Source organism: Aeromonas sp. R2-3, assembly GCF_040908375.1.
GTDB lineage: Bacteria > Pseudomonadota > Gammaproteobacteria > Enterobacterales > Aeromonadaceae > Aeromonas > Aeromonas veronii.
In genome coordinates, this window is the sequence record NZ_JBFODP010000017.1 from 229,318 (window position 1) to 286,988 (window position 57,671).

Below are 57,671 nucleotides of genomic sequence, written 5' to 3' on the forward strand. Positions count from 1 at the left end.
CACTGGACCAATGATCCCGACAGCCTCATTCAGCAGATTGCACCGCTGGTGGCCCCCCACGAGCGGTTGCTGATCCTCGATATCGGCGGTTATTTCGCCAGAACCCAGGCGATCTTGAGCGAGTACTTCGGCCCCCGTTTCCTCGGGGTGGTGGAGATGACCGAAAACGGCCATCAGCGCTATGAGCAGGAGGTGCTGGCGACCCCGGTGGTGTCGGTGGCGCGCAGCCCCCTCAAGCAGGCCGAGGATATCCAGATTGGTCTGAGCGTGGTCTACTCCGCCGAGTCGCTGGCGCGCACCCTTAACCGCACCTTCAACGTCTGCGAAGCCGTGCTGTTTGGTTATGGCAAGGTGGGACGCAGCATCGCCCGCGACCTGCGCTGTCGCAACCTCCATCTCGGGCTGGTCGAAACCGATGTGCTGCGACAGGTCGAAGCGCTCTCCCACGGTTTTCGCCTGATCACCAAGGCCGAGGCCCTTGGCTGTGCCGAGCTGGTGATCTGCTCCACTGGCAACGGCTCGCTGGACCTGGCGGATCTGCAGGCGCTGCGCCCCGGCACCATGGTGGCCTCGGTCACCTCGGCCGACGACGAGTTTGCCTTCTCGCTGGCCCAGCTGCCGTGGCCGAGCGAAGAGGTGTGTCCCCATGTGCTGGCCCTCAACCGGCCGGATGGCAGCCAGATCTACCTGCTCAACCGGGGCGAGGCGGTCAACTTCGTGCACGGTGCCGTGATTGGCGAATACGTCTATCTGGTGCTGGCGGAGATCATGGAAGGGATCCGGATGCTGGCGGCAGGCCCCCTTGCTCCCGGCCTATTCGAGCTGCCAGAATCGGCGATGCGTACCATTGCCCGCCATTGGCTGGCCGATTTTCATGGGGTTGATCAGCACTGATTTGACCAAACCGGGAGCGGCCATTGGGCAGCGGTACGCCACTTCCCGCCATTGGCCGCTTTTTTATGGAGTCACTCATGACCGAGTCTGAAACCCTGATCAGCAAACCTCGCATCGAGATCCGCTACTGCACCCTCTGTCGCTGGATGTTGCGCGCCGCCTGGCTGGCGCAGGAGCTGCTCTCCACCTTCGACAGTGATCTGGGAGAGGTGGCGCTGGTGCCGGCCAGCAAGGGGGAGTTCCGCATTCTGGTGGGCGGGGTGCAGGTGTGGGATCGGGTGGTCGATGACGGCTTCCCCGAGGCCAAGGAGATCAAGCAGCGGGTGCGCGATCTCATCGCCCCTGAGCGGGATCTCGGCCACTCGGATCGCAAGGCGGCCGAGTAACGTCCAACCCGTTGTCTGTAAAACACAAAATAGAAAAAGGAGAGGGAGGCCATGGCCTCTCTCTCCTTTTTTGCATTTGGCTGTTTGCCTGGCGCCTGCAGGGCTATGAGCGCGGCTCGGCCAGATGGCTGCCGATATAGCGGGCCCGCTTGTGGGACTTGATGCGGCTCACATCGACCCACACCAGCCCGTCGATGCAGTGGTTGAAGTCGGGGTCGATGCCAAAATCCATAAACTGCACCCCGCCCGGCTCGCACAGCTCGGAATACTGCTTGTAGAGGGTGGGGATGGCGCAGCCCAGATTGTCGAGACGGGCCTTGAGTGCTTTGAGATCGGCGCCGTAATCCAACCCCTCGAACAGAGGTTGCGTCTCGGGGTAGGGGCGGCGGGAGGGGGCCAGCGCCAGCTCGGGGGCAAAGTGCTGGCGGTAGAAGCTCACCAGCAGATCCTTGGCCGCCGGCGGCAGGCTGCCGGAGAGCGACACCGGGCCAAACAGGTAGCGGTAGCGGGGATAGCGGGCCAGATAGGCACCGATGCCGAACCAGAGATAATCGAGCCCCCGCTTGCCCCAGTAGGCGGGCTGAATAAAGCTGCGGCCAAGCTCGATGGCCTGTTCCAGCCGGGGCAGCAGCTTATCCTCAAAGCCGAACAGGGTGTGGCTATAGAGGCCATCCTTCCCCTTGCTGGCCAGCAGCTCCGCCACCGGGGCGAACCGGTAGGCGCCGATAATATCGAGTCGGGCCGGATCCCAGAGGATCAGGTGGTGATAGTCGTTGTCAAAGCCATCGAGATCCCGCCGCTTGCCAGACCCTTCCCCCACAGCGCGAAAGGCGATCTCCCGCAGTCGCCCCAGCTCGCGCAGGATCACCGAGTGGCTCAGTTCGTGGCGGCGGTAGAGGTAGATCCCCTGACCATCCGGGGTGGTGCCGAGCTGTTCGCAGCTTTCGATGGCCTGTTTGAGCTGGCGGCGATCCTCCGGCAGGGCGATGGGGGCCTCGGTCTGCAGCCGTCCCGCCTTACCACGGCCAATCCGGTAGAGGTGGTTGCGCACCAGCCGCGCCGCCGTCTTGGCGGGTAGATCCTGAAAACTGCCGAGTGGAATGCGCGCCCCTATGGTCACCGGCAGGGTCTGCCCCTGCTGGCGAAACAGCTGACGCACCAGCAACAGGGCGGAGGCGGGCTTGTTGAGCCAGGAGGCGAGATAGAACCAGAGGCTGTTGCGCCCTCCCAGATGGATGGGCACCAGCGGGGTGCGGGTGCGCTGGGCCAGTTTGATAAAGCCTGCCTGCCAGGGGCCATCTTTCACCCCCTTGAGGCCAAGCCGCGAGACTTCACCTGCGGGGAAAATCACCAGCGCTCCTTCATGGGCGAGGTGTTCGTTCATGGCGAGGATGGCCTGTCGATCGGTCTTGCCCTCCATATTGTCCACCGGCAATAGCAAAGGGCGCAGCGGCGCGAGTTGTGCCAGCAGCTGGTTGGCGACGATCTTCACATCGGGGCGGATGCGACCGAGCAGTTGTAGCAGCGCCAGTCCGTCCAGCGAGCCGATGGGGTGGTTGGCAACAAGAATGACCCGGCCGCTGGCGGGAATATGCTCCAGTTGCGCCTCGCTGACCCGATAGTCGAAATCGAGCTGGGTCAGCGCCTGTTCGACAAAGTCGAGGCCGCGCAGGTGCGGGTAGCGGGTGGCAAAGTCGGCAAAGGCACGTTCGTTGAGCAGCCAGCTCAACAGCCGCTTTAACAGCGGGGTGAGTAGGGGGTAGTCAAGCAGGCGGGGGAAGTGCTGGGTTAGCAGGGTATCGATAGTGAACATCTGGGGGGCTCCGGCGATCCGTTGCTCCCAGCATGATGCGGCACTGTTCCCGCGACATGTCAGCGGGATGACAGTTTGATGGCAGTGGCAGCCAGTTGCTCTTGAGCGACTCTCCCCGGTTTCCCTTTGTTGATGGGTGATGGCCAGATAGCAAGGGGGGAGCCGGTAAACCGGCTCCCCCCTTTGCCCTGGTAATGACAGCTAACGATTAACCGCGCCAGGCTGCGGTGAGGCGCACCAGCTCCACCAGGGTGGCGACCGATTTCTCCATCGATTGCAGCGGGATGAACTCGTGCTTGCCGTGGAAGTTGTGGCCACCGGTGAAGAGGTTGGGGCAGGGCAGACCCATAAAGGAGAGGCGGGCGCCATCGGTACCGCCGCGAATGGGCTTGATTTTCGGCACCACGTCGGCGGCCTCCATGGCAGCCTTGGCCAGCTCGACGATATGCATGTGCGGCTCAATCTGGCTGCGCATGTTGCGATAACTGTCGGTCAGGGTCAGCTCGATGCGGGCCTTGGGATACTCGGCCTGCAGGGCGGCCACCCGGCTCTGCATCTCGGCCTTGCGCGCGGCGAAGTGCTCGTCGTCGAAGTCACGGATGATGTAGTGCAGGGAGCTCTCCTCCACGGTGCCGCTCATCTGGGCCAGATGGAAGAAGCCCTCATACCCGTCGGTACACTCCGGGGTCTGCTCGGCAGGCATGGCAGCGTGGAAGCGGGCGGCCAGGGTCTGGCTGTTGATCATGCTGCCCTTGGCGGTGCCGGGGTGGACGTTATTGCCGATAAAACGCACCGTGGCGCTGGCGGCGTTGAAGTTTTCATACTCCAGCTCGCCCAGTTCGCCGCCATCCACGGTATAGGCCCACTTGGCCGGGAATCTCTCCAGCGGGAACAGGTTGGCGCCGCGGCCAATCTCTTCATCCGGGGTAAAGCCGACCCAGATATCGCCGCGGGGGATCTCGGGATGGGCCTGCAGGTGGTCGATGGCAGTGAGGATCTCGGCGATACCTGCCTTGTCGTCGGCGCCCAGCAGGGTGGTGCCGTCGGTGGTGATGAGATCCTGACCCAAGTAGTTTTTCAGGAAGCGGTAGTCACGGATGGCGAGCACCTCGTCACCCTTGCCAAGGCAGATGTCTCCGCCCTGATAGTTTTCGATGATTTGCGGTACTACGTGCTCCGCCTCGTAGTCGGCGGTGTCCATGTGGGCAATCAGGCCGATGGCGGGGGCGTCCGGCTGGTTGCCCGGCAGGCAGCCGGTGAGGTAGCCGTTTTCATCCAGGGTGACCTGGCTCAGCCCCAGCGCCTTCATCTCTTCTTGCAGGGCACGGGCAAAGATCAGCTGGCCTTCGCTGCTGGGGCAGGCTGGATTGGTCTCATCGGAGCGGGTATGAAAAGTTACGTAACGCAGAAAACGCTCAAGCAGGGTATCCATTAGTCAGCCTCTAACCGATTGTGAGCGGTCATTGTGGCCAATCCGTGCGGGGCACTCATTGCGTCAGCGCAGGTTTTTCCCATTTTTGACGCAAGGTAAGAGCGGCGAATGTGCGGCGCGCGGGGCAACGTCCGGGAGGGAGATCGCATAAATGTGGCATTTATTACGATATTTAGGCGCTGGCGGTGGCGGCCAAATTCCCCTCAGCGACCGCACAGCAAGGCGTCAGCCCAATCATGGCGTTTTTACACACTTTTCAAGGGGAAACCGGGCTGTCGCATAACCTGCGCCATCCCAGAGCCTGCCTGCCCGCCAGCAAGATTTGATCGACTTATTAAAAGGGGATTTTGAACACTATTTTTTATTGTCACTGCCCGCGGTAAGTGTGTACACTCCGCGCCGATCCAAGGGCAACCCTGAAGCAGGCAGAGCCGCCAGAAACCCGACCGATCATACGCCTATAGGGCGAGGCACGCAGAAACGACAGACACTGCTGGGGAATGGTTTCTTTAATACCGGTTAGGCTCCGGTATCAGGGAGAACAACAGACTCTCATCCTTCATTTGACCGAGTGGGCCAGCGGCTCATCATCTTCCCTTGTCATGGGCGGTCACTGACGGTGAGGTGGGCTGTGGTTGTTGTCGTCTATCAACACGCATGCGTGCTGGCGCCTTCGCTTCTCTTCCTTGGAACCCTCTCCTTCTGTCGGGATCGCTGCCGAATGATGAACTGACGGCGTGGCTGATGTCGTCTGTCATCAAAGTACCGCGGCGCTACGGCATAGTGGCACCGCATACCGTTGAGCTTGATGTAAAGCCACCAGCCCCACATCAAGACTCGTTACTTCCCCAAGATCCACCAGGCAGCCTCTGGCTTGCCGCGATGTGCAAAGGATTGGTTTGGGTGGCTGCGTCTCGTGATGGCAGCGCTCGCCGTACTCTGCACTAGATGGTCTGGATGTGATTGAGGGTAACGAAGGCGACTTTGGGTCGCTCATTTGCGAGGCATAGCCCATGACTAACTGGTCCAGCAAGGACTCCTTGAAGGTCTACAACGTTCCCTACTGGGGTGCGGGTTTTTTCAATATCAATGACGCCGGTCATGTGACCGTCGCCCCCGACAAATCACGCCCTGACGCGCATATTGTGCTCTCTGACGCCATCGAACAGTTGCGTCAGTCCGGGCTGACCACCCCCGTGTTGCTGCGCTTCCCCGACATTCTCAAGAGTCGGGTCGATGCGTTGTTCAACGCCTTTGGTCAGGCCATCGAGAAGTCAGGCTATGAAGGGGACTACCTCTGTGTTTACCCGATCAAAGTAAACCAGCAGCGTCGTGTCATCGAGACCATCAGCCAGTCCTACAGCGACAAGCCCCGGCTTGGCCTGGAAGCTGGTTCCAAACCGGAACTGCTGGCCGTGCTGTCCCATCACCATGAGCAAGGCTCGGTGATCGTCTGCAACGGTTACAAAGACCGCGAATATATCCGCCACGCCCTGCTCGGCAACCTGATGGGCCACAAGGTCTACATCGTGGTGGAGAAGCCCTCCGAACTGGAAATGGTGCTGGACGAGTCAGCTCGTCTCAACATCAAGCCCAACATCGGGGTGCGTGCCAAGCTCGCTTCCACCGGTTCCGGCATGTGGGAATCGAGCGGCGGCTCCATGTCCAAATTTGGTCTCTCCGCCTCCCAGATCCTGGCGCTGATCGAACGTCTGCGCGGGCTGGGCAAGCTGGATTGCCTGCAGTTGCTGCACTTCCATCTGGGCTCCCAGATCGCCAATATCCGCGACATTCAGGGCGGCATCCGCGAGTGCGGCCGTTTCTACGCTGAGCTGCGTCGCCTCGGTGCCAACATCGAAGTCGTGGACGTCGGTGGCGGCCTGGGCGTGGACTACGAGGGAACCCGTTCCCAGAGCCACTGCTCCGCCAACTACAGCCTCTCCGAGTACGCCAATAACGTGGTATGGGGCATCGGTGATGTCTGCCGCGAGTTCGATCTGCCGCACCCGACCATCATCAGCGAGTCCGGCCGTGCCCTGACTGCCCACCACGCCGTGCTGGTCACCAATATCATTGGTGCCGAAGGGGTGGAGATGAACGACATCAGCGCGCCGGGCGAAGATGCGCCGACCATTCTGCAGAACATGTGGAAAGGCTGGCTGGATCTGCGCAGCGAAGATCCCTCCCTGCTGGAGATCTTCCATGACTCGGTAGCCGATCTGGGTGACGTGAATACCCAGTACACCATGGGCCTCTTGAACCTTGAACAGCGTGCCTGGGCCGAGATGCTGCACCAGAACACCTGTCTGGCACTCAAAGAGATGCTCAACCCGGTCAACCGCAACCACCGTGCGCTGGCTGACGAGCTGAGTGAAAAGCTGGCGGACAAGTGCTTTGCCAACTTCTCCCTGTTCCAGTCTCTGCCGGATGCCTGGGGTATCGGTCAGGTATTCCCGGTGATGCCGCTGGCGGGTCTCGATCGTCCGCTTAGTCGTCGCGGTATCCTGATGGATATCACCTGTGACTCCGACGGTCAGGTCGAGCACTATGTCGACGGTCTGGGGGTCGAGAGCACCCTGCCAATGCCGGTCTACGGCGAGAACGAAGAGTGCCACGTCGGCTTCTTCCTGGTCGGTGCCTATCAGGAGATCCTCGGCGATCTGCACAACCTGTTCGGTGACACCCACTGCGCGGAAGTGTGGCTGGACGAAGAGGGCAAGATGGACATTCGCAACGTGGTGCGCGGCGACACTGTCGACCAGCTGCTGCGTTACGTCAACATCGACCCGTCCGTGATCCGCGAAAACTACCAGCGGATCGCCGCTCACCCGGCGCTGGACGATGCCACTCGCAAAGCCCTGCTCGACGAGCTGGAGCTGGGCCTGCAAGGCTACGCCTATCTGGAAGACGAATAAGCGCCCGCGCTTGACGTTCGCCGTGAAGGCATAGAAAAGGGAGGCATTTGCCTCCCTTTGTCCTATCTGTTCCTCCTGTGGCGGTCAGGTCTGCGAGCTCAGCGCCTTGTGCAGATCCCGCTGCAACTGCTGATTGTCGTCTCTTTGCAGCTCCACAATGCCCAATTGCAGTCCCTGCTCGATGGTGAGCGACCCATTCAACATGGCGTTGATGGCGGCTTCACTCAGCAGCATCACCCGGTCTTTTGGGTTTGGGCCGCTGGTGTGCAGCTGGAGCAGTAGGGACTCCTTGCCTCGTACTCTGGACCAGAGTCCTGAGTCGATAAGCAGGATGGAGATCCCGCCGCCTACCCCTGCCTGCTGGAGTCGACTTTTGAGGGTTTGGAGCCATGCCTGGCTACGGGAGAAGCCAGCTTCGCCTGTCAGGGCTGCCAAGGGGGGTAACTGCTCACGGCTCACCGCAGTCGCCATGGCAATATTGACCGTGCCGGGCCAGCTCTGTTCGAACGGATTGGGATAAAGGGCATCATAACCACAGCTCTGCCCCATCCCGGGGATGAGGCAGAGCAGGACCATGCATGCGCGCAAGGTGCGTTGCATCATGGCGTCACTATGTTGAACCAGAAGTTGAACTTGTCGAGCAGCGTGACGAAGTCGCTGAACTTCTGCTGATCACCCTCGATCTTGATCTCGCCGTTGGCGATCTTCTGCTCCATGGTGCCCTGACCGAGCTGGATATCATCCAGCGTCTTCTTGCTTAGGGTAATGGTCACATCAGGCTTGGCGGCATAGCGGGTAGTGTGGTTCAGTACCGAGTTCTCCAGACTCAGGGTATGTTTCTCCTCTATGTCGGTGAACGCCATGTTGATGACCATCTTCTTGCCCGCCGCTTTCTCGGGATTAATGCGCACCGAGAGATAGTCAAACAGCATGCTGGGGCTCATGGCCCGGATGGTGTCCGGTGAGGCGGTGACTGTTCCGCCAACATTAGGAACGCCATTGCGCAGCTCATAGGCACCTTGCAGATAGACGGAGCGCCACGGGCCGGATTCAGCCTGATAGCCCAGCTGCTCCAGTGCATCTGCCAGCAGCAGCTTGCCCTCAGTGTTGTTCGGGTTGGCAAACACCAGATGCTTGAGCACTTCTGCTACCCAGCGATATTCCCCCTTGTCGAACGAGGCCTTGGCTTTTTTCAGTACCTCCTGCTCGCCCCCCATGAACTCGATATATTTGGGGCCGACCATTTCTGGGGGCAGGTTGTCGAGATCGGAGGGGTTGCCGGAGTACCAGCCCATATAGCGCTGATAGATGGCGCGGCTGTTGTGGCGCAGGGTGCCGTAATAACCGCGGTTCGGCCAGAAGTCGTTGAGCTCGGGGGGGAGGGTGATCTGCTCGGAGATCTCCTCGCCGGTGTAGCCCATGTTCATCAGGCGCACCGACTGGTCGTGGATGTATTTGTAGAGGTCACGCTGCTTTTTAAAGTAGTCAGTGATGTTGGCATTGCCCCAGCGTGGCCAGTGGTGACTCTGGAACTTGACCTCGGCCTGATCACCCCAGGTTTCGATGGTCTCGTTGAGAAAGCTGGCCCACTTCAGCGCATCACGCACCTGGGCGCCGCGCAGGGTGAGGATGTTGTGCATGGTGTTGGTGGTATTTTCGGCCATCCACAATGCTTTGCTGTCCGGGAACCAGGTGTTCATCTCGGCCGGGGCTTCGGTGCCCGGGGTCATCTGGAAGACCATCTTGACGCCATCGACCGTCAGCGTCTCACCGGTTTTGGTGATAAAGCGGGTTGGCAGCAGCAGCGAGGGCACGCCGGTGGAAGTGGTTTGCCCCAGACCGCCATTGACGCCCCCCTGCGGGTTACGCGGCAGCAGGGCGCCGTACATGTAGACGGCGCGGCGAGCCATGGCGTTGCCGGCGATGACGTTCTCCGACACCGCGTGTTCGGTAAATCCTTCCGGCGCGATGATCTCGACGCCGTTCTTTTTCACCTCGTCCAGCGAGTTGAACAGACCGGCGGCACCGCCGTAGTGATCCACGTGGGAGTGGCTGTAGACCACCGCGGTGACCGGGCGCTCCCCTTGGGTCTTGTTGATGAAGGCCAGCGCCGCCTTGGCGGTTTGCGGGGAGATCAGCGGATCGAACACCACCCATCCCTTCTTGCCTTTGATAAAGGTGATGTTGGAGAGATCAAAGCCGCGAATTTGGTAAATCTTGTCGGTGACCTTGAACAAGCCGTACTGCATGTTGAGCTGGGCATTGCGCCACAGGCTGGGGTTGACGCTGTCCGGCGCGGCCTTGTCGAGGCCGATGTAGGTCTTGTACTGCTCCAGATCCCACACCACGTTGCCCTTGTCATCCTTGATGGTCAGGGTCTCCGGTTTGGCGATAAAGCCACGCTGGGCATCCTCGAAATCCTGTTTGTCATTGAAGGGCAGGGTATTGAGCACCTGCTGGTTTGCCTTGATGGTAAATTCGCTGGCAGGCTTGGGGTCGATGGCGGCCTTGGCCGACTGCACAAGAGCAGGCTGCACAAGCAGTGCGCCACAGAGCAAGAGCGAGAAAATCGTGGGGGTGGGAAGCCTCGGTTTCATCGGTATGACTCCAGATGGTGGTGTGGGTCGACAGGGCTAAGTGTAGTCAGGCTCAAGTCAGCGAAGAGAAGGGAGATAAGGAAGAGAAGGGAGAGAAGAGGGGGATGCTTGCGGTACAAACCGCCATCCGGGAGGACAACAGCAGGAATTGCGCCCGCAGGAGCACTGCCGTTGCACATCTTGATCTGTATCAAGATAGGTCGCAGCGGGTTGTCTTACGGTCAGGAGTGATGTTGATGGGATGTAACAAAAGGATGTGCATATGGAACTGAAAAGGGACCCGAGATGCTATACCGACGTCTGTATCGACGGTAAGTGGTATCACTACGACCACTGCAGCACCAACGTCTATATGCTGATGGGAGGCGCCGCGCCGAGCCTTCAGCTGGCCTATGAGCCGAGCAGCGAAGAGGAGCTGATCGAGATGCTCCAGCAGCTGGGGCGCTTCTGACTTACCGAATTGATATCTTGCCATATGGCCATCGGGCGCGTTGCCACGATGGCCACCACTCTTCACCGCTGTACCTTATCTCAGCGGTTTTTATTGCCCAATAACCCCTTGCCAATCTCCAGCATGGCGACGGCCGCGGCGTAGCTGCTATCGGACTTGCCTATCTCATCCGCTATATAGAGAAAATTGGACTGGTACTTCTCGACAGCCTCTCGTGGGCTGGTTGCGTCAATAAAGTCCTCCTCCACCTCGAATCCTTGGGTCAGTAGTGCCGCCTTTTCACTCAGAAAAGTCGGTGATGCCATGTCGATAAAGGTGTATTGCTGCCGATTGGACGCCGGAATGGTAAAAAACTGGTATCTGGCCATGGGTAAATCCTCGCTTTAAGCGGGTGATAGATGACGTGACGCTGGTTTTAATCTGTGGCTCGCAGGCGGCTTGCTTGCCTCGACGTCGCAGACCGTACGTGTCGGGAATGCCGCATTTTGTTTTCGTTCGAGACTACTTTGTTGGCGTTTGCCCGGCAAGTGGAGCGCAGAGATTTTCTGGATGATCCGAGCAACCGAGATGTTGTGGGCAGGGGCGAGACCGGGATAATGCCGGGCTCACGTTGAGCCCGGCTTGTCAGCGCTCTGTCACAGCACGAAGCTCTGTACCATGGCGCGCAGCTGTTCGGTGAGCTGGTGGATCTGGCGGGCGGCATCGCGGGCGGCGTTGGCTACTTGCAGCGCCTCGTCGCTGCCATCCGAGATGCGCACCACGTTGCGTTCGATCTCGTTGACCACGGCGCCCTGCTGCTCGATGGCGCTGGCGATGATGGCGTTGGTATCGACCATTCGATCCACCTTCTCGGTGATGGCGCCGAAAGCCTGTTTTGCCTCCTGCGCCAGCCCGACCCCCTCCTGCGCTTCATGGCTGGCCGCCGACATGGCGGTGACCGAGGCGCGGGCGCCGGATTGCAGCTGTTCAATCATCTGCTGGATCTCGACGGTGGCACCCTGGGTGCGGTTGGCAAGAGACCGCACCTCGTCGGCCACCACCGCAAAGCCGCGACCCTGCTCACCGGCCCGGGCCGCTTCGATGGCAGCGTTGAGGGCCAGCAGGTTGGTCTGTTCGGCGATGCTACGGATCACGCTGATGACGCCGCCAATCTGGCTGCACTGCTGCTCCAGTTGGCCTATGGTGTCGGCGGTGCGCAGCACTTCGCGGTTGATATGGTCGATGGCCTTGATGGTGCGCTCCACCACATCCTCGCCCTGACCGACCACGTTCTGCGCCTCCTGGGTCATGCGGGCAGCTTGCAGGGCGTTGCCCGCCATGTCTTGTGAGGTGGCGGCCAGCTCCTTGATGGCGGTGGCCACCTGATGGGTCTCCCCTTGCTGATCGGCAATGACCTCCTGCGAGCGGCAGGTGCGCGCTTCGATCTCGGTGGCGCTCTCCACTACTGTGACGCCATTTTCACGCACCCGCAGCATCAGGGTGCGCAGGGTCTCCAGGGTCACGTTGTAATCCCGGCTGATGGCGGCCAGCTCGTCCTGACCGACGATCTCGATGTGCTGGCTGAGATCCTGGGCGTTGACCCGGGCGGCGATATCACGCACCCGCCCTACGGTGCCGCGCAGGGAGAGATAGGCACCGATCATCAGGTAGAGGTAGAGCAGCAAGCTGGCGGTCAGCGGCGCGGTGATCCACCAGAAGTGGCGTTGGTTGGCGGTCAGCCGCTGATGTAAGTCGGCCTCCAGCCGCTGGCGTACCTGGCCTGCCAGTGCAGTGATGGCCTCGTCCATCTTATCCCCCAGTGCTTGCACCTCCTTGGTGGAGAGCTGCACCAGCTGATCCTTCATCATCTTGTTTTCCATGGTCTCGACCCCCTGACGCACCAGCTGTATCAGAGCATCGGTCTGCTGACCCAGCTCGGCGCGGTAGGCCGGTTCCATCTGGTAGAGCAGGGTCAGATCGGCCTCCAGCTCCTGCAGGGTGGCGCTGATAAGGTCGAGGCGAAAACGCAGGCCGCTGTAGCCCTCTGCCTGAAACAGGCCGAAGTCGGCGATGGTGGCGGCGCGATCTCGCACTTGAGCCAGCAGGTCGCGCAGCTGCGGCAACCGCTCGCTGGCGAGGATCACCATGTAGTAGGTACCGAGCGCCGGATCCTGGATCAGGCTGCTACTGGCAGTAATGTGCTTGTAGAGGTGGCGCACCTCGGTCAGCAGCTTGTCGTGGCGCAAGTTGCTCTGCTCCACTTCCAGCTTGCCCGCTTCATTCTGCAAAGCGGCCCAGCCCTGCTGGATCACCTCAAAGGAGGGGTTGTTCTGGCGGGTGTCGGCAAAGGCTTGCAGGCTCTGATCAACGGCTTGTGCGGCTGCCTTGACCTGATCATCACCGACCGGATCCACCTCATGGGCGTGACGGGTCACCAGATTGCGATGGGTGAGCAGGGCTTGCTCGATAGCGGGCACGGGGGCGAGATTGACCACTCCCGCCAGCTCGCGGTTGGCCTGGACGTTGTCATCCTGCAGCCGTCCCAGCAGATTGGTCATGCTGTAGGCCAGTGGCAGCAGCATCAGGCAGGACCAGAGCAGGAATTTGTATTTGAAGGAGAGCTGATTGCCCAGCCGGATGGCGGGGTTGAAAATCCATTTCATGTTAAGCCTCGATACCTGAGTGCGGGCGTGATTCGTGTTGCCTGAATAGTACTCCGAGCGGCCTCCCTTGGGTGATGGCCGGTTGCAAGTTGTGATCCCCTTGGCTTTTTACTTCCGGGCGGGGGCGCGGTCAGCCGAGCCAATAGAAAACGGGCCACCCGAAGGTGACCCGCGGTCGATAAGGGGATATCCGCCTGCAACCGTCAGTTGAACGCCAGGAAGGGCGAGACGCAGAGCAGCAGGCCGGTGACGATGATGATGTAGAGGGAGGTGCCCTTGTATTTGTGCAGCGCCGGTACCTGATAGACCAGATAGGCCGGGATGAGGCAACCCACCATGCCGAAGATGGGGCTGCAGATGGAGGTGAAGCTCAGTACCGGTGCGTTGAGCACGATGGCCCCCCAGGAGAGCATGACGGTAAACACCATGATCCCTTTGCCTACCAATCCTTTATTGATGCGGTTTTCCGGCAGCACCCGGCGCAGCAGGTTCATCGCCAGACCCTGACAGGCTTCACGGAAACCGAGGTAAACGCCGAAGTAGGCGGTCATTACCGCAAAGATGTTGAGGGTGAGGCTCAGGAGCTTGAGGGTCTGGCCGGGCATCCCCTGGGCTACCATCGCCAGTGCAGAGATGTTCTCTTCGGAGGCTTTGACCGCCTGATCGTGGCCCATGGCCAGAGTGAAGGAGACCGCGTAGAAGAACACCACCACGAACAGGATGCCGAAGGCGATATTCATGGCGCGCATCGCCTTGAAGCGGGCCACTTCCAGCGACTTTTCCCGTGAGCGGTAGGAGATCACCATGGGGCTCAGGCTCTGGATAAAGAGGATAGAGGTGAGGGTAAAGGGCAGCATGATGATGGCATCCTTCATCCAGTCACCGGCAGCGGGCATGGCGGTGATGTTGGCCGCATCCCACTTGTCCACCATCATCAGGCCGAGCACGGCCACCACGCTGATCTTGGTCAGCACCATAAAGGTGGAGATCTTGAACAGCAGGTTTTCGCCGCGCGAGGCCAGTGCCACCAGACCGCAGATCAGCACCAGACCGTAGAGCGGGTTTTCGGAGAGCAGGCCGTCGGTGACGCCGAAGCTCTGCAGGAAGGAGGCGCTGTCATTGGTGATGGCGGTGGAGTAGACGAAGACCCAGATCACCAGCATCACGAAGTAGAGCGCGCCGAGCAGCACACCCCAGTTCTTGCCAAGGTAGCCGGTGATGACGCTGGGGTAATCCTTGCACTCCGGCGAGGTGGCCAGAGTGTTGATAAAGAGGCGCTGGAACATGTACATGGCGGGGTAGCCGATCACCGCCGAGAGCAGAAAGACCCACAAACCCATCAGACCCACCTGTACCGGCAGGAAGACGATCCCCGCGCCGATGGCCATGCCGATGCTCATGATGATCCAGCCCCAGTCGGTGCTGTCGAAGCGAACCGCTTCTTTCCATTCCAGCGTGCCCATCACGGGGCTGGCGAGTGTAGTGCTATGCGCGTCCATTAAAACCTTCTTTTTTGTAGGGATGTGGGAAAGCGGCGCAAATATAGTTGAATGAAACTGTCATAAACAATGCCCATAAGAGTACTTTTGTTCAAATCAGGATGGTGATCACGGTTTATATTGAGGCCGAAAGGTGCCTTTAAACGCCATTTTTGTATCTTTTTGTTGAATGGATAAAATAAAAAGCAAATAATGTTGAACGGAATGAGATTCGTGATTGCAAAAAAAATTGCACAAACAGGAGTGGCTATATGAAACGCATCATCACAGCAGCAGCGGCACCTGACGCTATCGGTCCCTACAGCCACGGCACTGCCTATGGCGACCTTATCTTTACCTCCGGTCAGTTGCCGGTCTGCAAGCAGCAGGGTGGTGTGGTGGAAGGGGGCATTGCCGCCCAGACCCGCCAGTCACTGGAAAACCTGAAATCCGTGCTGGAAGCCGCTGGCGGCTCGCTGGATACCGTGCTCAAAACTACCTGCTACCTCGCCGAGATCAGCGATTTTGCCGCGTTCAACGAGGTCTATAAAGCCTATTTCCAGAAAGATTGTCCGGCGCGCAGCTGCTTCGCAGTGAAGGATCTGCCGATGGGCGTCAAGGTTGAAGTGGAAGCGATCGCCCATATCGCTCGTTAATGCTGATAAAAAGGTTCAAGTGATGAAACAAGCGTGGCAGCAGTATCTGCAGATTATTCAACAGGTTGTCAAACCAGCGCTGGGTTGTACCGAGCCAATTGCCGCCGCCTATGCCGCAGCGGTCGCCACCCGGCAACTGGGTTGTGAGCCCGGTCGCCTCGAGGTTGCGGTGTCGGACAACCTCTATAAAAACTCGATGGGTGTTTATGTGCCGGGGACCGGCAAGATCGGTCTGGCCATTGCGGCCGCGGCCGGTGCCATCGGCGGCAACGCCGATGCCGGGCTGGAGGTGCTGGCCGCGATCCAGCCAGAACAGGTGGATCGTGCCCAGCAGCTGATCGATGCTGGCAAGGTGCAGGTGAGCCGCACCGCCGCCCCCGAGTTTATCTTCTGCCGCGTGACCGTTTATGGCACTGATGACAAGGGTGAAGAACACAGCGCCGAAGTGACCCTCTGCGGCGGTCATACCCGCATCGTCGAGCAGCGCCGCGATGGCGAGGTGACCTTCACCGCCGATCAGAGCCAGGGCGGTGCCACCGGTTCCATCTGCGACGGGGTAGATATCAGCATCGCCGCCATCTACGAGTTCGCCACCCAGGTGGAGTTCGAGCAGATCAGGTTCATCCTCAAAGCCTCGGAGCTCAACGGCAAGCTCTCCGCCGAGGGGATGAACAACCCCTATGGCCTCGAGATCGGGCGCACCATGCAGCAGAACATCAATGCCGGTCTTATCGGCGAGGATGTGATGAACCGCATCGTGATGATGACGGCGGCCGCCTCCGATGCCCGCATGGGGGGCGCGACCCTGCCAGCCATGAGCAACTTCGGCAGCGGCAACCAGGGCATTGCCGCCACCATTCCGGTGATGGTGATTGCCGAGCGCTTTGCGGCCAGCGAAGAGCAGCTGGCTCGCGCCCTCATCATGAGCCATCTGGGCGCCATCTATATCAAGTCCCACTATCCGCCGCTGTCGGCCTTCTGTGGCAATACCGTGACCAGCGCGGCCGCCTCCATGGCCATGGTCTATCTGGCGGGCGGCAGCTTCGAGCAATCCTGCTTCGCCATCCAGAATGTGCTGAGCGACAGTGCCGGTATGGTGTGCGACGGGGCGAAAGCCTCCTGCGCCATGAAGGTGAGTACCTCCTCCGGTGCGGCGGTGCGCGGTTTCCTGATGGCCCTCAACAGCCACTCGGTGTCGGGGCAGGGGATCGTCGCCGGCGACGTGGATCAGACCATCCGCAACGTCGGTCAGATGGTGAAGGAGGGCATGTCTGCCACAGACAGCACCATTATTGATATCATGTCCGCCTGATGTCCCTGTCGGTTGCTGCCCGGCGCCCATTGCCCGGCAGCAACCCTTGCAAGAAGGTCCCATTGTGAAGCTGCAAGAGTTGAGTCCGAGCGATTTTGAGATCCTCAAGTCGATGGAGAACATTGTGGACGGCATCGCCGCCATGTATGGCCAGCACACCGAAGTGCTGCTCCACAGTCTGGATGCGCGCAATCCCTCGATCGTCAAGATTGCCAACGGCCATATCACCGGCCGCAGTGTCGGCGCTCCCATCACCAACCTGGCGATGATGAAGCTCAAGAGCGGGCAGGATATCTCCAGCCCCTACATGACCAAGTGCGCCACCGGCAAGACCCTGCGCTCCATCACGACCGTGATCCGCAACGGGGAGCACAGGGCCATCGGGTTGCTCTGCATCAACAGCGACATGGATGCTCCGCTGCAATCCGTGCTGCGCACCATGATGCCGGAGTGTATGCATCCCCACGAGAGCCATGCCACCCCGGAGGTGTTCGCCCGCAATATCGACGAAGCGCTCAACAGCACCATAGATACCGTCAGTGCCGAGGTGCGCGGCAACGAGGCGGTGCCTCCGTCCCAGAAGACCCGGGTCATCGTCAACCAGTTGCACGACATGGGGATCTTCGAGTTAAAAGACAGTGCCCAGATTGCGGCGCGCCAGCTCGGGATCTCGGTCCACTCCATCTACCGCTATCTGCGGGAGATCAAGAAGGGCTGAGCCAGTTTAATCTGGCCAAATTGGCAGCAAACGGGTCAGCCTTGACCCGTTTTTTACGCCCGCTTTAGCCTCTCTGTTTGGGCCATCCTTCGGGCTCATCTGCTATCATCTTCCCCCCTTTATTTTTCTATCTCTCTGAACGTGCTGGAGAAATCATGTCTCGACTCATCTATCTGCTGCGCCACGGCCAGACCCGCTTCAATGCCGAGCAGCGTCTGCAGGGGCGTTGCAACTCCGATCTGACCGACAAGGGTGAGGCGCAAGCCATCGCCATGGGGCGGCGCCTTGCCGCCGAACTGGCGGATCCCGCCCGCTGGACCGTCTATGCCAGCCCGCTCGGGCGTGCCCGTCAGACTGCGCTGCTGGTGTGTGAGCAGTTGGGGCTGTCAACTGATCGCATCGTCTGGGACGATCGGTTGATGGAGCTGGGGATGGGGGAGTGGGAGAGTTGCCAGATCCCGGCGCTGCGGCTCGCTCATCCCGAGCTCGATACCGGCAAGGGGGACTGGTATCTGCAGGCACCGGGGGCCGAGAGCTTCGAGAGCATTCAGCGCCGGGCACACCTGTGGTTGCAGGATCCCGCCATCGCCGAGCGGGCCATCGTTATCTCCCACGGTCTGCTCGGTGCCATGTTGCGCGGCGTCTATGCCGATCTCGACTATGAGGCGACCTGGTCACAGGCGTTGCCGCAAGATGCCTTCTATAAGCTGCAGGATGGCCACATCACCCGCATTGCCTGCTAGTTTCGTGGACGTTGCCGCCATCAGTGCATGGACGATGCAGGCTGCAACACGCTACGGATTTTGCTTTGCGAAGATTAGACATCAACGAAATGATGAATAGACTCAAAAAGCGCATTATCAATAAGGGCATTAGCCCTTATCCTGCGGTGATGTGTTTAAGGTCTGGTTTTGCGAACAGGTTGCAACTTGCATTGCACTATGGTGCACAGACCGCGCTTTTTAATGAGGTAAGCGGGTGATTGTATTGAAATGAGTGGTCGCGTGATGCTTGGTGTATCAATTGCATATTAAACGACCAGTGGCCTGAGTATGAGGACGACACCATGAAAGGGATCTCGGTTCGTAGCAAATTATTGATGCTGGTTGTGGTACCGCTGTTTTGTATGGTTTTGCTGTGCACTCTCTCCCTTTGGGGGATGCGCCTGATGAATCAGGCTGCCCATCAGGTGAATGAAGAGGAGGTGCAGCAGTTATCCGAACTGAAGCTGATTTCAGACTTGTATGCGGTCAGTGTCGTTGATGCGATCAATAAAGCGCATGTTGGATTAATCACCCGTGAAGAGGCAAAACGTTCCGTTACTGAAGCGCAGTTAAAAGCCGCAACGGAATGGAAGCGTTACATGGCCCAGAAGATGTCTGCGGAAGAGCGGGCGATTGCGGAGTCTGCCCAGGTATTGATGAACAAAGCCGACATTACACTGGATAGTATTAAGAGTGATCTTTCATTAAAAGCTCCTCTTGATAAGGCAATTCATCAGTTATATAGCACGGTTGATCCTTTTAATGAGGAGCTGGGCAAGCTGGTTGAACTCCAGCTGAGATTTGCAGATGAGCATGTTGATACCCTGGAAAGTCTGGCCGTTGATTTTTCATTTGCCTTCCTCTCCATCACCGGGATTGCCCTGTTCGCTTTATCCGTGCTGGGGATCTGGATTTTTCGCGGGATCAGTCAACCGCTCACCGCTTTGCGCAGAGCGCTTTACAAATTGCAGCATGAGCAGGATTTGACCGTCACCGTCCCCGTCATTCGGGAAGATGAATTGGGGCAAGTCGCACGGGCGCTGAATGATATGGTTAGCCATTTCCGCAGATTGATTGGCGAAATGGATGACGTGGCCGAACAGTTATCGACAGGCGCCGATGCACTGAACGAGCTGGGGCTAACCAGTGCAGAGCAAATGGCCCAGCAGCGTCTGGAGACAGATCAGAGCGCTGCGGCGATGAATGAGATGAGCGCAACGGTTAACGAAATCGCCCAAAATACAAATAGTGCTGCAATTGCCGCCCGTCAGGCTGAAAACAAGGCAGAAGAGGGGCAAGCGGTTGTCAAGGAGACCATTGGGAATATGGCTCTGCTCTCTGGTCAATTGCAAAATACATCTACTGTGCTGCAAAACCTGGCTATCGAAAGCAATAACATTACCCAAGTGATGGGGGTTATTCGCTCGATTGCCGAACAAACCAATTTACTGGCACTGAATGCGGCAATTGAAGCCGCCAGAGCGGGTGAGCAGGGGCGCGGTTTCGCGGTGGTGGCTGATGAAGTGCGGGTACTTGCTCAGCGCACCCAAAACTCTACCGGAGAAATCCAGAATACCGTCAATCGCCTGCAACAGAATGCAACTATGGCTGTTGATAGTATGAATATCGGATTATCTGAAGTAGAGAAGACGAATACCCTGATGCTGACGTGTGGCGTCTCTTTGGAAGAAATTGTGAGTGCGGTGGATGATCTGAATAATCTCAATGTGCAGGTCGCTGCTGCAGCCGAAGAGCAAAGCAAAGTCACCGAAGAGATGACGCGCAGCATGGTCAATATTGCCGATATCGCAGTACATACCTCGGACTCGGCAGCCCATGTATCGGCCAAGTGTCAGCGTCTTGATGAGATGGCCAAGTCAATGAGAACACAGATTAATCATTTTAAATGGCGCTCACATGCCGCTTGATATAGGTCGATGACATTACCCCCAGGCCCCGAGAGTTCGGGGCCTTTTTGTATCATGTTGGTCGTACTGCACCTGCGTTGAAACATGTCATCGGTTTCCATGGATATGGGGAGATTCATTACCGGACTGATGAAGTGACGCTTTCCGAAAAATTGTGCATTTTTGACGGCAGCCGTCACCCTGAATGGCCATTTTTGCCGCAGTTCAACACATCAGAGCACCTTATCGCGGCAAGATGAGGTATCTTATGCCCCGATTTCATCCATTAAACGGATCCGAGACCCCATATGATCATCAAACCCAAGGTTCGCGGCTTTATCTGCACCACCACTCATCCGGTCGGTTGTGAAGCCAATGTTCGTCGCCAGATCGCTTATACCAAGGCCAAGGGCACCATCGAGAATGGTCCCAAGAAGGTGCTGGTGATCGGCGCTTCCACCGGTTATGGCCTGGCCTCCCGGATTGCGGCTGCCTTCGGTAGCGGCGCCGCCACCCTCGGCGTCTTCTTTGAAAAAGCGGGCACCGAGTCCAAGACCGGTACCGCTGGCTGGTACAACTCTGCCGCCTTCGACAAGGCTGCTAAAGAGGCGGGCCTCTACGCCAAGAGCGTCAACGGCGATGCCTTCTCCAACGAGTGCCGCGCCAAGGTGATTGAGCTTATTAAGCAGGATCTGGGTCAGATTGATCTGGTTGTCTACTCCCTGGCCTCTCCGGTGCGCAAGATGCCGGAAACCGGCGAAGTGGTGCGCTCTGCCCTCAAACCGATCGGTGAGGTCTACACCACCACCGCCATCGATACCAACAAGGACCAAATCATCACCGCCACCGTCGAGCCGGCGAACGAGGAAGAGATCCAGAACACCATCACAGTGATGGGCGGTCAGGATTGGGAGCTGTGGATGGCTGCCCTGCGTGATGCCGGCGTGCTGGCTGACGGCGCCAAGTCCGTGGCCTACTCCTACATCGGTACCGATCTGACCTGGCCAATCTACTGGCATGGCACTCTGGGCCGCGCCAAGGAAGATCTGGACCGCGCCGCTGCCGCCATCCGTGGCGATCTGGCTGTCAAGGGTGGCACCGCTCACGTGGCCGTGCTGAAATCCGTGGTGACCCAGGCTTCTTCCGCCATTCCGGTGATGCCGCTCTATATCTCCATGGCCTTCAAGATCATGAAGGAGAAGGGCATTCACGAGGGCTGCATGGAGCAGGTGGATCGCATGATGCGCACCCGTCTCTACGCGTCCGACATGGCGCTGGACGAGCAGGCTCGCATCCGCATGGATGACTGGGAACTGCGTGAAGATGTGCAGCAGACCTGCCGTGACCTGTGGCCATCCATCACCAGCGAAAACCTCTCCGTATTGACCGATTACACCGGCTACAAGCAAGAGTTCCTGCGCCTGTTTGGTTTCGGTCTGGATGAGGTCGATTACGATGCGGATGTAAATCCGGACGTAAAATTCGACGTGGTCGAGCTCTGAGTCTGACTCAAGTGAAAACGGGGCCCCGCGGGGCCCTGTTTTTTTGGCAAACATTCCGCTAATTTGCGGAATTTTATTATCAGCGATCACCTTTTTCCCATATCAAACCCGCTAGTCTTGCGCTGATCGGATCACAGACGGCATTGCCGAGGTACGGAAGCTATGACCACTCCAAACGAGGCGCCCAAGAAGCGCCAACTCCCCACAGTTTATACCCTGCTTTTCATCATCATCGCGCTGATGGCCGCCCTCACCTGGGTGCTGCCGGCGGGTAAATATGACTATGTCACCGCCAAGACCCAGCAGCCGGTGGCGGCAGCGGCCGTGGCTGATTACAGCGGCGACGAGCGGCTGTTGCCGGTGCCCGGCAGCTACACTGAGTTACCCGCCCACCCGCAAGGGGTATTCGAGGTGCTCAAGGCCCCCATCCAGGGCTTTCACAAGGCGGCCGACGTGGCGCTGTTCGTGCTCATCATCGGCGGCTTTCTGGCGGTGACCATGCAAAGCGGTGCGCTCGATGCCGGGGTGGGGGCCATTGTGCGCGGCTTTGCCGGCCGTGAGCGGCTGCTGATCCCGGTGCTGATCGCCCTGTTTGCCCTCGGCGGCTCCACCTTCGGCATGGCGGAGGAGACGGTAGCCTTCTGGGCACTGATCGTGCCGGTGATGATGGCGGCGGGCTTTGATCGCATGGTGGCGGCGGGGATTATCCTGCTTGGCTCCGGGGTCGGGGTGCTCGCCTCCACCGTCAACCCGTTTGCCACCGGCATTGCCTCCGGTTTTGCCGGTATCCCCATCGGCGAAGGGATCGGTTTGCGGGTCATCCAGTGGCTGCTACTGGTGATATTCGCCTCCTGGTTCGTGATGCGCTACGCCAAGCAGGTGCAGCAGGACAAGTCCCGCTCCGTGCTGGCCGACATCGTCTATGACGACGAGTTCTCCCAGATGAAGAGCGGCAACCTCGCCTTCACCGGCAAGCAGAAGCTCACCATGCTGGTCTTCTTCGGCACCTTCCTGCTGATGATCTATGCGGTGGTGCCCTGGTCGGATTTGGGGATCGACGTGCTGCCCACCTTTGGCTGGTGGTTTGACGAGCTCTCGACCCTGTTCTTCAGTGCCTCCATCCTGATTGCGCTGATCAACCGGATGCCGGAGTCCAACTATGTGGCGACTTTCCTGAGCGGCGCTCGGGATCTCATCGGGGTGGCACTGGTGGTTGCGGTGGCGCGCGGCATCTATGTGGTGATGGAGCAGGGCGTCATCATCGACACTATTTTGCATTGGGCTGAAGGGCTGGTGAGCGGGCTCTCCTCGTCGGTCTTCATCTTGATGGCCTATCTGGTACACATCATCCTGAGCTTCTTCATCCCATCCACCTCGGGGCTGGCGACCGTCTCCATGCCGCTGATGGGGCCGCTGGCGGACTTCTCCGGTATCTCCCGGGATCTGGTGATCACTGCCTATCAGTCCGCCTCCGGCTGGATCAACCTGTTTGCCCCCACCGCCGCCCATCTGGTGGCCGGTCTGGCGCTGGCCAAGATCCCCTACGATCGCTTCGTGCGCTGGGTGCTGCCCTTCATCATCGGGGTGGCTCTCATCACCATGGCGGTGCTGGTGGCCGGTGCCCTGCTGCACGGCTGATGGCACGGATAAAACCACAGATAACAAAAAGGCTCCCGCGGGAGCCTTTTTCATGAGCTTTGCTTACTGCTTGTAGCCCTTGAGGAAGCGGGCGAGGCGGCCGATGGCATCCTCCAGCTCCTCTTCGCGGGGCAGGAACACCAGCCGGAAGTGATCCGGCGCCGGCCAGTTGAAGCCGGTGCCCTGCACCAGCAGCAGCTTCTCTTGCTGCAGCAGGTCGAACACCATCTTCTGATCGTCGCGGATGTCATACACCTTGGGGTCGAGGCGCGGGAACATGTAGAGCGCCCCCTTTGGTTTGACGCAGGAGACCCCGGGGATCTCGTTCAAGAGCTCCCACGCCTTGTCCCGCTGCTTACGCAGGCGGCCACCCGGCAGGATCAGCTCGTTGATGCTCTGGTAGCCGCCAAGGGCTGTCTGGATGGCGTGCTGCATCGGCACATTGGCACACAGCCGCATGGAGGCCAGCATCTCCAGCCCTTCAATGTAACCGCGAGCACGGCCTTTGGGGCCGGTGATGACCATCCAGCCCTGACGGAAGCCGCAGGCGCGGTAGGCCTTGGAGAGGCCGTTGAAGGTCACCACCATCACATCGTCGCACAGGGTGCAGACGCTGGTGTGGGAGATATCGTCGTAGAGGATCTTGTCGTAGATCTCGTCGGCGAAGATGATGAGGTTGTGCTGGCGGGCGATCTCGATCACCTCCAGCAGGAACTCGCTGCCGTAGACGGCCCCGGTCGGGTTGTTGGGGTTGATCAGTACCAGGCCGCGGGTGCGCGGGGTAATGCGGGCGCGGATATCGTCGAGATCCGGATACCAGTCAGCTCCTTCATCGCAGCGGTAGTGCACCGCATGGCCACCGGAGAGAGTGACGGCAGCGGTCCAGAGCGGGTAGTCGGGGGAGGGCACCAGCATCTCGTCGCCATTGTTGAGCAGCGCCTGCATCGCCATCACGATCAGCTCGCTGGCGCCATTGCCAATGTAGATGTCGTCGATATCGACCTTGCGCATCCCTTTTTGCTGGTAGTACTGCATCACCGCTTTACGGGCAGAGAACAGCCCCTTGGAGTCGCAGTAGCCCTGGCTCAGCGGCATGTTGAGGATCACATCCTTGATGATCTCTTCCGGCGCATCAAAGCCGAACGGGGCCGGGTTGCCGATGTTGAGCTTGAGAATGCGGTGGCCTTCGTCTTCGAGACGGCGAGCCTCTTTATGCACCGGGCCGCGGATGTCATAGCAGACATCGTCGAGCTTGTGCGACTTGTCGATTGTGAACATGGTGACAGTGATTCCTTCCCCACAGGGACGCGTTGGCGAAAAAGGCGATTTTTAGTATCAAATTTCTTTTCCCCTATTCTTCACAGAATTGAATGCTAGAACAATCCTCTTTTTAGAAGAATTCCCTGATTTTTAGCCCTAAAACAGGGTTGCTAGAACGTTAAATTCAGCACGATCTTTGGTGCTAACCAAGGTTAACTAGTGAAACATGGGGAACGAATTAACAATGCTGCCTGACTGTGTTGCAATATCCGGATCCTGTGGCACGATTGGCTTGTGTAAAAAATCGTCTTCGTCCCCCTTTTCGATGAGTTGAATGGCACCCATGGTGTCATCTTTATGTGGTTCGCTCATCGGTATTACTTCTGCGAGGTTTTCCCATGCAAGCACCCGTTCCAGGCCGCTATCGCCACTTCAAGGGGGGTTACTATCAAGTGCTTGCCTTGGCTCTGCATACCGAAACCCAGGAGCAGCTGGTCATTTATCAATCCGAGCAGGATGGTCAGGTCTATGCTCGTCCCGTCGCCATGTTTATGGAGTGGATTGAGCATCAGGGGCAGGTTGTCAGCCGTTTTGCCCCTGCAGGAGACTGACTACGCCTCCGTTTTTATCGTTCAAGGGATGAGCACTCGAGCTAAATGGTGTCATAAGTTGTCGCATGACGCCCTTGGGCATGAGATGTGCAGCCAGCTGTCTTAATGATAAATCTCTTATCTAATCAACTAATTGTGACGAATATCACATTCAGTGAGCTCTGCCTGCCGGGTTCGCAATCTGGACTCACACTCCCATAATGCTGCGCTTGTTCAAGCATGGGCCCTTCTCGGGTCTTGTTCGGTGTTATCTCAAATGGGAGAAATAATGTGAAACCTGTTGCTGCTGAGTTTATGGGCACTTTCTGGCTGGTATTGGGCGGGTGCGGCAGTGCCGTGCTGGCTGCAGCCTTCCCTCACGTCGGGATTGGTCTGCTGGGGGTCTCGCTGGCTTTCGGTCTGACCGTGCTGACCATGGCGTTTGCCATCGGCCATATCTCCGGTTGCCACCTCAATCCGGCCGTGACCGTCGGTTTGTGGGCGGGTGGTCGTTTTCCGGCATCCGGTGTACTGCCTTATATCGTGGCGCAAGTGTTGGGTGGCATTGCCGCCGCTGCCGTGCTTTACGTAATTGCCAGCGGTCAGGCCGGGTTTGATCTCTCTGCCGGTTTTGCTTCCAACGGCTACGGTGAGCACTCTCCGGGTGGTTACAGTCTGACTGCCGCACTGGTATGCGAAATGGTGATGACCGGTTTCTTCCTGTTCGTCATCATGGGCGCCACCGATAGCCGTGCGCCTGCCGGTTTCGCGCCGATCGCCATCGGTCTGTGCCTGACCCTGATCCACCTTGTCAGCATTCCGGTGACCAATACCTCGGTCAACCCGGCCCGCAGTACCGGTGTTGCGCTGTTTGTCGGTGACTGGGCTATCAGCCAGCTGTGGCTGTTCTGGGTTGCCCCGATTGTCGGTGCCATTCTGGGTGCGCTGGCTTATCGCCTGGTGGCGACTGAGCAGAAGTAATCATTTGCGAAACAAAGTGTGGTATCGACACGCCTGCGGGCGTGTTTTTTGTTTCTGGAGGGGCGAGAAAAGAGCATTAACCGAGGCTAACCTCAGAGCCCTTTGGCCTGCAGCATCTCTTTGTAGCGCAGGTGGAGGAGCTGGACACGCTCCACATAGGCACGGGTTTCCGCATAGGGCGGGATACCGCCATGTTTTTGTACGGCGCCCGCGCCGGCGTTGTAGGCCGCGGTCGCCAGCGCCACGTTGCCGTCATACTGCTTGAGCAGTCCCGCCAGGTATTTCACCCCGCCGAAGATATTCTGCTCCGCCAGCAAGGCATTGCCGACCCCCAACTCCCGCGCCGTGGCGGGCATCAGCTGGGTCAGGCCCATCGCCCCCTTGCGGGAGACCGCCAGCGGATTGAAAGCGGATTCCGCATGGATCAGCGCCCGGATCAGCGCAGGTTCAACCTGATAGGTCTTTGCTGCTGCCTTGATGGTGCTGGCATAGTCATAGAGAAACAGTCCTGTGGTCTGCCAGTTGACGCTGGATTTGGGGTCGCAGGCGAAGCAGTCGTTGAACAGCAGCAGCTCGTAATGGCCCTGTTCGGGCGCCATGTCGGAGTAGCGAACCACCCCGTTTTGTTGCACCGATTTATAGACCTGGATCTGCTTCTTGCCGTTGGTGGCGACTGCCGCTGTTTGAGCGGTGTCGGGTTGTGAGGCGGGAGTGGCATCTTTGCTCGGACGCAAGGGGGAGGGATCTGCGGTCAGGAAGATCACCTCCGCGGGGGGGGGAGTCTGGCTCAATCCGCTCAGGGGGATCAACAACATATGGCCTGCCAGCATCCATGCTTTCAACCCTAATACTCCTTCTTGTGATGACCATGTTGAGTAAAGCATCATGACGAGGGCAGAACAAGCGGCCAACAGGGGGCAAATGATCCGATTCGGTGACCGGGATCAAAGTATCCGCCGCAATAAAGGATTGTCATCATAAAGCACGGTTTTGGCCGTCAGGCGGTGGGTCATGGCCTCTTCCGCCGGGTAAGCAAGCTGCCCACGACGTCCGCTTTTTTGTTGACGAAAGGCATGCTATCGTGCTGGCGTCATGTGGTCGGATTAGCGCACCGTATCTGGCACTAATAACTGATTATCAAAGGATTTGTCTGTGACAAGCAAGCTGGCGATGGAACTCACTTTCGAAGAGTACTGCGACGCCGACCTCTCCCTTATCAGGGACTATTACGAGACGACGTTTTCCCACTATGTGCCGGATCTGGCCGAGCGGATCTTTGTCGTACGTGATGCTCACTGGCTGGTGGGGGCGGTTCGGTTGCGGGACGAGGAGGAGTTTTACCATCTGTGCGGCTTTCGCCTGTTGCCCCACTACCAGTCGCTGGGATTGGGGTCACGGCTGCTGCAGCACGCCTGTCACGGTCTGTTGGACAAACCTGTGGTCTGTCAGGCGCTGCCCTTCGAGAAGCCTTTCTATCTCAAGGCCGGGTTTGCCGATATGCCCCTCAATCAATTGAGCGGGTCGCTTTTCTCCCTCTACGAGCGGCAACAGCAGCAGGGGTATCAGGTGGAGCTGCTGGTACGGGATACCACCCAGCCCCTCCTGAATTGAGCGGTTTAGCGGGGTTTGGTAAGCAGGTGGATCTTGCCCGGTGACAGCTCCAGCCCCAGCAGATTCTCCTTCAGCCAGGCCTGATCCGGATCCTTGTCATTGAGTTTGTAGACCGGTTTGGTCTCGAGCCGCTTCTCCATGCTCTGCAGCAGCATGTTGAGCATCAGCCCGAACTTCTTCTCGGCCGCCTCCGGCTCCAGCTTGTACTCCACCAGCTTCATGTTATCGAGAAACAGCGCGCTCTGGCTCTTGTCATAGCGGGGCCTCGCCTCATAGGTCATCTGCAGGCGGGCGTCATATTCGGTATTGTCTGGCAGGGCGATTTTGAGCTTGCCCTTGCCATAGACCCGGGCGGTATCAGGGCGTTGGCGACCGATTTGGACGTCGCTCTGCTCAAGCGTCACATGGGCCTTGATGATGCCCGGCAGCTCCAGCTGTTTGTCTACTTGCACCTGAGATTGCAGGTACTGGTTTATCTGTTGCTTATTGATGTCATATGAGCCTTGGCCTAGCATGGCCAGGCTGAGCAGCATAGATTGCAGGATCATGCGTGCGACCTGATAGAATGGATTTGCCTTACAGCATACCATCCCGGCCGGTTGGGGTCTGCCCACCGCGCTGTTTGTCGATTAGAAGGAGTCCCCGTTGTTTAACGGTCTGGAACACGATCTTCAACTGCTGTTTTCCCGTTTTCTGGGTTGGCTGCTACTGCTTTTTCATACCGTGATTGTCACCGGGGTGTCGTTTCGGGTGGTGATGAAACGCCGTCCCATCGGGGTGTCGCTGGCCTGGCTGGCGCTGATCTATGCCATTCCGTTTGCCGGGGTGGGTTTCTATGTGCTGTTTGGTGAAATAAAGCTGGGGCGCCGTCGTGCCGAGCGCGCCCAGGCCATGTATCGCCCTTATGCCATCTGGATCCGCCAACTGGCCCGTCTGTTCCCGCAGCACTGCTGCGAAGTGGGCGCCAAGGCACAGCCGCTGCACGATCTCATCCAGGGACGGCTCGCCATGCCGATGCTCTCTGGCAACCGCATGACCTTGCTCAACAAGCCGGACTGGATCTTGCGCGAGATTGCCCAGGATATCCGTCGCTCGACGCTCTCCTGCTATCTGGAGTTCTATATCTGGCATCCGGGCGGCGATGCCGATGAGGTGTGCGAGGCGCTGATTGAAGTGGCGCAACGCGGCGTGGATTGTCGCTTGCTGCTTGATTCGGTGGGTAGCAAGCAGTTCTTCCGCTCCCACTGGCCCAAAAAGCTGCGCAAGGCGGGGGTCAAGCTGGTGGAGGTGCTGCCGGTCGGCGCCTGGCGCATTCTGTTCCAGCGTCAGGATCTGCGGATGCACCGCAAGCTGGTGGTGATCGATGACAGGGTGGGTTACACCGGCTCCATGAACATGGTGGATCCCCGTTTCTTCAAGCAGGATGCAGGGGTCGGCCTGTGGGTCGACATCATGATCCGGGTGCAGGGGCCCATGGTGCCGCTGATGTGGTCGATCTTTGTCTGGGACTGGGAGATGGAGACCGGCGAGCGGCTGCTCGACAGTCTGCAGCATGAGCCGGAGGCCTGGCCCCAGACCAACTACCGCGCCCAGCTGATCCCGTCCGGCCCCTTCGTCGGCGGCGACTGCATCCAGCAGAGCCTGCTGCTGGCCATCTATCAGGCCCGCAGCCATCTGGTGCTGACGACCCCTTACTTTGTACCCGACGATCCGCTGGCGGCCGCACTCAGTTCGGCGGCGGCGCGCGGGGTGCAGGTGCAGCTGGTGTTGCCGGCACGCAACGACTCCATCATGGCCAATTACGCCTGCAACGCCTTTATGGAGGAGCTGCTGGCGGCCGGGGTGGAGATCTACCGCTACGATGCCGGTCTGCTCCATACCAAGAGCGTGCTGGTGGATGATGACTTCGCACTGGTGGGGACGGTCAATCTGGATCGGCGCAGCCTCTGGCTCAACTTCGAGGTGACCCTGCTGGTGGATAACCCCTCGTTCGTGGCCCAGATGACCCGGTTGGTACAGGGCTATATGGCGGAAGCCACCCCGATGACCCTGGCCCAATGGCAGGCCCGCCCCTGGTACAAGAAGGCGATGGAGAACATCTTCTATCTCTTCAGCCCCTTGCTGTGATGTTGTGGCGAGTCGCAAGAAAGTGACTCGCCATCTGATTGGACTTGCCTAGCCCCGAGTCCGCCCCGTAGAGTGCAGTGACAACTCCCTGGAGACACATGGATATATGAAAAAGATAGTGGCCCTCGCCGTGGGTGCGGCACTGGTAGGTGGTGGTCTGGCTGCGTGCTGGTACACGGGCAACAGCTTCGACAACATCATGGCGGAGCAGATCGCCAAGGTGGAGAAAGAGAGCGGGCTCGACATGCAGTGGCAGCCGGGCAGCAGCAACCTCTTCACCCGTGACGGGATCCTGAAGGTCGTGGTGACGCCGGAGGAGCTGGCTGCCATCGACAGCGAGCTGGAGGGCAGTCAGCCCATCGAGTTGCAACTGGTGGTCAAGAGCCAGATCCTGCCGCTCTACATCAAGAGCCACTTCCTGCTCGATACCCATAATGGCACGCTAGCGCCAGTCTTTACCGCACTGGGCATGGAGCAGTGGGAACTCGGTCTGGAGTCGGTCACCAGTCTCTGGACCCAGGGTAACAGCAGCCGTTTCTGGGCCAATGAATTCAAGATCAAACAGGGGCTGGACGAGTTCAGCTTCCTGCCCCTGAGCGGTGAGTTCCACGGCAATCTGGAGGGGAATGGTCACCTCACCATGACCTGGCAGGGGATGACGGTCCATGAAGAGCAGAGCAAGATGGACTTGGTGCTGGCCGACCTGAAAGGGAGTGCCGACATTGCCGAGATCAGCGGTGTGCTCCTCTCGCCCCAGAGCGAGATGACCCTCTCGGCCCTCACGGTACAACTGCCTGACAGCGTCAAGGTCGCCCTACAGGGGATGACTACCGAGACTCAGCTGACCGGTGATGATGCCCAGACCCTCTCCAGCAGCTATCAGATGAAAATTGCCAAGCTGGATCTGGAGAACGAGACCGACACCCTGGCAGTGACCGACAGCAAGTTGGCGCTCAACCTCAACGGTCTGGATCTGGAAGGGTATCAGGGGCTGCAGGCCGCCGGTGGCAAGGGAGTTGAAGATGCCGCTATCCAGCAGGCGCTGGACAAGATGCTCAAACGTGGCGCGACCCTTGAACTGGCCGATCTCAGCGCCAAGCTCAACGGTGAGGCGGTGACCATGAAGGGGGACGTGAAGCTGGCCTCCACCTCGCTGGAGCAGCTGTTCAACAGCGACGCGGGGATGCAGGCCCTCTCCGGCGTGCTGCATGCCAGCCTCAGCGACAAGCTGGGCAAGGCGGTGCCGCAACTGGCACCCATGCTCGATCAGCTGACCCTGATGGGTTATCTGAAGGCCGACAAGCAAGCGCTGACCTCCGAGCTGAAGCTGGAGAAGGGCGCAGTGACGGTAAACGATCTGCCGCTCTGACACTCGGCGCAGAAACAACAACGGCTCCCATGGGAGCCGTTGTTGTTTCTGGCGTTTGCATACGGGCCGTGTGGGCGAATTACTTGAAGACCACCGTCTTGTTGCCGTAGACGAACACCCGCTCGTTCAGTACCAGCTCCAGCGCGCGGCTCAGCACCGATTTCTCCACATCCCGACCCGCCTTGGCCATGTCGTCCGCACTGAAGGCGTGACCGACGTGGATCACGTCCTGTTCGACAATGGGGCCTTCATCCAGATCGTCGGTCACGAAGTGGGCGGTGGCGCCGATCAGCTTGACGCCACGGTCGAACGCCTGCCGGTAGGGGCGGGCACCGATGAAGGCGGGCAGGAAGGAGTGGTGGATGTTGAGGATCTTGCGCGGGTAAGCCTCGACGAAGCTCGGGGTCAGCACCCGCATGTACTTGGCCAGGATCACATAGTCAGGCTCATAGCTGTCGATGATGGTGCGAACCTGCTCCTCATGTTCGGTCCGGCTCAGACCCTCGTGACTGACGGTGTGGAACGGGATATCGAACTTGCCGGTGAGCTCGGCCAGGGTATCGTAGTTGCCGATCACCGCGACGATATCCATATCCAGCGCGCCCGCGTAGTTCTTCATCAGAATATCGCCGAGGCAGTGGGTCTCCTTGGTCACCAGGATGACGATGCGCTTCTTGCCCGCCTTGACCAGACGGCGCTGGGCACCGGTGGGCAGGGCATCATCGAGGTCGGCCAGCAGGGTCTCGTCGTTGAAGCGTCCCTCCAGCTCGGTACGCATGAAGAAGCGGCCATTCTCGTGATCCACAAACTCATCGTTCTTGATGATGTTGAGCTGGTGCTTGTAGCAGATGTTGGTGATCTTGGCGATGAGCCCTTTGGCATCTGGGCAATCCGTGAGCAGTATTTTCTTTTCCATCTCTGTCATTTTCCGTTTGTGGTGTTGGCGCTGCTGTCTGCGCTGGCAGCGTTGTTCAGGCTCTCTTTTCGGGCCCTGTTTTTTTGTTTCGGGAACTATGCCATAAACCGATCCGAGCCATAAAGAAATTCGCCAGTCATGGCCTCTCATGCTGGCGAGCGGGCCGCAGAGCGGGATCCCGGGCGCAATGTTGAAACGCTTTTCAGCCTGCGGGGGATTTTGGCTGGTATCTGCAACGGTTTTTCTTTAGGCTGTCTGCGCTTATTCTCAGGGCGGGGTGCAATTCCCCACCGGCGGTATCCCGATTGACTCGGGGAGCCCGCGAGCGCCCGACCCGGCTGATTGCCGGGTCGGGGTCAGCAGATCCGGTGAGATGCCGGAGCCGACGGTCATAGTCCGGATGAAAGAGGATAAGACAGACCTTGCCGTGTTGGCCCTTGTGGGCTGGCCGCTGCATGCCCGTCTCTGTCTGCCTTTCCATGCCCTGATTCTGGTCCTTGTCTTGTTTAGGAGTTTTACCATGAATCAGTCTCTACTCAGTGAATTCGGTGATCCCGTTGCCCGTGTCGAAGCGGCGCTGTCTGCCTTGCGTGCCGGAAGCGGCGTGCTGGTGGCCGACGATGAAGATCGGGAGAACGAGGGCGACCTCATTTTCGCCGCCGAATCCATGACCAATGAACAGATGGCGTTGATGATCCGCGAGTGCTCCGGCATCGTCTGTCTCTGCCTGCCCGATGAGCGGGTTCGCCAGCTGGAACTGCCGATGATGGTGGAGGCCAACTCCAGTCACTACCAGACCGCCTTTACCGTGACCATCGAAGCGGCGCAGGGGGTCACGACCGGTGTCTCGGCGGCTGATCGCATCACCACCATCCGTGCAGCTATCGCTGATGGTGCCAAACCGGGCGATCTGCACCGCCCGGGTCATGTTTTCCCGCTGCGGGCGCGAACCGGTGGGGTGCTTACCCGTCGTGGTCATACCGAAGCGACGGTCGATCTGATGCAGCTGGCTGGCCTCAAACCGTTTGGTGTGTTGTGTGAATTGACCAAAGAAGATGGCTCGATGGCGCGTCTGCCAGACCTGGTTGCGTTCGGTCGCAAGCACCAGATGCCGGTGCTGACCATCGAGGATCTGGTGCAATATCGTCAATTGTTGTCAGAACGTACAGCCTGAGCCTCATACGAAATTGTAATAAGGCAAAAATTTGGTTAACCTTTGTCCGTGCCCCCACCACACGGCACTCATTTTTTAGACGAATCTGGACAAAAACTGTTCATTCAAAAAAAAATGAGGGTTTTAATGCATTTATCTGTGGTGGGGACTATGCAAAGTAGGATTTTTTTGTGCCATAATCACGCCGCTTGCTAAACGTCTGGCGAGTTCAAGGGAGCTTTAAAAATGAAAAAATTGTTGTTGGTAGGTGTTGTTGGTCTGTCCGCTCTGCTGGGCGGTTGTGCAAACACCAGCGAACTGGAAACTTCCGTTCAGAATCTGTCTAACAAAGTTGACCAACTGGCTCAAGATGTTAGCGCAGTTCGTGCTGATCAGTCCAAAATCGCTGCTGATGTTGCCGAAGCCAAGCAAGAAGCTATGCGTGCTAACCAGCGCATCGACAACATGGCTACTTCCTACAAGAAGTAATCCATGCGAAAAAAATGGCGCAGTTTTGCGCCATTTTTTTTTGCCTGAAATTCACCGTATCTCCACTATTCCCACAGCACCTTTTTCGTACTTGACCCATGAGGTCATGCCGGTCTCCCGGCACTCCCCCATCATTACCAGCCAGTTCGATTCCGATCAGTAGAGCAGACTATAGAGTTTGCGACGGTAGCTCTGTGCCGCCGGTGTGCTGCCCATGGTCGCCAGAATATCGAGATAGGTCTTTCTGGCATCGCCGAATGCCAAATCCCGCTTGAGGATCTCCAGCAGCAGTCCCAACGCCTCTTCCTGACGGCCAGCCTGGTTGTATTGCACCGCCAGCTCCTGAGCCAGGGCAAAATCATCAGGCTGTTCTGCATGGCGGGCTTCCAGCGCGCGCAGCTCCGGGCTGTCTGCCGCTTGCAGGGCCAGCGCCAGTCGTGAGCTCAGGGTATGGAAGTGGCCATCCTGCGCCGCCATCGGGATGGTGCCGAGGCGCTCCTGCGCTTCATCCAGCAGGTTGAGGTCGAGCGCAGCTTGAATGAGCCACAGGCTGATGTCGTGACGTTCAGGAGCCAGCTGGTGTGCCTTGGTCAGATGGGCATAGGCGATGCTGGGCTGCTCGTCAGCCAGCGCTTGTTGTCCCTTGGCCAGCAACTCTTCCTCTTCTTTGGGGGCGAAGGCGGAGAAATACTGGCGCAGGGTGGCTTCATCCTGCGGTCCTTCGATGATCCCCTGTTCGTCAGGGCGACCCTGATGGAACAGCACCAATGCGGGCAGGGCGCGCAGGCCGAGCTGGCTGGCCAGCGGTTGCAGTTGGGGATCGTTCATATCCACCTTGGCCAGGGTGACCTGCTCATTGGCGGGCCCAACCAGTGATTCGATCAGCGGTGTCATCCCCTGGCACTCCGGCATCTGCGGAGCATGGAAATAGATGACGACCGGCTTCTTCATGGACGCATCGATAAGTTCAGCGTGAAAATTCTGGGGAGTAATGTCGACGATCATGGGTTGGACTCTTCAGAAAGGGTGTTGAGTAACATGGGGTTAAGCGAGTGGCAATTCAAGCGCTCATCCAGCCGGTAAAAGGTCACAGGGGCTGCCGCCGCCGCGAGACTGAGCCAGCCGCTGGCAAAGGGCCAATCCTGTACCTGATAAGGGGTGTCATCGAGCCGGTTGTCGAGTCGCCATTCTTCCTCCGGGAGAAACCGCACCTTCTCCAGTCCCGCCGCTATGCCGCCACCGTGGGCTTTCAGTACCGCCTCCTTGCGTGACCAGAGCCGGTAGAAGGCACTCTCCTGCTCTTGGGCAGGCAGTGCGCAGAGCCACTCATATTCACTCTGTGCATAAAACCGGCGGGCCAGGGGGAGGGGATGATGCCGCCGTTTGCCCAGTTCGATATCCACTCCAAGCGGCCCCTGCGGGCAGAGCGCCAACACCAGCCAGCTGCCACTGTGGCTCAGATTGAACTGCCACGCATCATCATGCAGTCGGGGCTTGCCGTGGGGGCCGTTGCAAAATTGCAGAGTGGCTGCAGGTTGTTGCAGCCGCTCGGCCAATAGCTGGCGCAGCAGGGCGCGGCTCACCAGATATTCCTGACGCCGTTCAGGATGGGTCATGGCTTGCCAGATATGCTGCTCATCGGTTGACAGCCATTCAGGCAATTGAGCAAGCAGTTCCTGACACATCCTGGCTGGTTTTAACAAAAAAAGATCGGTTTCGATCATGATTTTTCACTTTAAAAAGGTGCTGAAGCAGGGATAAAAGCCAGTAATCTATGAGGCAAAAGGTCCTTTTTGCGATTGTATATTGTTTGGGCATGATCACATTAATTATGAAAAATCGTGCATTTCCTTGCAAAAATGTGAGCTTGATAGGGATTTTCACTTGCCTCGATAGAATTCTTGGATATAGTCGGGTGCTGTTGCCTTATAAATTGCCCTTTGGGGCCGTATTTTAACAAGATTTACTATTTAGCGGGGATAAAGGATTGCGCCACCTGATGCTACTGCTGGTCGCGCTCGGAATGGTGGGTTGTGCCTCGGCACCCCAACCCGAGGTCGCGAGCAAGATCGAAGTTTCCATGGTTGAACCTGTCATCGAACCGGAAGCTTCCCAGACACCCGATGTGAATGAAATCCTGACTGTATATAAAGAGTGGCGTGGTGTTCCGTACCGGATGGGTGGCAGCAGCCAGCGCGGTATCGACTGTTCCGCCTTTGCCCGTGAAGTGTTCCGCAATGCCGTCGGTATCGAATTACCCCGCGATACCCGCTCCCAAGTCCATGAAGGGACGCGCGTTTCCAAGCAGGATCTGGTCGAAGGTGATCTGGTCTTCTTCAAAATCAATCGCCGTCTCAACCACGTTGGCATCTATGTCGGCAATGGCGAATTCATCCACGCCTCGACCCGAGCCGGTGTGACACGCTCCAAGCTGGACAGCCAATATTGGCGCAACAAGTTCTGGCAAGCTCGCCGGATCGATATCTGAGTCAGGCTGGACAAACGGCTCGCAGTACGGACTGTTTTTCCAACCTCACTTGAACCGGGCTCCATAGCCCGGTTTTTTATTGCCCTCGTTTAGACTTTCCCGAGTCAAATCACTATAGTGTGGGCCCGTTTTCTTCGGCAGGCTCAGCATGAAACCCCGCATCCCATCAGCCGGTGGCCCCAAGTCGGGCGACCGCAAATCCGGACTTCACTCCCGTAATCGCCATCAGACGGGTTACGACTTTGAGGCGCTCTGCCTGCGAACTCCCGAGTTGGCTGCCCACGTCTTTATCAATGACTACGGCACCCGCACCATCGATTTTGCCGATCCCGATGCAGTGAAGACCCTCAATCGCGCCCTGCTGGCCCATCACTACGGGATTGCCCACTGGGACTTGCCTGCCGGTTACCTCTGCCCGCCTATCCCGGGACGGGTGGACTACCTGCACTGGGCGGCCGACCTGTTGGCCGAGAGCGCAGGCCAGCTCCCTACCGGCAAGGGGGTGAGGGTGCTGGATATCGGGGTAGGGGCAAACTGCATCTATCCGCTGCTGGGTGCCCGCGAATATGGCTGGCGTTTTGTGGGATCGGATATCGATCCGGTCTCGGTCAAGGCGGCCACTTTGCTGGCCAAGAGCAATGGGCTGGGCAACCAGATTGAGTGTCGTCTGCAGGGTAACCCCAACCATGTGTTTCGCGGCATCATAGGGCCAAAGGAGCGCTTCGCCCTGACGCTGTGCAATCCGCCGTTCCACGCGTCGCTGGAAGAGGCGAGCAAGGGGACGGAGCGCAAGCTGCGCAATCTGGGCAAGGAGGTGACAGGCGCTCCTGTGCTCAACTTCGGCGGCCAGAAGGCCGAGCTCTGGTGCGAAGGGGGCGAGGCGGCGTTTCTGGCCAACATGATTGCCCAAAGCAAGGAGTTTGCCACTCAGTGCCTCTGGTTCAGTTCGCTGGTGTCGAAAAAAGAGAACCTGCCGGGGGCGAAAAAGGCGTTGAATCGAGTGGGGGCGCGTCAGGTACGGGTGATCGACATGGCACAGGGCAACAAGGTGAGCCGGATCCTCGCCTGGTCCTTCCTGGATGAAGAGGGATTGCGTAGCGGCTGGTCGAGCGCGCGCTGAGCCCCCACCACAAGGCCCGATGAGGGCCTTTTTTCATGATGAGCACCGCGAATTTCCCCTGCTGGCGGCATCTTTGGCAATCGATTTCCTCATTGGCAGATCGTGCTGGTTTACATGGTCTAAGTAGTTACTTCCGCCTTGGTACAGGTGTACGCCGAGATTTTTTTGCACTTACAGCTGAAACTTTAATAAAATAGGACTGGTTAGACCTCTTTACAGGCATTGAATCAAATAGGGATCGGTAGATGAAAGTTGTCGATTTTCTGAAGCGCAAGCGCGAAATTCTGGCGCAGCACCCCTTTGAGCTCAAGGATTGGCTCTCTCCGGCGATCCGCGACTACTGGCGTGAGTTTCAGCAAAAGGCACATCTTCATCCTTTGCTGGGACGTGTGCTGGACTTGCAAGCCGAGTCCCAGAGCGAGCAGCAACAGGATGCAGCAACCGTGGCACAAGTAGCCAACGGTCAGCCTGCCGTGGCTCAGGAACCCGCTGTTGAGCTGGGGGCCGAGGCGGCCGAGCTCTATGCCGCCCTGCAGGCCCGCATTGGTGAAGAGACCCATGTCGGCGAGTGGCTGCACGTCAGCCAGCAGATGATCGATCAGTTTGCTGCAGTGACCGGGGATCACCAGTGGATCCACACCGATCCGGAGCGTGCGGCCGCCGAGTCGCCTTTCAAGACCACCATCGCCCACGGATTCCTGACCCTGGCGCTGCTGCCGCAGTTGACCGGCTCGGTCGATGAGGCCACCCCCGAGTTCCCGACCGCCCGCATGGTGGTGAACTTCGGGCTGGATCAGGTACGTTTCCCGTACCCCATCAAGGTGGACAGCAACATCCGCGCCCGCACCAAGCTGGCCCGGGTCACCCCCATCAAGGGTGGGCTGGAGCTGCTCAAAGAGATCAAGGTTGAAATCGAAGGGATCCGCCGCCCGGGTTGCGTCATCGAGTCGGTGACCCGCATCTACTTCTGAGCTCTCTCATCGGCATGAATGGTGAAACGGGCCCGCTGTCGTGTGCAACGAACAGCGGGCCCGTTTTTTTGCCTGTTTGTTGCAAGGGCTGAGGCGTCAGCCATAGCGCGCCGACCCCAGCTTGATATGACTCACAAAACGGTGCGCCGTGCAGTTAGCCAGCTCTCATTTTGGCGAGTTGGCCGCGTGAGGCGATAGCATGTTATGCCACTATTGGCTTCTTACTCCCGATCCTGGAGACAATAGTGCCCATCAATAACAAGATTATTCTGCCACTGCTGCTGAGCCTCACCATCCTGCTGATCCCGACCCACTGGATCCCGCTGGAGGGGATCACCGTCATCGAGCAGCGGGTCGTGGCCATTTTCGTGCTGGCCGCCCTCTGCTGGATCCTGGAGCCCATCCCTATCTTTGCTACCTCGGTGCTGATCATCGTGCTGGAGCTGCTGCTGCTCTCCGACAAGGGGCTCTGGTTTATGACTGCCAACAAGGCCGAACCGGGGTTTGGTGAGCTGCTCAAGTCCACCGAGGTGATGGCGACGTTTGCCTCGCCGGTCATCATGCTGTTTCTCGGCGGTTTTTTCCTCGCCATTGCGGCGACCAAGTACCATCTGGACGTCAATCTGGCGCGGGTGCTGCTGCGCCCGTTCGGTCAGGATCCCCGGATCGTCATGCTGGGGCTGATGTTGATCACCGCCACCTTCTCCATGTTTATGAGCAATACCGCCACCACCGCCATGATGCTGGCCATCCTTACCCCGGTGCTGGCGGCATTTCCCGACAAGGACCCGGCCAAAATCGGCTTTGTGCTGGCCATTCCGCTGGCGGCCAACCTCGGCGGGATCGGCACTCCCATCGGCACTCCGCCCAACGCAGTGGCCCTCAAATACCTGACCGGCGAGCATGCCATCTCGTTCGGTCAGTGGATGGGATTTGCGGTGCCCTTTGTGGTGCTGTTGTTGCTGCTTGGCTGGTTTCTGCTGGGGCGCTTCTTCCCGAGCACCCTCAAGCGGATGGATCTCAAGATTGAGGGGCGCTTTATGCAGACCCCCCGCGCCTGGGTGGTCTACCTCACCTTTATCACCACCATAGTGCTCTGGCTGCTGGGGGATCTGCATGGCATGAGTTCCTACGTGGTCGCCATGATCCCGGTAGCAGTGTTCCTGACCACCGGCATCATCACCAAGGACGATCTGCACAAGATCTCCCTCGACGTGCTCTGGTTGGTATCTGGCGGTATCGCGCTGGGGCTGGCGCTGGAGGACTCCGGGTTGGCCGAGCGGCTCATCACCCACATTCCGTTCCACGAATACTCCACGCTGGCGGTGCTCATTGGTGCCTGTCTGCTGGCGGTGGTGATGGCCAACTTTATGTCCAACACCGCAACCGCCAATCTGTTGCTGCCACTGGTGGCGGCACTGGCAGTCAGCATGCCGGAGCTGGCAGAGTGGGGCGGCAGCCACACCTTGATCCTGGCCGTCACTATTTCGGTTTCGCTCGGGATGTCGCTGCCCATCAGTACCCCGCCCAATGCGCTGGCCCACGCCACCGGTCTGGTGGAGAGTCACCAGATGGTGCGCATCGGTGTCATCATGGGGTTAGTCGGCACCCTGCTGGCGATGGTATGGATCTACCAGATTGCCGCCTGGGGGCTGATCTGAGCGTACGGCGGTTTCTCATCTGTTGCCTGCTCCATCATCGGAGAAGTACCATGGCAGGTGATGACCAAAACAGAAAGAGGAGCCAAATTGGCTCCTCTTTCTGTTTGCAGTTGACTCAGAAACTGGCGCCCAGATTGAGCAGGTGCCTGAATTCGGTCTCTTTGTACTTTTGCTCGAGACCGACGAAATGCACTTCGCCATCTTCCCACTCCATCTCGCTCGACCAGGAGAGGCGCAGGTGGTCGTTGAAGTAGTAGCGCAAGCCCACGCTGCCGGTCACATCTCGATTCAGAGTGATATAGGGGGAGGGTTGATCCAGATAGAGCAGATAGCGCCCCTGACTGAACAGCTCCAGTTTTTCCCGCCATATCGGGATGGGTTGGCGATAATCCCAGTTCATGCTGGCAAAGGGATAGTCGATGATCCGGTTGCCTTTGAAGAGCAACCCAATCCCGCTCTCTTCCCTGAAGTAGGTCTTACGCAGACCCCCCTGCGCTACGAACTCCAGCCGACGGCGCTTCTCGTTCCAGAAGCGGTAACCCGGCCCGGTACCATAGTCGAGGCTGAGGTAGTTGCTCTCCAGCATGTCATATTCGGCATTGAGCGAGCTGCGCACAAACCACTGTTGATCGAAAAAGTAGTCAATGGTCGGGTTCAGTTTGTAGTCGTGGTTATCGGTGACGCTGTCAGACGTTTCGTAGGAGTACTCTCCGGAGAAGCTGTAGCGCCAGTCCAGATTGGCCAACTCGGTCTTGCCCTTGAAGTTGACGTTGTTGGTGTGCTTGTCCTTATGTTTGAGCTTGATGTTGAGATCGCCACTACCGGTCCAGAGCCAGGCCTTGCGTTCATCCTGCTCATCCTTGAACAGGGTGAATCCACCTTTGGCGGTCGCCTTGGGTTTATCCTGATGCTCTAGTCGCCAGCGCTTGATGGCATCCCGCTTGACGGTAACGGCACCGGTATAGGGCAAAGAGATGCGTACCGACTCATCGCCAATCTCTTCGATGGTACCGGTCAGACGATCGCCATTGTTCATCCAGAGAATGTCCTTGGCCCACAAGGAGTGACAGGCCAACAGGAGTAGGAGGGGCAGGAATTTCATGAGGTAAGGTGACTCCGGTGCGACTTGGGCGCTGGTGACTTAGCCACTGACAAGTTGGCTGCTGATGGGGCGGGGCAGGCCGTTTTTGCTCTCCAGCGCCGCCGTCACCTCATCCTGCATCACGTCAGGTGCACTGATAAAGCTCTCTATGGCCGGTGATAGCATCAGCGGGGCGCCATTTTCAAGCTCCTCTTCGGTGCGGGAGAGCGGGGAGTGTACCTCCAGCCAGCGCCGACCATCCGGTTCGATGGCTACCTTGACCGGTTGATTGATGACCCGCACCGGCGTGCCGATCGGCACAATCTTGAACAGGGCCTCGATATCGTCAGGTCGCAGCCGGATGCAGCCTGCACTTACCCGCAGGCCAACGCCAAAATCCTTGTTGGTGCCGTGGATCAGGTAGTCGCGCTTGCCATAGCCAAGGCGCATGGCGAACTTGCCAAGGGGATTCTCCGGGCCGGGGGGTACCACGGCGGGCAGGGTGATCCCTTTTTGCTCCAGCCAGGATTTGCGCACCATGGGGCCGGGTACCCAGGTCGGGTTGGGATTCTTCTCGATGACGGTGGTGGTCATCTCCGGAGTCTCACGGCCGATATCACCAATCCCGATGGGCAGCACGATGACCTCGTTCTTCCCTTTCGGGAAGTAGTAGAGGCGCAGTTCGGGCAGATTGATGACGATCCCCTCACGAGGCACATCAGGCAGCAGCATCTGGGTGGGCAGCGTCAAGCGGGTGCCCGGCTTGGGTAAATAGGGATCTACACCCGGATTTGCCTCAAGCAGCGCCAAAAATCCAATTTGCGTATTTTTGCCAACCAGTTCCAGATGTTCATTCTGCTGGATGATGTAATCCTCCAGCTCACCGATGAGGCGACTCCCGGCAGGTGGCAGCGGGTAGCGTTTGGCCTCTGCCGGCGCGGCGCAAAGCAGGATGGCTGCCAGCAGCATGGAAAGGGCTGGCGTTAAGGGTAGGGGCTTGAGTTTCGGCAATCGCATAAGGAGATCCATCAGTTCAATCGGGGCGGAACATCATCAACACAGCCGCCAGGATGGCGCGATTGTTCCTCAATCAGCCCATGATTACCAGCTTGCCGCGCACCCGCAATGATGTGGGGATACATAGGAAACCGGCCAAAATCGGCATCACCCATAAATTTGAGCGCCAAGCAGGAAAAAGAGACGCCTCATGGCAATGGGGGAATGTCACGATATGGATAATGGCCGGGTGTACGAGCGGGTGGATACAGGGCTATACAGGGCGGCCTCGCAACGCGAACAGCACGTGCCGCATTGTGAGCCTGCTCCCAGATATCTGATTCAGCCATTTGATATCTAAGAAATTTTTATTGCATCCTCGGCCCAGCTTGGGTAAAACTCTCTCCCCACGGAGAGATGCCGGAGTGGCCGAACGGGATTGACTCGAAATCAATTGTGGCAGCAATGCCACCCAGGGTTCGAATCCCTGTCTCTCCGCCACATACCAAGCCCAACCTGTTTAGCAGGTTGGGCTTTTTCTTTTGGTGATGTGCTGAGGGATTATCCGGTCGCCTGCGTATCTGTGGTCATCGATCCGGATGAATGCGGTTGGATGCTCGCCGTGCCTGCCAGGAGTGCAGACGCTGCTGCGCCCCGATGATGAAGACAAAAAAGACCGGTACGAAGAAGATGGCCAGCAGGGTGCCGCTGATCATGCCGCCAAACACGCCGGTGCCGATGGCGTGCTGGGTCTCCGCGCTGGCGCCACTGGCGAGCATCAGCGGCACCACGCCGAGGGTGAAGGCCAGCGAGGTCATCAGAATGGGGCGCAGGCGCAGGCGGGCAGCAGTGACAGCAGCATCAAGCAGCGAGCGCCCTTCGCCGTGCAACTGGCGCGCAAACTCCACGATGAGGATGGCGTTCTTGGCCGACAGACCGATGATGGTGATCATGCCTACTTTAAAGAAGACGTCGTTGGGCATGCCGCGCAGCATCACGGCCGCGACAGCACCGAGCAGGCCCAGCGGCACCACCATCATCACCGAGAGCGGGATCGACCAGCTTTCATAGAGTGCTGCCAGCACCAGGAAGACCACCAGCGCCGACAACAGCATCAGCAGGGGGGCCTGCTCGGCCGACTGGCGCTCTTGCAACGACTGTCCCGTCCAGGCCAATGCGAAGCCTGGCGGCAATTGCGCCACCAGACGCTCCATCTCCGCCATCGCCGCTCCGCTGGAGATGCCGGGCGCTGCCCCCCCGGCAATACGCACGGCGGGGAAGCCATCGAAGCGCATCATCTGTTGCGGCGATTCGCGCCATTCCGGTGTCACCACCTCCCGCAAGGGGACCATGCCGCCGCTGGCATTGCGCACCCGCAGGCCGAGCACGTCATCGAGCTGCATGCGCGCCGACGCGTCGGCCTGCAGAATGACCTGCTGCATGTGCCCGCCGTTGGGGAAGTCGTTGACGTAGAGCGACCCCATTGCGGCCGACAGGGTACTGCTCACGCTGGCGAACGAGAGTCCCATGGCTTCGGCCTTCTGTCGGTTGATCTCGAGGTGAATGCTCTCGCCGGGAGGCAGATTGTCGGGATACACATCACTGACTACCTGGCTTTTGGCGGCCAGTTCCAGCAGTTGTGCCTGGGCGGCCAGCAGCGCGGCATCTCCCCGGTTGGCTCTGTCTTGCAGGAACAGGGTGAAGCCGGAGGCGGTGCCCAGCTCGTCGATGGCGGGTGGCAGCAGGCTCATTACCGTGCCTTCAGGAATGTTTGCCATGGCTGCTTGTGCCAGATCTGCCTCTTCGGCTGCCGTGGCACCATGACGCTGATCCCAATCTTTGAGCATGGTGAAGGCCATGGCGGCATTGGGGCCTGCGCCGGAGAAGCTGAAGCCCTGCACCACCAGGTTGGTGTCCAGCGCCTCTCGAGAGGCGACGTGAGCCTCGAAGGCCTTGACCACCTCAAGGGTACGCTCGCTGGTGGCGCCGGTCGGCAGCTGGATGGAGGTCATGAAGTAGCCCTGATCCTCGTCCGGCAGGAAAGAGGAGGGCAGCTGGGCGGCGCCGATGGCCAGCGCGGCGCAGAGGGCGGCAAAGGTTGCCATCATCCGTCCGCTGCGCCCGACCAGCCGGGTTACCCGCGCACCGTAGCCTGCCGTGAAGCGCTCGAAACCCCGGTTGAAGGCACCGAAGAAGCCGCGTTTCTCATGATGATCCGGACTGACCGGACGCAGCAGGGTGGCGCAGAGCGCGGGTGTCAGGGTCAGGGCGAGGAAGGCCGAAATGAGGATCGACACCGCCATCGACAGGGTGAACTGCTGGTAGATGACCTCCACCGAGCCGCTGCCAAACGCCATGGGGAGGAACACCGCCGTGAGCACCAGGGTGATGCCGATCACCGCCCCGGTGATCTCCTTCATGGCCTGCGAGGTCGCCTCACGGGGCGACAGCCCCCGGGTGGCCATCAGGCGCTCGACGTTCTCCACCACCACGATGGCGTCGTCGACTATGATGCCGATGGCCAGCACCATGCCGAACATGGTGAGAGAGTTGATCGAAAAACCGGCCAGCAGCATCACCGCGAAGGTGCCAAGCAGGGCGATAGGGGCGACGATGGCCGGGATCAGGGTGTAGCGCAGGTTCTGCAGGAAGAGAAACATCACCAGAAACACCAGCACCATGGCTTCCAGCAGGGTGTGGCTCACCTTTTCGATGGAGACCTTGACGAAGGGGGCCGAGTCAAAGGGTATCGAATAGGCCATGCCCGCTGGCAGGGTGGGGGCGAGCTGGGCGAGACGGGTGCGCACCGCATCGGCGGTACGCACGGCGTTGGCGCCGGGGGAGAGCTGGATGGCGGCGCTGGTGGCGGCCACGCCGTTCTCCCGGTTGGAAAAGGCGTAGGATTGCGCCCCCAGCTCGACCCGGGCGACATCACCCAGCACCAGTTTGGCGCCACCACCACCGGCTCGCAGCACGATGGCGGCGAACGCCTCGGGGGTCGTCAGCTGCCCTTGAACCGTGAGGGGAACCGTCAGGCGCAGCCCCGGCAGGGCGGGTTCATCACCGAGGCGCCCCGGTGCAATCTGGATGTTCTGCTGCTCGATGGCCTGCGCCACCTCGCTGATGGTCAGCCCGTAGGCGGCGAGTTTGGCCGGATCTACCCAGATGCGCATGGCCTGCTCGGCGCCGAACAGCTGCACTCGTCCTACCCCGTCGATGCGGCGCAACTCCTGCACAATATTGCGTGCCATGTAGTCGTTGAGGGCAACCTCATCGAAGCGGCCATCCGGTGAGGTCATGCCGACCATCATCAGAAAGCCGGATGAGGCGGACTCCACCTGCAGGCCGGTTTGCCGCACCGTTTGTGGCAAGCGAGGCTCGACCGCCTTGATGCGGTTTTGCACGTCCATCTGGGCCAGCTCCGGATCGGTGCCCGGCTTGAAGGTGGCAGTGATCTGCGCGCTGCCCGAGGCGTCCACCGACGACTCGAAGTAGAGCAGGTTCTTCACTCCCGACAGCTCGCGCTCGATCAGGCTCACCACCGCATCGTTCAGGGTCTGCGGTGTGGCGCCCGGATAGGTGGCATAGAGGGTCACCGATACCGGCGCCACCGAGGGATAGCGGGAGATGGGGAGCTTGGGGATGGCGATGACCCCTGCCAGCACGATGAACAGGGCGATCACCCAGGCAAACACCGGGTGATGGATAAAAAACTGCGGCATGGATAACTCTCCGATTCAGCGAATGCCGCTGTCAGCCGGTTGGCTGACGGCGGGTAGTTGCCAGGGGGAGGCAATGACCTGAACTCCCGGGGTCAGACGATCGATCCCTTCGATCACCACCTGTTGCCCGGCACTGAGCCCGGATGTGATGCGGTACTGGCTATTCACCAGTTCAGCGGTGTTGACCGGAACCAGCTGTGCCAGCCCCTGGCCATCCACCACCCACACGCTGGTCTGACCCGATGTGCGAACTACCGCCTGCTGGGGCACGGTCAGGGCGTTGGCATAGCGGGCTCGGGGAATGCGCGCCTGCACGTAGAGACCGGGCAACAGCCGCCTCTCGGGATTGTCCACCAGCACTCGCAGCAGCACGTCACCGGTCCCGGCATCGACCTCTATGCCGGAGAAGAGGATGCGCCCCTGCATGCCCAGCGGTGTGCCATTGCTGCCGAGGATCTCCACCGCCAGTTCCGGTGCCGTTGAGCCAGCCTGCTGGCGCAGGGATTCCAGCACCGAGGCCGGTTGACGCACATCGACGTAGACCTGATCAATCTGCTGGATCCGGGCCATGGGGGTGGCATCGGTGGGCGACACCAGGGCCCCTTCACTCACCAGCGCCTGATCGATGCGCCCGGCGATGGGGGCCTCCACGCTGGCAAATTGCAGGCTCAGCTGGTGCCGGGCCAGGGTCGCCCTGGCTTGGGCCACATCGGCGGCCGCCTGATCCCGCTGGGAGACCGCATCGTCATAGGTCTGGCGGCTGATGGCGTCGGTGCGCAGCAGCGGCTGCAGGCGCTCAATCTGGATGCGGGCGCGGGCCAGCACGGCCTCGGCCCGTTGCAATGCGGCGGCGGCGCTGTCGACATCGGCCTTGAAGGGGGCCGGGTTTATCTGGAACAGCACAGTGTCAGCGCTGATCTCGGCGCCCTGCTCGAACAGGCGGCGCTGTACGATGCCGCTGATCTGGGCGCGAATGTCGGCGCTGCGCAGTGCCGCTACCCGGGCGGGCAGATCCTCGCTGATGACCAGCTCCCGACCAGTCAGAGTTAGCAGCGACACCTGAGGAGGGGCGGGTGCCTCCTGCTCTTGCGGTGCGGCATCGCAACCCGCCAACCCGAATGCGGCAATGACGGCGAGCAGGGCGCCCGCATACCGCTGTTTTACAAACATCATCCACTCACCTCGTTAAACCGTCTCTCCGGTGTGATGTGACCGAAGAGTGCATCGAGCGGCCATTATGGCGAGGGGCTATTGCGAATGATTCGAGGCTTTGTGGAGAATCCATGGAGGCGATGATAAAGTTCAACGCCACCTTTTTTCGAGTCCGACTATGTCCCATCTCAATGCTTCCGCCAGCCCGGCGGGCCAGTCACTGGTACTGATTGCAGAGGATGAAGCCGAGATTGCCGACATCCTTGCCGCTTACCTGCAACGTCATGGCTTGCGCTCCCTGCACGCCGCCGATGGCCGTGAAGCGCTGGCCATGCATCAGGCATTCAAACCCGATCTCCTGCTGCTGGATGTGCAGATGCCGCAACTGGATGGCTGGCAGGTGCTCAGCGAGATCCGGGCGCGTGGCGACACGCCGGTGATCATGCTGACCGCCCTCGATCAGGATCTCGACAAGCTGATGGGGCTGCGCATGGGGGCGGATGACTATGTGGTCAAACCCTTCAATCCGGCCGAAGTGGTGGCGCGAGTGCAGGCCGTGCTCAGGCGCACCCGGGCCGTAAAGCCTGCCACGGCGAACGTGTTGCGGGTCGGCCAGTTTCAGATCGATCTGGAGAGCCACGAGGCCAGCATTTTCCGCGATGACCAGCAGCAGGTGCTGGAGCTGACCCTGACCGAGTTCAAGTTGCTCGCCTCTTTGATGCGGGCGCCGAAACGGGCGTTCAGTCGCGCCGAACTGCTGACTCACTGCTTGCCGGAGGGGGATACCCAGGAGCGTACGGTGGATAGCCACATCAGCAAGTTGCGCAAAAAACTGGAGACACACGGCATTCAGGGGGTCCCCGCCAGTGTCTGGGGCGTTGGCTATCGCTTCGGGGGCGATGCATGAAATCGGCGCCCGGCCTTCGCAGGCAGATCATCCGCTCTCTGGGTCTGATGACGCTTGGTATCATCTCCCTCGCGGTGATCGGCACCTATGTGTTTTATGGCATCGCCGTGGCGTTTGTGCCGGGCAGCATCTCCGAGACTTGGGTGCCCTCCAGAGTCGAGATGTTATGGATCGGCTCCACCATTCTCATTGCATTGGGGATGGCGCTGTACGTGGCGGTGCGCCTCTCTCGCCGCATCCTGACTCCCCTCAACTCGGTGGCAACCAGCCTGCGCGAGGTGGCCGAGGGCAAACTCGATGCCCGTGTGCCGGAGGATGAGCAGGCGATCGGGGAGACGGCGCAACTGGTGCGTGACTTCAACGCCATGGCCGAGCGGTTGCAGAGCATGACCCGCGAGCGGGAGTTCTGGAATGCCGCAATTGCCCACGAGTTGCGTACTCCCGTCACCATTTTGCGCGGCCGTTTGCAGGGGCTGGCCGAAGGGGTATTTCCGCCAGAGCGTGAGCTCTTCGAGGGGTTGCTGCGTCAGGTGGAGGGATTGACTCACCTGATCGAAGACTTGCGGGTGCTCAGTCTCAACGACAGCGGCCATCTGGAGTTGCAGCGGACCGAGGTCAGGCTGGCCGACGAGCTTGCCGTGGTGCTTGAGGCGTTTGCCAACCCTCTGGCGGCGAGCGGATTTGTGTTGCAGCGGGAGCTGGATAGCGAACTTCATGTTTGCTGCGATCTGTTTCGTATCCGTCAGGCTCTGATGGCGCTGTTGGAAAATGCCCAGAAGCACGCGCTGCCGGGCCTGCTGACCGTGCGGCTGTATCGCTCGGAGAGTGTGTGCATCCTGAGTGTGGAAGATGAGGGACCTGGCATTAGCGAGGAGATCGCCGCCTGTATCTTCGATGCGTTTCGTCGGGGAGATCCGTCACGCTCGCGCAAGAGCGGCGGTAGCGGACTTGGACTCGCCGTGGTCAAGGCGATTGCAGAGGCCCACGGCGGCAGCGCGGTGTGCCAAGCTACCGGACGGGGAGGGAGCCGATTCGTGCTCTCCTGGCCCATCTCGGCCATGTCCGGTGGCCCTGAAATCTAGCCTAGGGGGGCAGGTTCTGATGAAGCTATACAGCTGACAGCTGCCCGCACAGGGGCGTTCGACAAGCGACCGTCATAGGGGTTTCTACCGCTTGTGCCGGGTGAGCAGGAGGGGTTGGGACATGGCTCATTTGGCGCGAAATCATGGTTTTTTGCCGCTAAAAATTGAAACCGTTTTCAGAAATCCTTTTCAACTGTGATCCGCTTCAAAGCTTTTTCGGGCGTCAACCTCTAGCATTGGCTCCACGAATTAGGGGCTAGCGCTCCCGATTTTCCCGCTGTGGGAGGTAACCGGATGATCCGGCTATTTCCTTCGTTACTTTCGACGGTCATCATGGATGGCCGTTTTTTTTTGAGTTATTTCACGGTAAAGGGTCGAGCCGCTGGCGCTTTACCGTTAAAATTCCGCTTTTGCACTTGCCCGTGAGTCTTGATGTCTGCGTCCACCCTCTCTTCGGATAGTTATGCCCTGCTCGCCACCCTGCAATTGCAGCGCGTTGCCAGTACCCGTTTGCTGCAAGAACAACTGGCGATAGGCCATGCCCTGATCGATAAACTGACCCGACTGCAGGATGCGGGGCTAGTCAGATTGCGCGGGGAGCAGCAGTGGAGCCTGACCGCCGAGGGGACGCTGGCGCTGATCCTGGGGGTGCGTGCCGGTCTCTGCCCGGCGCCGGACTGGAGCCGGGTGCCCTCATTGACCGGGCAGGATCTTACCCATGCGGTGGTGCGCGAGCTCTGCCGCGGCAAGGCGGGGGAGATCCCCACCTATTTCTCGGCCAGCGATCTGCTCACCCTGCTCGATACCCCGGACGCTCACCAGCTGCTGGCGGGCTCCAGCCCCGCCTGGCAGCAAATGTTGCTGGAGCACTTCTCGCTGCAACTCTTGCTCGATGCCCCCTATGAAGAGCGCTGGCCGCTGGCCAATGCGCTGGTGCGCTGTGCCCCCGAGGTGCAGGCCAGGGCCAAAGCGTTCGAGGCGGAGTGGCGCTGGCTCTGCGGGGATGGCGAGAGCACATCGCCAACCGGCGAGGACCAGGATGCCGCCCCCGGCTGGCCAGCCCTGCAGGCGCTGGCCCAACAGAGCCAGAGCGGCCCGCTTGGCGAGCGGCTGCTCACCGCGCTGGGCCAGTGGCAGGCAACCGATGAGGGCGAGGCGGGCCAGTGGCCCCGTTCATTCAGCGCCCTGCTCTGGCTTGGCTGGTTGCAACAGGCCGATCCCGTCATCGCCAGCGAACAGCGCAAGAAGTGGCAGCGCAGTCTGACTGGCCAGTTCCCCCTGCTTGCCGATCTGCTCAGCCAGTGGGCGGGTGATCGCCACGGTCAGGCGGTCGGCCTGTTTGATACCCTGCAACTGCCGGTGGAGGAGCTCCACTGGGGCTATCTCTGGCTCGATCTCTGTGCGCTGGCCCGTCACGGTGCCCAGAGCCCGCAGGTGGCCATGTTGCACAAGTGGGATCTCTCCCATCTGCTCGATGCCGAACCCCATCATCGCCTGATGGCCTTTTGTCAGGATCTGCTGCGCATCTTGTTGGGCGAGGTGGCCAAAGGGGCGCCCTTGTGCCAACTGCGCGGCAGTGAGGAGAGTGCGCAAGAGGGCAGTGATGAGCAGGATGATGACGGGGACGAGGATAAAACCGCGGCCTCTGCCAGCTGGCTCAACTGGTTGCAGGGGCTGGGACGCTCCAGTGGCGTGCGCAAGCCGCAGGAGCGGCTGGTGTGGCTGCTCCATGCCGAGGGCCCCGAGCTGGAGTGCAAGATCCAGAAGCTCAGTACCAAGGGGGAGTGGACCGCCGGTCGCCGGGTCGATCCGGCCCTGCTCTCTACCCAGTATGCCGCCATGCTCGACGAGCATGACTGGGCGCTGGTCCGCACCCTGCCACGGGTGATGGGACGGCTGCCGCGGGATGTCTGGGCGCCGCTGGCCGATCACCCCCGCTTGTTCAACGCCAAGGGGCAGAAGCTGCAACTGGCCATCAGCGCCCCCCTGCTGCAGGTGGTGGCTACCGAACAGGGGATGAGCGCGCAGCTCTGCCCCGATGCGGCCGCCCGCGGGGCCCATATCATGCCGCTGGCGCAGGACCTGTGGCAGCTGATCCTCACCCCGCAGCCGCTGCTCGACCGCTTGCCAGCGCTCGAATCCATCCCGCTGTTGCCCGCCGAGGGGCTGGCCGAGCTGCAACGCACCCTGGACGCCATTCCCGAGTTGCCCTGGCACAGTCAGGTTGCAGGGCTTAGCGGCAACGCCGAGCTGGCTCCCTGGCCGGGCATTCCTTCGGTGCAACTGGATTGGCAGGATGGTCAGCTGTCGGTCAAGCTGGTGACCCGCTTTGAGGATCTGCCGCCCCAGCCCCTTGGCAAGGGGGAGGCGATCGTGCGGCAGGGGATCAAGGCGTACCACTATTGGCAGAGGGATCTCGCGGCCGAGAAGGGGCAGGCCCAGCTACTGCGCAATCAATTGCCCATCGGCCTGCCCGGTAGCGAGTGGCTGCTGCAGGGGGAACAGGCGCTGGCGCTGGTCAATGCCCTGCCCGAGCTGGTGGATGCCGGTGTGGTCATTCACTGGCATCAGGACAGCGCTCGCCTCAAGAGCCTTGATGAAGCGGCTCTGAGCCTGCGCATCGAGCGGCGGCAGGACTGGTTCCAAGTCGAAGGGGCACTGGCCCTCGATGAGCACCAGATCCTCGATCTGCGCCTTATTTTGCGCCAGATGACCCCGGGGCAGCGCACCGTTCAGCTCGATGAGAAGACCAGCCTGATGCTGAGCGACAAGCTGGTAGAGCGGCTCACCATGCTGGGGGCCATGCTCGACGACGAGCAGCGCATCAACAACAAACTGGCCTATCCGCTCACTCGCCTGCTCTCGGTCATTACCACCGAAGGGGATGCGGCGTGGCAATCCCTGCAGCAGGAGTGGCAGCAGGAGGTCGATTGCCCGGACGAGCTGCTTACCTCCCTGCGGGACTATCAGAAAGAGGGGGTGCGCTGGATGGCGACCCTGGCCCATCACGGTTTTGGTGCCTGTCTGGCCGATGACATGGGTCTGGGCAAGACGCTGCAGGCGCTTATCGTGCTGCGGATGCGCCAGCATCTTGGCCCAGCGCTGGTGGTGGTGCCCAAGTCAGTGGTCACCAACTGGCAGGAGGAGGTGGCCCGTTTCGCCCCCGAACTGGATGTGGTGGTGTTCGAGAACCCGGCCGAGCGGGAGGGGATGATTCGCGAGGCCAAGGCCGGTCAGGTGATCCTCATCAACTACGGCATGCTCGGCAGCCTGGCGGAGGCGCTCAAGTCCCGCCGCTGGTCGAGCATGGTGCTCGATGAGGCGCAGCAGATCAAAAACGCCGGTACTCAGCGCGCCAAGCTGTTGTTCCAGCTCGACGGCGATTTTCGCCTCGCCCTCTCCGGCACCCCCATCGAGAACCATCTGGGGGAGCTGTGGAGTCTCTTTACCTTTATCAACCCGGGGTTGCTCGGCAGCCTTGGCGAGTTCAAGCGTCGCTTTGGCAAGGCGGTCAAGGATCCCCAGCACATGGCGCTGCTGCGGGCGGTGATCAGCCCCTTTATCCTGCGTCGTCTCAAGCAGCAGGTGCTGACCGAGCTGCCGGACAAGACCGAGATCATCCACCACATCAGCCTCTCCCCCGAAGAGCGCCAGCTCTACGAGGCGACCCGGCGGGAAGTGGTGCAGCAGGTGCAAAGCGCCGATGGCCGCGCCCTGATGCATGTGCTGAGTGGCCTGACCCGGCTGCGCCGTCTCTGCTGCTCACCGGAGCTGGTGATGCCCGAGTGGTCGCAGACCAGCAGCAAGCTGGACGAGGCAATGGCCCTGCTGGAAGAGGCGATCGACGGTGGTCATCGGGTGCTGGTGTTCAGCCAGTTTGTCGATCTGCTGAGTCTGTTGCGGGCCCGCATCGAGCAGAAGTCCTGGGACTACTGCTATCTGGATGGGGGCTGTTCCGCCAAGTCCCGTCAGGACTCCATCCTGCGTTTTCGTCATGAGGAGGTGCCGCTGTTTCTCATCAGCCTCAAGGCAGGGGGGACCGGCCTCAACCTCACCCAGGCCGATACCGTGCTGCACCTCGATCCCTGGTGGAACCCGGCGGTGGAAGATCAGGCGAGCGATCGGGCGCACCGGATGGGCCAGACCCAGCCGGTGACCGTGTACCGGCTGGTGTGCGAGCAGACGGTGGAGGAGAAGATCGTCGCTCTGCACGACGAGAAGCGGGCGCTGGCCGATGGCCTGCTGAGCGGCCAGTCCGAGGTGCGCGGGCTGGATGTGGAGAGCCTGCGGGCCCTGCTGATGGGCTGATTGGCGACGCCACCTTTCATAGCGCCTATCGATACAGAAAAGGGGAGAGCATCCAGAGATGTTCTCCCCTTTCTTATTTGGGGTGCTGATGCGGGATACTTCGTTTATCGCGACAAGGCGGCCCAGCTATTCCTGATCCAGTCACCCCTGATAGAGATAGAGGTGCAGCCGCTCGATGATGGGCTCGCCGCCAATCTTGCGATCTCGCCGCGCCTGTCGGCTCTTGGGGGGATAGTTGCCCAGATGGGTGACCGCGGGCGGGGTATCCGAGCAGAGCAGCAGAGGCAGGCTCGCCTTGATCTGCTGCTTGCGCGGGGTGCGCTCCAGCCAGAGCAGGTTGATCATCGGGTGAGTCTTGACCGGGCGGCGGATCCGCAGCTCGGCATCGGCGGGCAGACGGCGAATGTCGTACACCTCCTGATCCACCATCTTGCTCCACTCCTCGTTGTTGGAGAGGGCCGGTATATAGCGGCGGCTGCGCTCCAGCATCTCAAGCACCTGCTCGCGACTTAGGCGATTGATGGTCTGCTTGTCAGCCCAGGTAAAGCCGAGGGATTGCAGCTCTCCCGCCAGCAGGGTCAGTTTGCGGTAGACCTGCAAGGTGATCACCCCGGGCAGAGCGGTATGTACCAGCTCGAACTTTTCGTCCCGTCCCCCCGCCTGCTGCACCAGCGCCTTGAAATCGAGCTTGTGCTGGTTTATTTGGTCGATCAGCGGTTGCAGCAAGGGGGCTGCGGCGGCAGGAAAGCGCAACCAGCCGGGCAGCCGATGAGTCGCCTTGGTGGAGCAGCCGGGGCGGGCGCTGTGATCCCGATAGGCTGCGAGGGTGGCCGCCAGCGCGGCTTCACCGTTGAGATAGCCCACCTCAATTTGCTCGATCGGGTCGTGCTCTTCCCCCTGCGCAACCGGAGGGAGGGGATAGACATGGGCCTCCTGTAGCTCGAGCTGGCCAAGCAGATCGGCCAGCTGGTTGAGAGCGGCTTCAATGGCGGCCATCTGTTGACGCAGGGCGGCGGTCGGGGTAAAGGTATCCATCGATGATCCTGTGGTTTCATCCGCCTCTGACGGCATAAACGATGGCGTCAGGGCAGGGGAATAAACTACTGTATAAATAACCATACCAGTATGCCGGTTGCGCGCCAAGAGGGGCGTTTTCGGGTCTTCATCGAGGGAGCGGCGAGGGAGGAAAAATAAGTTTGTTTTATGTTTCATGCTGTTAATTTAAGATCTCAAAAAGATCATTAAATTAACAATTGAATGTAATTACGGGGTTGCCACCCATGGCGAATCCATTGGCGAGTGCATAGGCAATGCGGTAAATTGCATATGTAAGGTGGTGCCATGCAGCACAATATGCTGCGGGCCGTTGATGGTCGAATAGTGACTTAATTATTCTTTATAAATCAAAGCATTAAAATTATATCAGTCAGTTTTTTACTATTAGTTTTCCTAATGTAACGTATCAAAATTCGTCAATTGAGTCGGCCCTGCTCCCTGACTAAGCTTTGCGCATCAAATAAAGCCCAGTGCGTAAACAAATATTCAGAGGAGCCACATCATGGCCAACATGACTTATACCGAAACCGGTTACCAGCATTCCAGCCAATTGAATCTGGTTGCTCGCGTTAAAATGACCGTTCTGACCTGGCTGGAGCGCAGCCGCAGCCGTCGCCAGCTCTCCGAGCTGCCCGAGTACCTGCTCAAAGACATCGGCCTGAACGAAGCTGACCGTTATCAAGAGACCACCAAGCCGTTCTGGCGTGGTTGATCTGCCGGGCATGGATGCCTTGTTTTTCTGCTGAGTCGTTTGCTGTTCTGCTCCTGTGGCGTCCAGCCGCCAGGTCTGTCATTGTCTGTTTTATCCTCCCCCCGTTTTTCCCCGTTATTTATTGATCCTTTTTCCTCTCCTCTTTATTCCATATCGCTACCGTCATTGCTGTCGTCGTTCGATTGTTATCACACTTGTATCGTTAATGTTTGAATTTGTTTAAAAAACGATTTTAAGCCGCGATGCCTTGCGTATAATCCGGCCATAGTATTCCAGAGCGAGAGGGTGAGACGGATGATTCCCCAGCACGATTTTTTGGCCTTGACCCGCAGCCATGAGTGGCAGCTTGAGCCCTTTGAATTTGCCCTGTCCGATGGTGCGCGGGTCAGCGTCTGGGATACCGGCGTGCTCTGTCTGGAGCCTGCCAGTGGCGCGGGCGGCCAGCCGGGAGGGCGCAAGGATATCGTCCTCTCCTGCGGAATCCACGGCAACGAGACCGCTCCCATCGAGATCTGCAACCAGCTGCTGAGTCGTCTGCTCTCAGGCGAGCTGAGCGCTCGTCATCGGGTGCTGTTCCTGTTTGGCAATCCGGCGGCGATGAATCTGGGGCTGCGGGAGGTGGAGGAGAACATGAACCGGCTCTTCTCCGGAGCACACAGCAAGGGGGAGGGGCTCTGCAATCGGGAGCGGATCCGCGCCATGCGCCTCGAGCAGTATGTGAGCCGCTTCTTTGCCAATCCGGCTCGTCCCCGTTACCACTACGACCTGCACACCGCCATTCGCGGTTCGCGCCACGAGAAGTTTGCCGTCTACCCCTTCCCCCACGAGCGGCCTCACTGCCGCGAGCAGGTGCAGTTCCTCGGCGCCTGCGGGGTGCGTACTATTCTGCTCTCCGCTAGTCCGACCACGACCTTCAGCTACTACAGCTCCCGCCAGCATGGTGCCCACGCCTTTACGGTGGAGTTGGGCAAGGTGCGCCCGTTTGGCGAGAACGATATGACCCGCTTTATCGAAACCTGCCAAGCGCTGCAGGAGCTGGTCACTCAGGATGAGGTGGCGCTGGAGCCGTGGCGGGCGGATGATTTCACCCTGTTTGCCATCGATCGGGTGATCACCAAAAAATCGGCGGACTTTCGCTTCCTGTTTGCCAGCGATGTGGACAACTTCACCGAATTCCCGCAAGGGTTCGTGCTGGCCGAGGATGGCGAGCTTCGCTACACGGTCGAGAAGCCGCGTGAGGCGGTAGTCTTCCCCAATGCCAATGTGGCGATCGGCCAGCGCACCGTGCTGATGGTGGTGCCGACAAGGCTCTGGGAATAGCGGTGATAGTTTTTCCTTCAGAGCGGTGATGCATCCGCAGGCGGCGCCAAGCCATTGTTTTCGTCGGTGGCTCAGACACAGCAGCGGTTAGCCGCAGTAATAAAAGGGGCCAGTCAGATGACTGGCCCCGTTTTTTATCGGGTTCAAGCGGTGAGGCTTAGCTGTTGTTCTTCACAAACAGGGTCAGCTCCTGACCGGGCTTGAGGTAATCCCCTTTATCCAGCTGATTCCAGCGCATCACATCGTTGATGGCCACCTGGAAGCGAGCCGCGATGGAGGAGATGGAGTCGCCACGGCGAACCTGATACACCATCGATTTGTCGCTCTTCTTCCCTTGCTTGGGATAGACCACCAGCTTCATGCCTGGCTTGAGCGCCGACTTGGCATTCAGACCATTCCACTTGGCGAGCTCTTCGTGGGAGACGCCGTGTGCCTGGCTGATGCTCCACAGGTTGTCACCCGAGCGCACCTTGTAACTGACTTTGGCCTTCTGGCTGCTGCCACGGCTTGCCAGCTGTTGCGGTTTGCTGGCGGAGCTGGCCTTGCTGCTGACCTGACCGTGGGTCGGGATCACCAGTTGCTGACCGCGACGCAGGTTGTTGCTGCGCAGATTGTTGGCCAGCTTCAGCTCACTCACGCTGACGCCATGATTCTGGGCAATGCGCGACAGGGTATCGCCACTGGTGACCTGATAGGAGCGGGTACGAATACGCTCGCTCTTGGGCAGATCGGCCAGTGCCAGCTCCAGGGTATCGGCATATTCTACCGGTACCAGCAGGCGGTAAGGGCCACGGGGCGACATCACACCACGGCTCAGGGCCGGATTGACCTCCTTGAGCTGTGACGTGCGCAGACCGGCCAGTTGGGCGGCCACGTTCAGATCAATCTGACTGCCGGTCTCCACCACTCGCAGCTTCGGCTCGTTGGCGAGCACCGGCAACTGGATATTGTACTTGTCCGCATTGCTGATCATGTCAGCCATGGCGAGGATCTTGGGCACATACATCCGGGTTTCGCGGGGCAGATCGAGCGACCAGTAGTCGGTCGGTTTGCCTGCGCGCTGGTTACGCTGTATGGCGTTGCGCACCCGTCCTTCCCCGGCATTGTAGGCGGCCAGCGTTTGCAGCCAGTCACCGTCAAAGAAGCGGTTCAGGTATTCCAGATAGTCAAGCGCCGCATTGGTGGAGGCCAGCACATCGCGCCGTCCGTCATACCAGTTGTCGTGGCGCAGACCGAAGTTTCTGCCTGTCGCTGGCACAAACTGCCAGAGTCCGACGGCATTGCTGCGGGATCGGGCATGAGGATCAAACATGCTCTCGATCATCGGGACAGTAATAAGCTCCATTGGCAGCTCACGCCGTTCAATCTCCTCTACCATCAGATAGAGGTAGGGTTCAGCCCGGCTGGCAATGGTCGCCAGATGCTTATCATTGCGCAACAGCCACTCACGTTGCTGGCGGATGCGCGGGTTGTCCGGAGTTTCCAGTTGCATAT

General features: G+C 59.5%; 46 protein-coding genes, 1 tRNA gene and 1 riboswitch (2 of these 48 only partly in view). Of the genes, 28 read left to right on the forward strand and 19 right to left on the reverse strand.

All coding sequences use genetic code 11. The features are described from left to right. Positions 1–894 carry the 3' portion of an adenosylhomocysteinase gene (locus tag AB5Z02_RS06755; RefSeq protein WP_139731131.1) on the forward strand. 231 nt of this gene lie to the left of the window's left edge, so only the last 894 of its 1,125 coding nucleotides appear in the window; its start codon lies beyond the left edge, outside the window; it ends in the stop codon at positions 892–894. Positions 895–971: 77 nt separating this feature from the next. Next, entirely contained in the window at positions 972–1,280 is a 309-nt protein-coding gene (locus AB5Z02_RS06760) for a SelT/SelW/SelH family protein (RefSeq protein WP_368215646.1), read from the forward strand. Between the two features lie 103 nt (positions 1,281–1,383). Here AB5Z02_RS06760 and AB5Z02_RS06765 read toward each other — a convergent pair whose 3' ends face one another. After that, complete coding sequence (locus AB5Z02_RS06765) at positions 1,384–3,093, reverse strand: lysophospholipid acyltransferase family protein (protein ID WP_368215647.1); 1,710 nt, start codon at positions 3,091–3,093, stop codon at positions 1,384–1,386. Between the two features lie 208 nt (positions 3,094–3,301). Beyond that, on the reverse strand, positions 3,302–4,525 hold the full coding sequence (gene pepT / locus AB5Z02_RS06770; RefSeq protein WP_368215649.1) for a peptidase T: 1,224 nt from the start codon (positions 4,523–4,525) through the stop codon (positions 3,302–3,304). A gap of 1,013 nt (positions 4,526–5,538) precedes the next feature. Between pepT and speA the strand changes: the two genes are divergently transcribed. Continuing rightward, positions 5,539–7,440 carry a biosynthetic arginine decarboxylase gene (gene speA, locus AB5Z02_RS06775; RefSeq protein ID WP_005334405.1) on the forward strand — a complete coding sequence of 634 codons (1,902 nt, stop codon included), beginning with the start codon at positions 5,539–5,541 and terminating at the stop codon, positions 7,438–7,440. Positions 7,441–7,524: 84 nt separating this feature from the next. Here the strand turns inward: speA and AB5Z02_RS06780 are convergent, their stop codons facing one another. Together AB5Z02_RS06780 and AB5Z02_RS06785 are read right to left on the reverse strand one after the other, a co-directional pair. Further along, a complete protein-coding gene (locus AB5Z02_RS06780; protein ID WP_368215651.1) occupies positions 7,525–8,043 on the reverse strand; it encodes a hypothetical protein in 519 nt (172 codons plus the stop codon). After that, positions 8,040–10,037: an alkyl/aryl-sulfatase gene (locus AB5Z02_RS06785; protein ID WP_368215653.1), complete on the reverse strand. Its 1,998-nt coding sequence runs from the start codon at positions 10,035–10,037 to the stop codon at positions 8,040–8,042. The genes AB5Z02_RS06780 and AB5Z02_RS06785 overlap by 4 nt, the downstream gene beginning before the upstream one ends. Before the next feature lie 262 nt (positions 10,038–10,299). Here AB5Z02_RS06785 and AB5Z02_RS06790 point away from each other — a divergent pair, with 262 nt between their 5' ends. Next, positions 10,300–10,488, forward strand: coding sequence for a hypothetical protein (locus AB5Z02_RS06790; RefSeq protein WP_005334402.1), 189 nt, complete (start codon positions 10,300–10,302; stop codon positions 10,486–10,488). 80 nt (positions 10,489–10,568) lie between these two features. On the opposite strand, the gene AB5Z02_RS06795 is transcribed toward AB5Z02_RS06790, so the two are convergent. From AB5Z02_RS06795 to AB5Z02_RS06805, 3 genes are all read right to left on the reverse strand, one after another. Further along, positions 10,569–10,856 (reverse strand): hypothetical protein, encoded by a 288-nt coding sequence (locus AB5Z02_RS06795; RefSeq protein ID WP_107685105.1) that lies wholly within the window; start codon positions 10,854–10,856, stop codon positions 10,569–10,571. Positions 10,857–11,123: 267 nt separating this feature from the next. Further along, entirely contained in the window at positions 11,124–13,130 is a 2,007-nt protein-coding gene (locus AB5Z02_RS06800) for a methyl-accepting chemotaxis protein (RefSeq protein ID WP_368215655.1), read from the reverse strand. Between the two features lie 203 nt (positions 13,131–13,333). Continuing rightward, positions 13,334–14,629 carry an amino acid permease gene (locus tag AB5Z02_RS06805; RefSeq protein ID WP_021229327.1) on the reverse strand — a complete coding sequence of 432 codons (1,296 nt, stop codon included), beginning with the start codon at positions 14,627–14,629 and terminating at the stop codon, positions 13,334–13,336. A gap of 251 nt (positions 14,630–14,880) precedes the next feature. On the opposite strand from AB5Z02_RS06805, the gene AB5Z02_RS06810 reads away from it, so the two are divergent. The 7 genes from AB5Z02_RS06810 to AB5Z02_RS06840 all read left to right on the forward strand — a co-directional run bounded on the left by AB5Z02_RS06810 (position 14,881) and on the right by AB5Z02_RS06840 (position 23,105). Further along, the gene (locus tag AB5Z02_RS06810; protein ID WP_005344164.1) at positions 14,881–15,264 is read left to right on the forward strand and encodes a Rid family detoxifying hydrolase; all 384 of its coding nucleotides are present in this window, start codon (positions 14,881–14,883) and stop codon (positions 15,262–15,264) included. Positions 15,265–15,286: 22 nt separating this feature from the next. Continuing rightward, positions 15,287–16,576 carry a serine dehydratase subunit alpha family protein gene (locus AB5Z02_RS06815; protein ID WP_120415752.1) on the forward strand — a complete coding sequence of 430 codons (1,290 nt, stop codon included), beginning with the start codon at positions 15,287–15,289 and terminating at the stop codon, positions 16,574–16,576. Between the two features lie 64 nt (positions 16,577–16,640). Then, entirely contained in the window at positions 16,641–17,294 is a 654-nt protein-coding gene (locus AB5Z02_RS06820) for a transcriptional regulator (RefSeq protein ID WP_005334376.1), read from the forward strand. 155 nt (positions 17,295–17,449) lie between these two features. Beyond that, complete coding sequence (locus AB5Z02_RS06825) at positions 17,450–18,037, forward strand: histidine phosphatase family protein (RefSeq protein WP_368215657.1); 588 nt, start codon at positions 17,450–17,452, stop codon at positions 18,035–18,037. Between the two features lie 323 nt (positions 18,038–18,360). Next, positions 18,361–19,986, forward strand: coding sequence for a methyl-accepting chemotaxis protein (locus AB5Z02_RS06830; RefSeq protein WP_368215659.1), 1,626 nt, complete (start codon positions 18,361–18,363; stop codon positions 19,984–19,986). A gap of 287 nt (positions 19,987–20,273) precedes the next feature. Next, entirely contained in the window at positions 20,274–21,467 is a 1,194-nt protein-coding gene (fabV, locus tag AB5Z02_RS06835; protein ID WP_368215661.1) for an enoyl-ACP reductase FabV, read from the forward strand. Positions 21,468–21,629: 162 nt separating this feature from the next. After that, entirely contained in the window at positions 21,630–23,105 is a 1,476-nt protein-coding gene (locus AB5Z02_RS06840) for a YfcC family protein (protein WP_139731834.1), read from the forward strand. Between the two features lie 63 nt (positions 23,106–23,168). Here the strand turns inward: AB5Z02_RS06840 and AB5Z02_RS06845 are convergent, their stop codons facing one another. Continuing rightward, positions 23,169–24,383, reverse strand: a complete 1,215-nt coding sequence (locus AB5Z02_RS06845) for a pyridoxal phosphate-dependent aminotransferase (protein WP_005334367.1) — start codon at positions 24,381–24,383, stop codon at positions 23,169–23,171. A gap of 380 nt (positions 24,384–24,763) precedes the next feature. Between AB5Z02_RS06845 and AB5Z02_RS06850 the strand changes: the two genes are divergently transcribed. Both AB5Z02_RS06850 and aqpZ read left to right on the forward strand, forming a co-directional pair. Further along, positions 24,764–24,976, forward strand: coding sequence for a DUF1653 domain-containing protein (locus tag AB5Z02_RS06850; RefSeq protein ID WP_005334366.1), 213 nt, complete (start codon positions 24,764–24,766; stop codon positions 24,974–24,976). 270 nt (positions 24,977–25,246) lie between these two features. Continuing rightward, positions 25,247–25,936 (forward strand): aquaporin Z, encoded by a 690-nt coding sequence (gene aqpZ / locus AB5Z02_RS06855; RefSeq protein WP_005334357.1) that lies wholly within the window; start codon positions 25,247–25,249, stop codon positions 25,934–25,936. A gap of 92 nt (positions 25,937–26,028) precedes the next feature. On the opposite strand, the gene AB5Z02_RS06860 is transcribed toward aqpZ, so the two are convergent. Continuing rightward, positions 26,029–26,766, reverse strand: coding sequence for a lytic transglycosylase domain-containing protein (locus tag AB5Z02_RS06860; protein WP_368215822.1), 738 nt, complete (start codon positions 26,764–26,766; stop codon positions 26,029–26,031). Between the two features lie 340 nt (positions 26,767–27,106). On the opposite strand from AB5Z02_RS06860, the gene AB5Z02_RS06865 reads away from it, so the two are divergent. After that, complete coding sequence (locus AB5Z02_RS06865; RefSeq protein WP_041980377.1) at positions 27,107–27,547, forward strand: GNAT family N-acetyltransferase; 441 nt, start codon at positions 27,107–27,109, stop codon at positions 27,545–27,547. Between the two features lie 5 nt (positions 27,548–27,552). Here the strand turns inward: AB5Z02_RS06865 and AB5Z02_RS06870 are convergent, their stop codons facing one another. Beyond that, the gene (locus AB5Z02_RS06870; protein WP_368215662.1) at positions 27,553–28,095 is read right to left on the reverse strand and encodes a DUF1439 domain-containing protein; all 543 of its coding nucleotides are present in this window, start codon (positions 28,093–28,095) and stop codon (positions 27,553–27,555) included. A 97-nt stretch (positions 28,096–28,192) separates the two neighbouring features. Between AB5Z02_RS06870 and cls the strand changes: the two genes are divergently transcribed. Then, the gene (gene cls, locus AB5Z02_RS06875) at positions 28,193–29,674 is read left to right on the forward strand and encodes a cardiolipin synthase (protein ID WP_368215664.1); all 1,482 of its coding nucleotides are present in this window, start codon (positions 28,193–28,195) and stop codon (positions 29,672–29,674) included. Between the two features lie 106 nt (positions 29,675–29,780). Then, entirely contained in the window at positions 29,781–31,043 is a 1,263-nt protein-coding gene (locus tag AB5Z02_RS06880) for a DUF945 family protein (protein ID WP_042055459.1), read from the forward strand. 79 nt (positions 31,044–31,122) lie between these two features. On the opposite strand, the gene purU is transcribed toward AB5Z02_RS06880, so the two are convergent. After that, on the reverse strand, positions 31,123–31,959 hold the full coding sequence (gene purU, locus AB5Z02_RS06885) for a formyltetrahydrofolate deformylase (protein ID WP_064339773.1): 837 nt from the start codon (positions 31,957–31,959) through the stop codon (positions 31,123–31,125). Between the two features lie 259 nt (positions 31,960–32,218). Continuing rightward, positions 32,219–32,375: riboswitch (FMN riboswitch) on the forward strand. Positions 32,376–32,479: 104 nt separating this feature from the next. Between purU and ribB the strand changes: the two genes are divergently transcribed. Both ribB and AB5Z02_RS06895 read left to right on the forward strand, forming a co-directional pair. Further along, entirely contained in the window at positions 32,480–33,133 is a 654-nt protein-coding gene (gene ribB / locus AB5Z02_RS06890; protein ID WP_368215666.1) for a 3,4-dihydroxy-2-butanone-4-phosphate synthase, read from the forward strand. Positions 33,134–33,358: 225 nt separating this feature from the next. Then, on the forward strand, positions 33,359–33,601 hold the full coding sequence (locus AB5Z02_RS06895) for an Lpp/OprI family alanine-zipper lipoprotein (RefSeq protein WP_005334342.1): 243 nt from the start codon (positions 33,359–33,361) through the stop codon (positions 33,599–33,601). A gap of 156 nt (positions 33,602–33,757) precedes the next feature. Here the strand turns inward: AB5Z02_RS06895 and AB5Z02_RS06900 are convergent, their stop codons facing one another. Further along, a complete protein-coding gene (locus AB5Z02_RS06900) occupies positions 33,758–34,606 on the reverse strand; it encodes a tetratricopeptide repeat protein (protein ID WP_124928933.1) in 849 nt (282 codons plus the stop codon). After that, positions 34,603–35,325 carry a 4'-phosphopantetheinyl transferase superfamily protein gene (locus tag AB5Z02_RS06905; RefSeq protein ID WP_368215668.1) on the reverse strand — a complete coding sequence of 241 codons (723 nt, stop codon included), beginning with the start codon at positions 35,323–35,325 and terminating at the stop codon, positions 34,603–34,605. The genes AB5Z02_RS06900 and AB5Z02_RS06905 overlap by 4 nt, the downstream gene beginning before the upstream one ends. Before the next feature lie 275 nt (positions 35,326–35,600). On the opposite strand from AB5Z02_RS06905, the gene AB5Z02_RS06910 reads away from it, so the two are divergent. From AB5Z02_RS06910 to AB5Z02_RS06925, 4 genes are all read left to right on the forward strand, one after another. Next, the gene (locus AB5Z02_RS06910) at positions 35,601–36,089 is read left to right on the forward strand and encodes a C40 family peptidase (protein ID WP_005334331.1); all 489 of its coding nucleotides are present in this window, start codon (positions 35,601–35,603) and stop codon (positions 36,087–36,089) included. A 148-nt stretch (positions 36,090–36,237) separates the two neighbouring features. Continuing rightward, the gene (gene rlmF, locus AB5Z02_RS06915; protein WP_201913577.1) at positions 36,238–37,209 is read left to right on the forward strand and encodes a 23S rRNA (adenine(1618)-N(6))-methyltransferase RlmF; all 972 of its coding nucleotides are present in this window, start codon (positions 36,238–36,240) and stop codon (positions 37,207–37,209) included. Between the two features lie 245 nt (positions 37,210–37,454). Continuing rightward, a complete protein-coding gene (locus AB5Z02_RS06920; RefSeq protein WP_019445964.1) occupies positions 37,455–38,180 on the forward strand; it encodes a MaoC family dehydratase in 726 nt (241 codons plus the stop codon). A gap of 245 nt (positions 38,181–38,425) precedes the next feature. Continuing rightward, positions 38,426–39,841, forward strand: a complete 1,416-nt coding sequence (locus tag AB5Z02_RS06925) for a DASS family sodium-coupled anion symporter (protein ID WP_219595329.1) — start codon at positions 38,426–38,428, stop codon at positions 39,839–39,841. Positions 39,842–39,956: 115 nt separating this feature from the next. On the opposite strand, the gene AB5Z02_RS06930 is transcribed toward AB5Z02_RS06925, so the two are convergent. Both AB5Z02_RS06930 and AB5Z02_RS06935 read right to left on the reverse strand, forming a co-directional pair. Then, positions 39,957–40,943 (reverse strand): DUF481 domain-containing protein, encoded by a 987-nt coding sequence (locus AB5Z02_RS06930; protein WP_019445966.1) that lies wholly within the window; start codon positions 40,941–40,943, stop codon positions 39,957–39,959. A 39-nt stretch (positions 40,944–40,982) separates the two neighbouring features. Further along, positions 40,983–41,891, reverse strand: a complete 909-nt coding sequence (locus AB5Z02_RS06935) for a L,D-transpeptidase family protein (RefSeq protein WP_233267152.1) — start codon at positions 41,889–41,891, stop codon at positions 40,983–40,985. Positions 41,892–42,329: 438 nt separating this feature from the next. On the opposite strand from AB5Z02_RS06935, the gene AB5Z02_RS06940 reads away from it, so the two are divergent. After that, a tRNA-Ser gene (locus tag AB5Z02_RS06940) sits at positions 42,330–42,419 on the forward strand. Positions 42,420–42,505: 86 nt separating this feature from the next. On the opposite strand, the gene AB5Z02_RS06945 is transcribed toward AB5Z02_RS06940, so the two are convergent. Continuing rightward, positions 42,506–45,640, reverse strand: a complete 3,135-nt coding sequence (locus tag AB5Z02_RS06945; RefSeq protein ID WP_368215671.1) for a multidrug efflux RND transporter permease subunit — start codon at positions 45,638–45,640, stop codon at positions 42,506–42,508. A 15-nt stretch (positions 45,641–45,655) separates the two neighbouring features. After that, entirely contained in the window at positions 45,656–46,813 is a 1,158-nt protein-coding gene (locus tag AB5Z02_RS06950; RefSeq protein ID WP_368215673.1) for an efflux RND transporter periplasmic adaptor subunit, read from the reverse strand. A gap of 157 nt (positions 46,814–46,970) precedes the next feature. Here AB5Z02_RS06950 and AB5Z02_RS06955 point away from each other — a divergent pair, with 157 nt between their 5' ends. From AB5Z02_RS06955 to AB5Z02_RS06965, 3 genes are all read left to right on the forward strand, one after another. Next, the gene (locus tag AB5Z02_RS06955; RefSeq protein ID WP_139464099.1) at positions 46,971–47,699 is read left to right on the forward strand and encodes a response regulator; all 729 of its coding nucleotides are present in this window, start codon (positions 46,971–46,973) and stop codon (positions 47,697–47,699) included. After that, positions 47,696–48,781, forward strand: coding sequence for an ATP-binding protein (locus tag AB5Z02_RS06960; RefSeq protein ID WP_368215675.1), 1,086 nt, complete (start codon positions 47,696–47,698; stop codon positions 48,779–48,781). The genes AB5Z02_RS06955 and AB5Z02_RS06960 overlap by 4 nt, the downstream gene beginning before the upstream one ends. A 432-nt stretch (positions 48,782–49,213) precedes the next feature. Further along, a complete protein-coding gene (locus tag AB5Z02_RS06965) occupies positions 49,214–53,089 on the forward strand; it encodes an SNF2-related protein (RefSeq protein WP_368215676.1) in 3,876 nt (1,291 codons plus the stop codon). Between the two features lie 141 nt (positions 53,090–53,230). Here AB5Z02_RS06965 and AB5Z02_RS06970 read toward each other — a convergent pair whose 3' ends face one another. Next, on the reverse strand, positions 53,231–54,124 hold the full coding sequence (locus AB5Z02_RS06970; RefSeq protein ID WP_231719629.1) for a DNA replication terminus site-binding protein: 894 nt from the start codon (positions 54,122–54,124) through the stop codon (positions 53,231–53,233). A 523-nt stretch (positions 54,125–54,647) separates the two neighbouring features. On the opposite strand from AB5Z02_RS06970, the gene AB5Z02_RS06975 reads away from it, so the two are divergent. Both AB5Z02_RS06975 and astE read left to right on the forward strand, forming a co-directional pair. Next, positions 54,648–54,857, forward strand: a complete 210-nt coding sequence (locus AB5Z02_RS06975) for a DUF1127 domain-containing protein (protein ID WP_005337823.1) — start codon at positions 54,648–54,650, stop codon at positions 54,855–54,857. 294 nt (positions 54,858–55,151) lie between these two features. Next, positions 55,152–56,177, forward strand: coding sequence for a succinylglutamate desuccinylase (gene astE / locus AB5Z02_RS06980; RefSeq protein ID WP_368215678.1), 1,026 nt, complete (start codon positions 55,152–55,154; stop codon positions 56,175–56,177). A gap of 157 nt (positions 56,178–56,334) precedes the next feature. On the opposite strand, the gene AB5Z02_RS06985 is transcribed toward astE, so the two are convergent. Further along, positions 56,335–57,671, reverse strand: partial view of a LysM peptidoglycan-binding domain-containing protein gene (locus tag AB5Z02_RS06985; RefSeq protein ID WP_058055865.1) — the 3' portion only. The gene runs 217 nt beyond the window's last position; the window shows 1,337 of its 1,554 coding nt (coding positions 218–1,554); the start codon falls outside the window, past its right edge; its stop codon occupies positions 56,335–56,337.

Coding starts and splice junctions, on each gene's coding strand:
- AB5Z02_RS06760 (WP_368215646.1), top strand. CDS start 972: ATGACCGAGTCTGAAACCCTGATCAGCAAACCTCGCATCGAGATCCGC.
- AB5Z02_RS06765 (WP_368215647.1), bottom strand. CDS start 3,093: ATGTTCACTATCGATACCCTGCTAACCCAGCACTTCCCCCGCCTGCTT.
- pepT (WP_368215649.1), bottom strand. CDS start 4,525: ATGGATACCCTGCTTGAGCGTTTTCTGCGTTACGTAACTTTTCATACC.
- speA (WP_005334405.1), top strand. CDS start 5,539: ATGACTAACTGGTCCAGCAAGGACTCCTTGAAGGTCTACAACGTTCCC.
- AB5Z02_RS06780 (WP_368215651.1), bottom strand. CDS start 8,043: ATGATGCAACGCACCTTGCGCGCATGCATGGTCCTGCTCTGCCTCATC.
- AB5Z02_RS06785 (WP_368215653.1), bottom strand. CDS start 10,037: ATGAAACCGAGGCTTCCCACCCCCACGATTTTCTCGCTCTTGCTCTGT.
- AB5Z02_RS06790 (WP_005334402.1), top strand. CDS start 10,300: ATGGAACTGAAAAGGGACCCGAGATGCTATACCGACGTCTGTATCGAC.
- AB5Z02_RS06795 (WP_107685105.1), bottom strand. CDS start 10,856: ATGGCCAGATACCAGTTTTTTACCATTCCGGCGTCCAATCGGCAGCAA.
- AB5Z02_RS06800 (WP_368215655.1), bottom strand. CDS start 13,130: ATGAAATGGATTTTCAACCCCGCCATCCGGCTGGGCAATCAGCTCTCC.
- AB5Z02_RS06805 (WP_021229327.1), bottom strand. CDS start 14,629: ATGGACGCGCATAGCACTACACTCGCCAGCCCCGTGATGGGCACGCTG.
- AB5Z02_RS06810 (WP_005344164.1), top strand. CDS start 14,881: ATGAAACGCATCATCACAGCAGCAGCGGCACCTGACGCTATCGGTCCC.
- AB5Z02_RS06815 (WP_120415752.1), top strand. CDS start 15,287: ATGAAACAAGCGTGGCAGCAGTATCTGCAGATTATTCAACAGGTTGTC.
- AB5Z02_RS06825 (WP_368215657.1), top strand. CDS start 17,450: ATGTCTCGACTCATCTATCTGCTGCGCCACGGCCAGACCCGCTTCAAT.
- AB5Z02_RS06830 (WP_368215659.1), top strand. CDS start 18,361: ATGAAAGGGATCTCGGTTCGTAGCAAATTATTGATGCTGGTTGTGGTA.
- fabV (WP_368215661.1), top strand. CDS start 20,274: ATGATCATCAAACCCAAGGTTCGCGGCTTTATCTGCACCACCACTCAT.
- AB5Z02_RS06840 (WP_139731834.1), top strand. CDS start 21,630: ATGACCACTCCAAACGAGGCGCCCAAGAAGCGCCAACTCCCCACAGTT.
- AB5Z02_RS06845 (WP_005334367.1), bottom strand. CDS start 24,383: ATGTTCACAATCGACAAGTCGCACAAGCTCGACGATGTCTGCTATGAC.
- AB5Z02_RS06850 (WP_005334366.1), top strand. CDS start 24,764: ATGCAAGCACCCGTTCCAGGCCGCTATCGCCACTTCAAGGGGGGTTAC.
- AB5Z02_RS06860 (WP_368215822.1), bottom strand. CDS start 26,766: ATGCTGGCAGGCCATATGTTGTTGATCCCCCTGAGCGGATTGAGCCAG.
- AB5Z02_RS06865 (WP_041980377.1), top strand. CDS start 27,107: ATGGAACTCACTTTCGAAGAGTACTGCGACGCCGACCTCTCCCTTATC.
- AB5Z02_RS06870 (WP_368215662.1), bottom strand. CDS start 28,095: ATGATCCTGCAATCTATGCTGCTCAGCCTGGCCATGCTAGGCCAAGGC.
- AB5Z02_RS06880 (WP_042055459.1), top strand. CDS start 29,781: ATGAAAAAGATAGTGGCCCTCGCCGTGGGTGCGGCACTGGTAGGTGGT.
- purU (WP_064339773.1), bottom strand. CDS start 31,959: ATGGAAAAGAAAATACTGCTCACGGATTGCCCAGATGCCAAAGGGCTC.
- ribB (WP_368215666.1), top strand. CDS start 32,480: ATGAATCAGTCTCTACTCAGTGAATTCGGTGATCCCGTTGCCCGTGTC.
- AB5Z02_RS06895 (WP_005334342.1), top strand. CDS start 33,359: ATGAAAAAATTGTTGTTGGTAGGTGTTGTTGGTCTGTCCGCTCTGCTG.
- AB5Z02_RS06900 (WP_124928933.1), bottom strand. CDS start 34,606: ATGATCGTCGACATTACTCCCCAGAATTTTCACGCTGAACTTATCGAT.
- AB5Z02_RS06905 (WP_368215668.1), bottom strand. CDS start 35,325: ATGATCGAAACCGATCTTTTTTTGTTAAAACCAGCCAGGATGTGTCAG.
- AB5Z02_RS06910 (WP_005334331.1), top strand. CDS start 35,601: ATGCTACTGCTGGTCGCGCTCGGAATGGTGGGTTGTGCCTCGGCACCC.
- rlmF (WP_201913577.1), top strand. CDS start 36,238: ATGAAACCCCGCATCCCATCAGCCGGTGGCCCCAAGTCGGGCGACCGC.
- AB5Z02_RS06920 (WP_019445964.1), top strand. CDS start 37,455: ATGAAAGTTGTCGATTTTCTGAAGCGCAAGCGCGAAATTCTGGCGCAG.
- AB5Z02_RS06930 (WP_019445966.1), bottom strand. CDS start 40,943: ATGAAATTCCTGCCCCTCCTACTCCTGTTGGCCTGTCACTCCTTGTGG.
- AB5Z02_RS06935 (WP_233267152.1), bottom strand. CDS start 41,891: ATGCTGCTGGCAGCCATCCTGCTTTGCGCCGCGCCGGCAGAGGCCAAA.
- AB5Z02_RS06945 (WP_368215671.1), bottom strand. CDS start 45,640: ATGCCGCAGTTTTTTATCCATCACCCGGTGTTTGCCTGGGTGATCGCC.
- AB5Z02_RS06950 (WP_368215673.1), bottom strand. CDS start 46,813: ATGATGTTTGTAAAACAGCGGTATGCGGGCGCCCTGCTCGCCGTCATT.
- AB5Z02_RS06955 (WP_139464099.1), top strand. CDS start 46,971: ATGTCCCATCTCAATGCTTCCGCCAGCCCGGCGGGCCAGTCACTGGTA.
- AB5Z02_RS06960 (WP_368215675.1), top strand. CDS start 47,696: ATGAAATCGGCGCCCGGCCTTCGCAGGCAGATCATCCGCTCTCTGGGT.
- AB5Z02_RS06965 (WP_368215676.1), top strand. CDS start 49,214: ATGTCTGCGTCCACCCTCTCTTCGGATAGTTATGCCCTGCTCGCCACC.
- AB5Z02_RS06970 (WP_231719629.1), bottom strand. CDS start 54,124: ATGGATACCTTTACCCCGACCGCCGCCCTGCGTCAACAGATGGCCGCC.
- AB5Z02_RS06975 (WP_005337823.1), top strand. CDS start 54,648: ATGGCCAACATGACTTATACCGAAACCGGTTACCAGCATTCCAGCCAA.
- astE (WP_368215678.1), top strand. CDS start 55,152: ATGATTCCCCAGCACGATTTTTTGGCCTTGACCCGCAGCCATGAGTGG.